The sequence below is a fragment of the Collinsella tanakaei genome (genome assembly GCF_021531055.1).
Classification (GTDB): domain Bacteria; phylum Actinomycetota; class Coriobacteriia; order Coriobacteriales; family Coriobacteriaceae; genus Collinsella; species Collinsella tanakaei_B.
The window spans coordinates 1-56,772 of record NZ_JADYTL010000006.1 but is presented as its reverse complement, the minus strand read 5'-3'; the positions used below and the strand labels follow the sequence as shown (position 1 = coordinate 56,772).

Annotated in this window: 51 protein-coding genes, 4 tRNA genes and 1 pseudogene; 34 read left to right on the top strand and 22 right to left on the bottom strand. The window is 65.4% G+C overall.

The genetic code is table 11. The features are described 5' to 3' along the window. The first annotated feature begins 46 nt into the window (after positions 1–46). From pckA to I6E04_RS06855, 4 genes are all read left to right on the top strand, one after another. Positions 47–1,636 (top strand): phosphoenolpyruvate carboxykinase (ATP), encoded by a 1,590-nt coding sequence (pckA, locus tag I6E04_RS06870; protein ID WP_235422455.1) that lies wholly within the window; start codon positions 47–49, stop codon positions 1,634–1,636. Between the two features lie 153 nt (positions 1,637–1,789). Continuing rightward, positions 1,790–2,518, top strand: a complete 729-nt coding sequence (locus tag I6E04_RS06865; RefSeq protein ID WP_235422454.1) for a B3/B4 domain-containing protein — start codon at positions 1,790–1,792, stop codon at positions 2,516–2,518. 141 nt (positions 2,519–2,659) lie between these two features. Then, positions 2,660–3,109 (top strand): MarR family winged helix-turn-helix transcriptional regulator, encoded by a 450-nt coding sequence (locus I6E04_RS06860; protein WP_235422453.1) that lies wholly within the window; start codon positions 2,660–2,662, stop codon positions 3,107–3,109. Between the two features lie 83 nt (positions 3,110–3,192). Further along, entirely contained in the window at positions 3,193–3,684 is a 492-nt protein-coding gene (locus I6E04_RS06855; protein ID WP_235422452.1) for a hypothetical protein, read from the top strand. A gap of 56 nt (positions 3,685–3,740) precedes the next feature. On the opposite strand, the gene I6E04_RS06850 is transcribed toward I6E04_RS06855, so the two are convergent. The 3 genes from I6E04_RS06850 to I6E04_RS06840 form a co-directional block, all read right to left on the bottom strand. Next, on the bottom strand, positions 3,741–4,139 hold the full coding sequence (locus I6E04_RS06850) for a Fur family transcriptional regulator (RefSeq protein ID WP_235422451.1): 399 nt from the start codon (positions 4,137–4,139) through the stop codon (positions 3,741–3,743). Between the two features lie 135 nt (positions 4,140–4,274). After that, on the bottom strand, positions 4,275–4,763 hold the full coding sequence (gene rnhA / locus I6E04_RS06845) for a ribonuclease HI (RefSeq protein WP_235422450.1): 489 nt from the start codon (positions 4,761–4,763) through the stop codon (positions 4,275–4,277). Positions 4,764–4,804: 41 nt separating this feature from the next. Then, entirely contained in the window at positions 4,805–5,227 is a 423-nt protein-coding gene (locus tag I6E04_RS06840; protein ID WP_235422449.1) for an acylphosphatase, read from the bottom strand. A 116-nt stretch (positions 5,228–5,343) separates the two neighbouring features. On the opposite strand from I6E04_RS06840, the gene I6E04_RS06835 reads away from it, so the two are divergent. From I6E04_RS06835 to I6E04_RS06820, 4 genes are all read left to right on the top strand, one after another. Continuing rightward, positions 5,344–5,511 (top strand): hypothetical protein, encoded by a 168-nt coding sequence (locus I6E04_RS06835; protein ID WP_235422448.1) that lies wholly within the window; start codon positions 5,344–5,346, stop codon positions 5,509–5,511. 190 nt (positions 5,512–5,701) lie between these two features. Further along, the gene (locus tag I6E04_RS06830) at positions 5,702–5,923 is read left to right on the top strand and encodes a hypothetical protein (RefSeq protein ID WP_235422447.1); all 222 of its coding nucleotides are present in this window, start codon (positions 5,702–5,704) and stop codon (positions 5,921–5,923) included. 90 nt (positions 5,924–6,013) lie between these two features. Then, positions 6,014–7,198, top strand: a complete 1,185-nt coding sequence (locus I6E04_RS06825; RefSeq protein WP_235422446.1) for an aldo/keto reductase — start codon at positions 6,014–6,016, stop codon at positions 7,196–7,198. A gap of 153 nt (positions 7,199–7,351) precedes the next feature. Beyond that, complete coding sequence (locus I6E04_RS06820; protein WP_235422445.1) at positions 7,352–9,244, top strand: Tat pathway signal sequence; 1,893 nt, start codon at positions 7,352–7,354, stop codon at positions 9,242–9,244. A gap of 65 nt (positions 9,245–9,309) precedes the next feature. Here the strand turns inward: I6E04_RS06820 and I6E04_RS06815 are convergent, their stop codons facing one another. From I6E04_RS06815 to I6E04_RS06805, 3 genes are all read right to left on the bottom strand, one after another. After that, the gene (locus tag I6E04_RS06815) at positions 9,310–9,636 is read right to left on the bottom strand and encodes a putative heavy metal-binding protein (protein ID WP_235422444.1); all 327 of its coding nucleotides are present in this window, start codon (positions 9,634–9,636) and stop codon (positions 9,310–9,312) included. Between the two features lie 105 nt (positions 9,637–9,741). Then, the gene (locus tag I6E04_RS06810; RefSeq protein ID WP_235422443.1) at positions 9,742–10,665 is read right to left on the bottom strand and encodes a BadF/BadG/BcrA/BcrD ATPase family protein; all 924 of its coding nucleotides are present in this window, start codon (positions 10,663–10,665) and stop codon (positions 9,742–9,744) included. 68 nt (positions 10,666–10,733) lie between these two features. After that, entirely contained in the window at positions 10,734–12,383 is a 1,650-nt protein-coding gene (locus I6E04_RS06805) for a hypothetical protein (protein WP_235422442.1), read from the bottom strand. A 220-nt stretch (positions 12,384–12,603) separates the two neighbouring features. On the opposite strand from I6E04_RS06805, the gene tgt reads away from it, so the two are divergent. Then, positions 12,604–13,743 (top strand): tRNA guanosine(34) transglycosylase Tgt, encoded by a 1,140-nt coding sequence (gene tgt, locus I6E04_RS06800; protein ID WP_235422441.1) that lies wholly within the window; start codon positions 12,604–12,606, stop codon positions 13,741–13,743. A 351-nt stretch (positions 13,744–14,094) separates the two neighbouring features. On the opposite strand, the gene I6E04_RS06795 is transcribed toward tgt, so the two are convergent. After that, the gene (locus I6E04_RS06795; RefSeq protein WP_235422440.1) at positions 14,095–15,546 is read right to left on the bottom strand and encodes a DUF2252 domain-containing protein; all 1,452 of its coding nucleotides are present in this window, start codon (positions 15,544–15,546) and stop codon (positions 14,095–14,097) included. A gap of 171 nt (positions 15,547–15,717) precedes the next feature. Between I6E04_RS06795 and I6E04_RS06790 the strand changes: the two genes are divergently transcribed. Then, positions 15,718–17,151 (top strand): glutamate synthase-related protein, encoded by a 1,434-nt coding sequence (locus I6E04_RS06790; RefSeq protein ID WP_235422439.1) that lies wholly within the window; start codon positions 15,718–15,720, stop codon positions 17,149–17,151. Between the two features lie 129 nt (positions 17,152–17,280). Next, on the top strand, positions 17,281–18,087 hold the full coding sequence (locus I6E04_RS06785) for a TIGR00730 family Rossman fold protein (protein ID WP_235422438.1): 807 nt from the start codon (positions 17,281–17,283) through the stop codon (positions 18,085–18,087). A 665-nt stretch (positions 18,088–18,752) separates the two neighbouring features. On the opposite strand, the gene I6E04_RS06780 is transcribed toward I6E04_RS06785, so the two are convergent. Continuing rightward, a tRNA-Ala gene (locus I6E04_RS06780) sits at positions 18,753–18,828 on the bottom strand. 357 nt (positions 18,829–19,185) lie between these two features. Here I6E04_RS06780 and I6E04_RS06775 point away from each other — a divergent pair. The 5 genes and pseudogenes from I6E04_RS06775 to proB all read left to right on the top strand — a co-directional run. Beyond that, positions 19,186–19,629 (top strand): annotated as a pseudogene (locus tag I6E04_RS06775) (GNAT family N-acetyltransferase); the annotation flags it as partial. 174 nt (positions 19,630–19,803) lie between these two features. Then, positions 19,804–20,754: a radical SAM protein gene (locus I6E04_RS06770; RefSeq protein ID WP_235422549.1), complete on the top strand. Its 951-nt coding sequence runs from the start codon at positions 19,804–19,806 to the stop codon at positions 20,752–20,754. Between the two features lie 157 nt (positions 20,755–20,911). Then, positions 20,912–21,310 (top strand): hypothetical protein, encoded by a 399-nt coding sequence (locus I6E04_RS06765; protein WP_235422437.1) that lies wholly within the window; start codon positions 20,912–20,914, stop codon positions 21,308–21,310. An 87-nt stretch (positions 21,311–21,397) separates the two neighbouring features. Then, a complete protein-coding gene (locus I6E04_RS06760; RefSeq protein ID WP_235422436.1) occupies positions 21,398–22,909 on the top strand; it encodes a nicotinate phosphoribosyltransferase in 1,512 nt (503 codons plus the stop codon). Between the two features lie 81 nt (positions 22,910–22,990). After that, entirely contained in the window at positions 22,991–24,115 is a 1,125-nt protein-coding gene (gene proB, locus I6E04_RS06755) for a glutamate 5-kinase (protein ID WP_235422435.1), read from the top strand. A gap of 148 nt (positions 24,116–24,263) precedes the next feature. Here proB and I6E04_RS06750 read toward each other — a convergent pair whose 3' ends face one another. Continuing rightward, entirely contained in the window at positions 24,264–25,682 is a 1,419-nt protein-coding gene (locus I6E04_RS06750) for an alpha/beta fold hydrolase (RefSeq protein ID WP_235422434.1), read from the bottom strand. Between the two features lie 230 nt (positions 25,683–25,912). Between I6E04_RS06750 and I6E04_RS06745 the strand changes: the two genes are divergently transcribed. Both I6E04_RS06745 and I6E04_RS06740 read left to right on the top strand, forming a co-directional pair. After that, a complete protein-coding gene (locus tag I6E04_RS06745; RefSeq protein ID WP_235422433.1) occupies positions 25,913–27,199 on the top strand; it encodes a glutamate-5-semialdehyde dehydrogenase in 1,287 nt (428 codons plus the stop codon). A 136-nt stretch (positions 27,200–27,335) separates the two neighbouring features. Then, positions 27,336–28,286, top strand: a complete 951-nt coding sequence (locus I6E04_RS06740; RefSeq protein WP_235422432.1) for a carbohydrate kinase family protein — start codon at positions 27,336–27,338, stop codon at positions 28,284–28,286. A 112-nt stretch (positions 28,287–28,398) separates the two neighbouring features. On the opposite strand, the gene I6E04_RS06735 is transcribed toward I6E04_RS06740, so the two are convergent. Together I6E04_RS06735 and I6E04_RS06730 are read right to left on the bottom strand one after the other, a co-directional pair. Continuing rightward, positions 28,399–29,004 (bottom strand): HD domain-containing protein, encoded by a 606-nt coding sequence (locus I6E04_RS06735; protein WP_235422431.1) that lies wholly within the window; start codon positions 29,002–29,004, stop codon positions 28,399–28,401. A gap of 266 nt (positions 29,005–29,270) precedes the next feature. Further along, the gene (locus I6E04_RS06730) at positions 29,271–29,774 is read right to left on the bottom strand and encodes a CarD family transcriptional regulator (protein WP_235422430.1); all 504 of its coding nucleotides are present in this window, start codon (positions 29,772–29,774) and stop codon (positions 29,271–29,273) included. 445 nt (positions 29,775–30,219) lie between these two features. Here I6E04_RS06730 and argS point away from each other — a divergent pair, with 445 nt between their 5' ends. From argS to rho, 3 genes are all read left to right on the top strand, one after another. Next, positions 30,220–32,064 carry an arginine--tRNA ligase gene (gene argS, locus I6E04_RS06725; RefSeq protein WP_235422429.1) on the top strand — a complete coding sequence of 615 codons (1,845 nt, stop codon included), beginning with the start codon at positions 30,220–30,222 and terminating at the stop codon, positions 32,062–32,064. 361 nt (positions 32,065–32,425) lie between these two features. Next, positions 32,426–33,109 (top strand): transaldolase family protein, encoded by a 684-nt coding sequence (locus I6E04_RS06720; protein WP_235422428.1) that lies wholly within the window; start codon positions 32,426–32,428, stop codon positions 33,107–33,109. A 248-nt stretch (positions 33,110–33,357) separates the two neighbouring features. After that, positions 33,358–35,367, top strand: a complete 2,010-nt coding sequence (gene rho, locus I6E04_RS06715) for a transcription termination factor Rho (protein ID WP_268830377.1) — start codon at positions 33,358–33,360, stop codon at positions 35,365–35,367. Positions 35,368–35,523: 156 nt separating this feature from the next. Here rho and I6E04_RS06710 read toward each other — a convergent pair whose 3' ends face one another. Then, positions 35,524–36,300, bottom strand: a complete 777-nt coding sequence (locus I6E04_RS06710; RefSeq protein ID WP_235422426.1) for an SDR family NAD(P)-dependent oxidoreductase — start codon at positions 36,298–36,300, stop codon at positions 35,524–35,526. A gap of 333 nt (positions 36,301–36,633) precedes the next feature. On the opposite strand from I6E04_RS06710, the gene I6E04_RS06705 reads away from it, so the two are divergent. The 10 genes from I6E04_RS06705 (at position 36,634) to I6E04_RS06660 (ending at position 44,370) form a co-directional block, all read left to right on the top strand. Continuing rightward, positions 36,634–37,770 (top strand): hypothetical protein, encoded by a 1,137-nt coding sequence (locus tag I6E04_RS06705; protein WP_235422425.1) that lies wholly within the window; start codon positions 36,634–36,636, stop codon positions 37,768–37,770. Positions 37,771–37,776: 6 nt separating this feature from the next. Further along, the gene (locus tag I6E04_RS06700) at positions 37,777–38,250 is read left to right on the top strand and encodes a VanZ family protein (protein ID WP_235422424.1); all 474 of its coding nucleotides are present in this window, start codon (positions 37,777–37,779) and stop codon (positions 38,248–38,250) included. Between the two features lie 172 nt (positions 38,251–38,422). Beyond that, positions 38,423–38,499, top strand: a tRNA-His gene (locus I6E04_RS06695). Between the two features lie 25 nt (positions 38,500–38,524). Continuing rightward, positions 38,525–38,601: transfer RNA gene (locus I6E04_RS06690), tRNA-Lys, on the top strand. A gap of 33 nt (positions 38,602–38,634) precedes the next feature. Further along, positions 38,635–38,708 (top strand) — tRNA-Lys (locus tag I6E04_RS06685). A 328-nt stretch (positions 38,709–39,036) separates the two neighbouring features. Beyond that, the gene (locus I6E04_RS06680) at positions 39,037–39,771 is read left to right on the top strand and encodes an iron-sulfur cluster assembly scaffold protein (protein WP_066831924.1); all 735 of its coding nucleotides are present in this window, start codon (positions 39,037–39,039) and stop codon (positions 39,769–39,771) included. Positions 39,772–39,789: 18 nt separating this feature from the next. Continuing rightward, positions 39,790–40,794 (top strand): GGGtGRT protein, encoded by a 1,005-nt coding sequence (locus I6E04_RS06675; protein WP_235422423.1) that lies wholly within the window; start codon positions 39,790–39,792, stop codon positions 40,792–40,794. Between the two features lie 116 nt (positions 40,795–40,910). Further along, positions 40,911–41,666, top strand: a complete 756-nt coding sequence (locus I6E04_RS06670) for a transposase (RefSeq protein ID WP_235422422.1) — start codon at positions 40,911–40,913, stop codon at positions 41,664–41,666. A gap of 148 nt (positions 41,667–41,814) precedes the next feature. Beyond that, on the top strand, positions 41,815–43,125 hold the full coding sequence (locus tag I6E04_RS06665; protein WP_235422421.1) for a lactate racemase domain-containing protein: 1,311 nt from the start codon (positions 41,815–41,817) through the stop codon (positions 43,123–43,125). Positions 43,126–43,335: 210 nt separating this feature from the next. Continuing rightward, positions 43,336–44,370, top strand: a complete 1,035-nt coding sequence (locus I6E04_RS06660; RefSeq protein WP_235422420.1) for a helix-turn-helix transcriptional regulator — start codon at positions 43,336–43,338, stop codon at positions 44,368–44,370. A gap of 122 nt (positions 44,371–44,492) precedes the next feature. Here the strand turns inward: I6E04_RS06660 and sufU are convergent, their stop codons facing one another. The 5 genes from sufU to sufC are packed head-to-tail and all read right to left on the bottom strand — an operon-like array spanning position 44,493 to position 49,687. Beyond that, positions 44,493–44,915 carry a Fe-S cluster assembly sulfur transfer protein SufU gene (gene sufU, locus I6E04_RS06655; RefSeq protein ID WP_235422419.1) on the bottom strand — a complete coding sequence of 141 codons (423 nt, stop codon included), beginning with the start codon at positions 44,913–44,915 and terminating at the stop codon, positions 44,493–44,495. 53 nt (positions 44,916–44,968) lie between these two features. Then, entirely contained in the window at positions 44,969–46,219 is a 1,251-nt protein-coding gene (locus I6E04_RS06650) for an aminotransferase class V-fold PLP-dependent enzyme (RefSeq protein WP_235422418.1), read from the bottom strand. Then, positions 46,216–47,490, bottom strand: coding sequence for a SufB/SufD family protein (locus I6E04_RS06645; RefSeq protein WP_235422417.1), 1,275 nt, complete (start codon positions 47,488–47,490; stop codon positions 46,216–46,218). The genes I6E04_RS06650 and I6E04_RS06645 overlap by 4 nt, the downstream gene beginning before the upstream one ends. After that, complete coding sequence (gene sufB / locus I6E04_RS06640; protein ID WP_235422416.1) at positions 47,490–48,902, bottom strand: Fe-S cluster assembly protein SufB; 1,413 nt, start codon at positions 48,900–48,902, stop codon at positions 47,490–47,492. Before sufB ends, I6E04_RS06645 begins: the two co-directional genes overlap by 1 nt. Positions 48,903–48,913: 11 nt before the next feature. Next, entirely contained in the window at positions 48,914–49,687 is a 774-nt protein-coding gene (gene sufC / locus I6E04_RS06635; RefSeq protein WP_235422415.1) for a Fe-S cluster assembly ATPase SufC, read from the bottom strand. 174 nt (positions 49,688–49,861) lie between these two features. Here sufC and I6E04_RS06630 point away from each other — a divergent pair, with 174 nt between their 5' ends. From I6E04_RS06630 to I6E04_RS06620, 3 genes are all read left to right on the top strand, one after another. Then, positions 49,862–50,308, top strand: a complete 447-nt coding sequence (locus tag I6E04_RS06630) for an RrF2 family transcriptional regulator (protein ID WP_235422414.1) — start codon at positions 49,862–49,864, stop codon at positions 50,306–50,308. A gap of 98 nt (positions 50,309–50,406) precedes the next feature. After that, positions 50,407–51,294 carry a DegV family protein gene (locus I6E04_RS06625; RefSeq protein WP_235422413.1) on the top strand — a complete coding sequence of 296 codons (888 nt, stop codon included), beginning with the start codon at positions 50,407–50,409 and terminating at the stop codon, positions 51,292–51,294. A gap of 244 nt (positions 51,295–51,538) precedes the next feature. Next, the gene (locus I6E04_RS06620) at positions 51,539–51,727 is read left to right on the top strand and encodes a hypothetical protein (protein ID WP_235422412.1); all 189 of its coding nucleotides are present in this window, start codon (positions 51,539–51,541) and stop codon (positions 51,725–51,727) included. Between the two features lie 7 nt (positions 51,728–51,734). Here I6E04_RS06620 and I6E04_RS06615 read toward each other — a convergent pair whose 3' ends face one another. From I6E04_RS06615 to I6E04_RS06595, 5 genes are all read right to left on the bottom strand, one after another. Continuing rightward, the gene (locus I6E04_RS06615) at positions 51,735–52,691 is read right to left on the bottom strand and encodes an RsmB/NOP family class I SAM-dependent RNA methyltransferase (RefSeq protein ID WP_235422411.1); all 957 of its coding nucleotides are present in this window, start codon (positions 52,689–52,691) and stop codon (positions 51,735–51,737) included. 194 nt (positions 52,692–52,885) lie between these two features. Continuing rightward, the gene (locus I6E04_RS06610; protein WP_235422410.1) at positions 52,886–53,632 is read right to left on the bottom strand and encodes an energy-coupling factor transporter transmembrane component T family protein; all 747 of its coding nucleotides are present in this window, start codon (positions 53,630–53,632) and stop codon (positions 52,886–52,888) included. After that, entirely contained in the window at positions 53,625–55,382 is a 1,758-nt protein-coding gene (locus I6E04_RS06605) for an ABC transporter ATP-binding protein (protein ID WP_235422409.1), read from the bottom strand. Before I6E04_RS06605 ends, I6E04_RS06610 begins: the two co-directional genes overlap by 8 nt. A gap of 109 nt (positions 55,383–55,491) precedes the next feature. Continuing rightward, entirely contained in the window at positions 55,492–56,049 is a 558-nt protein-coding gene (locus I6E04_RS06600) for a hypothetical protein (protein WP_235422408.1), read from the bottom strand. Between the two features lie 126 nt (positions 56,050–56,175). Then, positions 56,176–56,745, bottom strand: a complete 570-nt coding sequence (locus tag I6E04_RS06595; protein WP_235422407.1) for a hypothetical protein — start codon at positions 56,743–56,745, stop codon at positions 56,176–56,178. Positions 56,746–56,772: the final 27 nt, after the last annotated feature.

Sequence of the window (56,772 nt, the reverse complement as noted above, 5' to 3'; positions counted from 1 at the left end):
GCGTGCCGCCGCGTGCTGCGCGCCAGCGTAGGAAAGGGTGCTGTCTATGATCGAGACTATCCTTCTGGAGTCGGGTATCGACTGCGATATCGACCGCGTGCACGTTGACTGGAGTCCCGCCAAGCTCATCGAGCACGCCATCTCCCACCACGAGGGTTACCTCACCTCGACCGGTTCGCTGTCCGTGAGCACGGGCGCCTTCACCGGCCGCTCTCCCGAGAACCGCTACATCGTCGATACCGGCGACGCCGAGAAGAACATCAACTGGAACAGCTCCACCAACAAGCCCATCGACGAGAAGACCTACAAGCGCGTCCGCAAGAACGTCACGCGCTATATGTCCCAGCGCCGTCACCTGTTCGTCATCCGCGGCTACGCGGGCGCCGACCGTCAGTACGCGCGCAAGGTCATGGTCGTGTGCGAGCGCGCCCATCAGGCCCTGTTCATCCAGAACATGCTCGTGCGCCCCACGGCCGACGAGCTCGAGGTCTTCGGCCGCCCCGACATCCTGGTCTTCGCCGCGCCGTCCTACGTGTGCTCGCGCGACCGTGACGGTGTCGAGCCCGCCGCCGTCATCCTCGACATGAACAAGAAGAAGATCGTCGTCGCCGGCACCGGCTATTGCGGCGAGATCAAGAAGGCCGTCTTCACGATGATGAACTACCTGCTTCCCATCGAGGACGGCGTGCTGCCCATGCACTGCTCCGCCAACGTCGATCCCGCCACCGGCAAGACCTGCATCCTGTTCGGCCTGTCCGGCACCGGCAAGACCACGCTGTCCGCCGACCCCGACCGCCTGCTGATCGGCGACGACGAGCACGGCTGGAGCCCGCGCGGCGTCTTCAACATCGAGGGCGGCTGCTACGCCAAGACCATCGACCTCACGCGTGAGCGCGAGCCGGACATCTTCGACGCCATCCGCTTCGGCAGCGTGTCCGAGAACGTCAAGCTCGACCGCCGCACCCGCGCCGCCATCTACTCCGACAGCTCCATCACCGAGAACGGCCGCGCCGCCTATCCGCTCGAGCACATCGAGCGCGTGGTCGAGTCCGGCACCGGCGAGATCCCGAGCGTCGTGCTGTTCCTGACCGCCGACGCCTACGGTGTGCTGCCCCCGATCTCCAAGCTCTCCCGCGAGCAGGCGATGTTCCACTTCCTCACCGGCTACACCGCCAAGGTCGCCGGCACCGAGCTGGGCGTCAAGGAGCCGCAGCCCACGTTCTCCGCGCTGTTCGGCGAGCCGTTCATGCCGCTCGACCACATGACCTACGCCTACCTGCTGGGAGAGAAGATCGCGCAGAACAACACGCGCGTCTATCTGGTCAACACCGGCTGGACCGGCGGTCCCTACGGCGTGGGTCACCGCATCGCGCTGTTCCACACCCGCGCGCTCGTCAAGGCCGCCCAGACCGGTGAGCTCGACGTGGCCGGCTATCGTCACGACGACGTGTTCGACGTCGACGTGCCGCTGGCGTGCCCCGGCGTCCCGACCGACCTGCTCACCCCGCGCTCCACGTGGGCCGATGGCGAGGAGTACGATCGCTGCGCCGCCGACCTGGCACAGAAGTTCCGCGACAACTTCAACAAGCGCTATCCGGGCGTGCAGTTGGAGGACCTCGCCAAGGCTCGCCGTTAGGTTGAGCGACCGCCCTATCCGATGGTAGGATAGGGTACCGATAGATAGAGTCCGCGTCTCCGGATGCGGACGACGCGCAAGCGCCCACGCGCCGGCACCGTAGGACTTGGAAGGTGGCCGGCAGTGGGCGCTTTCGCATAAGGAGGCACCGACATGAAGAAGTTCGTGACCGAGGATTCGTTTTGGGAGCTGTTCCCCGATGCCGCGATCGGCGTCGTCGTCGCGCGCGGCATGAAGACCGCCGACGAGGTGTCCGACGAGGACAAGGCCGAGATCGAGCGCCTGCTCGTCCGCGCCAACATGATGGCCGAGCGTCATCTGACGAGCGACACGATCTCCGAGAACGCGCCGGTGAAGGCGTGGCGCGAGGCGTATCGCAGGTTCAAGACGAAGAAGGGTGCGCGCTGCTCGATCGAGAACCTGCTCAAGCGCGTGCTCAAGGGCAAGCCGGTGGGCACCATCACGCCCGCGGTGGACATCTACAACACCATCTCGCTCACGTACGCGCTGCCGGTCGGCGGCGAGGACATCGACACCTTCCAGGGCGACCTGCGCCTGACCGTCACGGAGGGCGGCGACGCCTTCCTGCCGCTCGGTTCCGACGAGAGCGAGGATTCGACGCTTCCCGGCGAGCTGTGCTACCTGGACGATGCGGGCGCGGTGTGCCGATGCTGGAACTGGCGCGACGGCGTGCGCACGGCGCTTCGCGATGACTCGCGCAACGCGTTTCTGATCATCGAGTGCGTGGAGCCGGAGCGGATCGAGCAGTGCGTCGAGGCCATCGATGAGCTGGCGGAGCTCGTGGAGCGCTATCTTGGTGCCACGATCGAGGCCAAGCAGCTGTTGTGCGGACCGGTGCGCGAGGTCGTGATCGAACCGTAATATCCCTCCACCTGCGCTCGCAACGTCGTGCGGATGATGGATGTGTTGCATGGATGGCGGCCCCGTCGGTTGACATGCCGCGGGGCTGCGGCATACTGATAATTGTTAACCTATCAACATCGGCACGTGCGGGGAGGCGATATGGAGGCGTCGCGTTTCGAGGATTTCGTCGGGCTCATCACGCTCATCTCGAAGGAGATCCAGCGCATCAAGGCGGTGGAGGCGGCGAAGCTCGGCCTCAAGGGTTCCGATATCATGTGCCTGTACTACTTGGGTCAGCATGACGAGGGTCTGACCGGCTCCGAACTCGCCCGCGAGGCCGATGTGACGCGAGCGGCGGTATCACGTACGATCGCCCACCTCGAGGAGGAGGGGTTCGTCGAGGTCGACGAGGAGCAGGGGACCGGGTCGCGCTATCGGGCTCCGGTGCGCCTTACCGAGCGGGGCCGCAGCGTGACCGCCGAGGCCAACGAGATCATCCGCGCGGTCGTCAATGACATCGGCGAGGAGCTGGGCGATATCCAGCGCGTCCAGATGTACCGCTCGCTCAACCTCATCTACGACAAGCTCAAGGACATCTCGCGCGACTGATGCCGTTCGCGTGGGCGCCCTTCACCCGTATCGTTTTTTGCTAGTCTCGTTGCAAAATCCCATCCGCATATGAGGTGATCGGCATGGCGAAGACGCACGGTTCCAAGCGGACGGTCGGTATGGTTCTTGCCGCGGTCGCGCTCGTGGCAGTCGCTGCGGTTTTCGCGGTCAGGGCATATGGGCGCCACCTTGCCATCGAGTCGGGATTCCCTGATTTCTCCCAGGTTGTGCGCGCGGACGTGTATCTGTACGACGAGGAGTATCAAGAGTATATCCAGCAGCTGACCGGCGACGACTTCGATACCGTGGTCGATGCCGCGATGGGTCTCGAGCCCCAGGGAGCCCGGATGTCGATCGACGAGGTGCCCGATTTTACCGGTGGCTTCCCCAAGATGTTCCGTTTGACGCTGCGCGATGGTAAACGGGTCGATATCAACGTGGTACGGCTCGGCTTGTTCGAGAATTACGTCCTCATCGACGGCACGTATGCTTGGAAGGCGTCGGATCGGGCGCTGCGCGAGCTCGACGAGACGTACAAGCGGCTGATCCAGCCGTTGTTCGACGACGCCGCTTAGGGTGGGAAACAGGCGCGCCGCGGGAAGGAGCGCTTCTGGCGGCGCGCGTTTTTCATCTACTTCGCGTGCGCTTCGGCTTGGCACGCGGGGCAGAGTCCCTCGAAGATCGTGCTATGCGACGCGATGGCGTAACCCGTCGCCTGCGCGACCGATGCGTCCGCCTCGGCGTCGTAGGGCACCGTCGCGTCGATGACGGCGCCGCACTCGGTGCAGACCACGTGGCAGTGCGCGTCGAGACGAAGGTCGAACCGGTCGCCGCCGGGCGCCTTGACGCAGGTGATGGCATGCGTTTGCTCGAGCAGGCGCAGGTTACGGTAGACCGTGGCGCGGCTGATCTTGTCGTCGCGGGAGCGCACGTCGAGGTAGATCTCCTCGGCGGTCGGATGGTCGCAACGGTTGCGGACCGCGTCGAGGACGAGGGTTCGCTGTTTGGTGTTCCTGCGCTGAACCGGCATGACGCGCCTCCCTTATCGTGAACGGTTACTAACAGCATTTCACCAAAAGCGCATCGGGGAATCAAGCGCGCGGAATCCGTCTCCATAAAGGCCACGGGGGGGCGAGCGCGATGTCAGTGTCCGGCGGGTACCGCGTCAGTCCGCGTCACCCTCGCGAAAGCCCTCGTCGGGGTAGAGCGGGCCGTTGTCGGCGGCCGAGGTGGCGAGCTGGTCGCAGCGCTCGTTGAACGTGTTGCCGGCATGGCCCTTGACCCAGACGAAGGTGACGTCGTGGGCCTGTTTTGCTTCGAGCAGGCGTTTCCAGAGGTCCGGGTTCTTGACCGGCTTTTTGCCCGCCGTCTTCCACCCGCGTTTGATCCACCCCTCGATCCAATGCTTGTTGAACGCGTTGACCACGTATTGGGAATCGGAGTGCAGCTCGACGGTGCAGGGCCGGTTGAGGACCTCGAGCGCGGCGATGACCGCCATGAGCTCCATGCGGTTGTTGGTGGTGCGCTCGTAGCCGCGCGAGAGCTCGAGGACGTGCTCCTTCCCCGAGGGCGCGGTGTAGCGCAGCACGGCGCCGTATCCGCCCGGGCCGGGGTTGCCGCGCGCGGAGCCATCGGTGTAGATGGTGACGTTCAAATCGCAGGTCCTTTCGAGCGTGCCGTGTAGTGCGCGCCCTATTATATGATGACGCCGGGTTCGTAGCGCGCGTCGAAGCTCTCCTCGTCGTCGCGGGGTTCGAGTTCGTGCTCCTCGTCGAGCCAGATGCGGTTGCCGTAGCGGCGGTAATACGCGTGCAGCTTATCGAGATGGCCGATGAGCTGTGCCGGCGTGCCCTGGATCTCCATCTCCACCGACCCGTCGGAGCGGTTCATGACCCAGCCGGTGAGATGCTCCTCGCGTGCGAATCCGCGATTGGTCCAGCGAAAGCCCACGCCTTGGACCATGCCGGTAAAGCGCATGTGGAGGCGGATCGGTGCCGCCCCGCGCCCGTCGGACAGCATGGTCTGCAGCCGCTTGATAAGCGATTCCTCAAGCGGGCTGCGCATCGTCGGCTCGCCGTCGTGCGGCGTCGATGCCCTGAATCGGTCGAACAATCCCATACGCCCGTGCTCCTCCCGTGTTCGCCTTGAAGGTTGTATACCCGATTGTGGGGCGCCGGGTTCGAGCTTTCGGGCATAATGCTTGCATACGAGATCGAACGTTGGGGGAATGCGTCGTGGAGTTCTTGGTGTATCTGGCGATCCTGCTGGTCATCGCTGCGGTTATCTCGATTGCGCTGTCGTTTGTGGGCACCGTGCTCGTCGGTGCGCTCAGGCTGCTGCCGGTGGTGTTCGTCGCGTTGGCGATCGCCGTGTTCGTCCGTTGGTATCGCGAGCGCCACTGAGCGGTGCGCGGCGCAGCGGGCGGGGCACTTCGCCCGCCATGTCTCGGATGTCCTCGCGTGGCGGCTCCGTCCGTCTCCGTCCTTGTCCACCCCGCCTTATGGAATGTGCGTGGTGGGTCGGTACACGAGGTCCGATCGGTTAGACATATGTAACAATTTCGGTAGCAATTAGAACCGAGAAGGGGAGACCATGGGCAAGCCGGTCGTCAAGTTCTGCAAGAAGTGCTCGGGTATCAAATCCAAGGATCTCAAGGGCATCCTTCCCAAAGACGCTTGGAAGGAAGGCTGCGTCCACGCCTGCGTCAAGAAGTCGGACAAGGCTGAGCGGGTGTTCGCGCGCATCGACGGCAGGCTCGTGGTCGCCTCGTCCAAAAAGGACCTGATCGCCAAGATCAAGGATGCCGTGGCGTAGTGCCCGGCGTGCCGGTGCGCCCGTGCCCGTGCGCCCGTGCGCGGTAACGCTACAATGGGGTTCGGTGTCCCCGTGTGTCCAGGAGCTTCCATGCAGTACCGTATAGACCCGAAATCAGGCAACCGCATCTCGGCGCTCGGTCTGGGCTGCATGCGCATCCCCGGGTTCGCGATCGGCAAACCCGACCCACGCACCACGCGGGACATCATCGAGCGGGCGATCGAGCGGGGCATCAACTATCTGGACACCGCCTATCTGTATCCGGGCAACGAGGTCGCGGTCGGCACCGCGCTTGCGCGTGACGGCTTGCGCGATCGGGTTTTCGTGGCGACCAAACTGCCCCATGCGTCCTGCAAGCGCACCGAGGACTTCGATCGCTTCTTCTCCGAGCAGCTGCGTCGGCTGCGCACGGACCATATCGACTACTACCTGCTGCACAACATCACGAGCCCGGCGCAATGGGAGCGTGTGCGCGAGCTGGGGATCGAGGACTGGATCGCGCGCAAGAAGGCATGCGGTGCGATCCGGAGCATCGGCTTTTCGTTCCACGGCAGCACGGACGACTTTCCCGTGCTGCTCGACGCCTACGATTGGGATTTCTGCCAGATCCAGTACAACTACGCCAACGAGCGCTACCAGGCGGGTACGGTCGGTCTGCATGCGGCCGCGGCGCGCGGCATGGCGGTGTTCGTCATGGAGCCGTTGCTGGGTGGCCGTCTTGCCGACAAGCTGCCGGCGCCTGCGGCGCGCCTGCTCGCGCAGGCGGGGGAGGGTGGGCTGCAGACGCCCGCCGATTGGGGCTTGAGCTGGGTGTGGAACCATCCCGAGGTGACCATGCTGCTGTCCGGCATGACCTCGCCCGCGATGGTCGACGCGAACGCGGCGGTTGCCGAGCGCGCCCTTCCGGACACGATGACCGAGGCGCAGCTCGCGACGATCGGTCGTGTGGTCGAGCTGTTCGAGCGGGCGAATCGCGTGCCGTGCACGGGTTGCAACTACTGCATGCCCTGTCCGCACGGCATCAACATCCCCGGGTGCTTCGCGGCGTACAACGCGAGTTTCGCCCATGGGTGGTTCGCCGGCATGCAGCAGTACTTCACGGCGAGCGCGGTGCGAACGTCATCGCCGCGCTTGGCGAGCAACTGCGTGTCGTGCGGGGCCTGCGCTCGCCATTGCCCGCAGCATATCGACATCCCGGCGCGCATGGCCGATGTCCGCCGTAGGTTCCAGCCCGGTCCCGTCAACACCGTGCTCAAACTGATCCGTCCTCGCTAGATGGGATGCGGTGCGTGACGGATGGGATCCGCCGTGCGTGGGACATTCCTTTCCATTCCTGTAAGGCGGGATCTCCGTCGGGTATCATGAAGCACATGTCAAATGCTCGATCCGCACCCGAACGGTTCGGATCTCATGTGGATAGGAGCCACCATGTCGGGTGACCGCGACGATCTGTTCAGGATGCTTCGAATGATGGGCGTGCCGGTGCCCGATCCCGACGAGGGGGAGCGTGATGCCATTCCGGTCGACGCCGTGGTCGGAGATGCGGATGGCGATGCCGGTGAAGCGGGGGCATCGCGTGCTTCCGGTCGTGGTGCGTCGGGCAAGCACGCCTCGCGTGCCCCACGGTCCGGCAACGATCTAATCGATCGGATCGTTCGATGGAGCCGTCGTGCGCTCATTATCGCCGCCGTCGTGCTCCTGCTGGCGCTCGCGGCATGCTACTGGTGGTTCCATCCGGCGCTCAATCTGCACAGCCCCCAGGTTTGGAGCTGGCTCATCATGATCGCCGCCATCGTGGCCTGCGCGCTGTGGATCGCTTCGTTGCGCTTCGCCCATCGCGCCCGGCTTTTCAAACGTCTGACCCTGCTTCCCGCCGCCGTCATCGTCGCCTTCATCGTGGGCGTTGTGGCGGGCATGCCGATCATTCCGGGCAACGCCGAGCGCTACGCCACGGTGCTCACCACGACCGACGGCGTGTTCGCGGAGGATATCGAGGAGGTCGATTACTCCGAGGTGCCCGTCATCGATCGCGCTTCGGCGATCCTGCTCGGCGACCGCGCGATGGGGTCCATCCCCGAATACGTGAGCCAGTTCGAGATTTCGGATGCCTACAGCCAGATCAACTACCATGGGCGACCCGTCCGTGTGAGCCCGCTCACCTATGCCGATCTGTTCAAGTGGTTCTCCAATCGCGATGCCGGTATCCCTGCGTACGTGCTGGTCGACATGGTCACGCAGGAAGCCGAGGTCGTTCGACTCGATCAGCCCATCAAGTACAGCGAATCGGAGCCGCTGGCGCGCAATATCGACCGTTATGTGCAGCTGACGTATCCGACGTACATGTTCGATCAGAAGTCCTTCGAGCTCGATGAGGACGGCACGCCCTGGTGGGTATTTCCGGTGCAGCGGCGTACGATCGGCCTGTTCGAGGGCACGACGATCCAGCGCGTCGTGCTCGTGAACGCCTGCACCGGCGAGACGCTCGACTATGCGGTCGAGGATGTGCCCACGTGGGTCGACCGTGCCTATCCGAGCGATCTGATCATCGAGCAGTACAACTGGAGCGGTGCCTATGCGAACGGCTGGCTCAATTCATGGCTGGGGCAACGTGATGTGGTGCGTACGACCAAGGGAACCGATGGCGAGCTCGGATACAACTATCTCGCCCAAGGTGAGGATATCTATCTGTATTCCGGTGTCTCCAGCGTGACGGCCGACAGCTCGAGTATCGGGTTCATCCTCGTGAATCAGCGTACGGGTGAGTCGCACTTCTATCCCGTGGCAGGTGCTACGGAGGATTCGGCGATGGCGAGCGCGGAGGGCGAGCTGCAGAACCTTCGCTATCAGGCGACCTTCCCGTTGCTGCTTAACGTCGCCGGTCAACCGACCTACTTCATGTCCATGAAGGACGATGCCGGCCTCGTCAAGATGTTCGCCATGATCAACGTCGAGCATTATCAGAACGTGGCTACCGGTTCGACGGTCGCGGGGTGCCAGGACAGCTATCTTGCCATGCTGGCGGCCGACGGGACGCTGTCTGACGAGGAGGCGGTCGCATCTGGTGCGCAGCGACAGGTCTCGGGCAAGATCGCGACGATCGCGCAGGCGGTGGTCGAGGGGGATTCCCACTTTTACGTGACGCTCGAGGATTCCGCTGCCATTTACGATTTCGCCTTGCCCGATCTGCTCGGCATCGTACGCTATCGCGTGGGCGATGAGATCGCCTTCAGCTATATGGAGGGGGAGACACCCGATGGCGGGGAGGAGACGCCCGAAACCGGTGCTTCCGAGACGGTCTTCACCGTCATGTCGCTGGAATAGGGCGTGCCATGCGCTTGTCGACCGGGGCTCATCGGCAGGAATCCGCGATGCCCCGGCCGGTTCCGTCAGCGGATCGCCTCGAGCGTGACGGCGGTGCCGCTGGCGGTCACCATGAGCATGCCGCCCTGGCCGAGGACCTCGTAGTCCATGTCGACGCCCACCACGGCGTGCGCGCCCAGCTCGGATGCCCGCTGCTCGAGCTCGGCGAGGGCCTCGCGGCGCGCCTCGATAAGCTCATCCTCATATCCCTTGCTGCGCCCACCGACGAAGTTGCGCAGGCTGGCGCCGATATCCTTGATGAAGTCGATACCGGTGATGACCTCGCCGAAGACGATGCCATAGTACCCGCTGATGCGATAGCCGTCGACGGACGGTGTGGTCGTGATGATCATGTGCGGCTCCGTTCGGTCGTAATGCGTACCTATAAGACGGCATACCTGCCGCCTTGCCCTCATGGTACCCGGCACCGCGCATCCCCTACGCGCTCCACGCAACGTCTACGCCGTACGCTCCATGCGGGCGCGCAGGATGAGGACGGCGCCCAGGTCGGGTTCGTGCGCAGGGGCGACCAGGCGGCACGTTGCGGGAAGCGCCGCACGCAGCGGCTCGAGGATCAGCTCGCCGGCGTTGAACGTCCCGCCGATAAGCGCGACGGGGATGGTGCCGACGGTGCCGCCCGCATCGTCGAAGATTCCCTCGACGATGGCGCGGGCCATATCCGCCTCCTCGCGTGCTGCGGCGGCCATGATCGCGTGTGCACTCGCGTCTCCCGCACCGGCGGCGTCGGTCACCAAGCGGCTGAGTGCGGCGATACGCGTGCGGTCAGCGATGGCGCGCCGTGCGAACGGGATGATATCGAAGTCGTCGTGCAGGTCGAGTTCGCGGCGGACGAGCTCGTAGAGCGGGCCGCGCGCATCGCGGCCGTCGGCTTGGCGCGTAAAGGCGCGCAACAGCTCCTTGCCCATCCAGCCTCCGCTGCCCTCGTCGCCGATCTCGTAGTCCCAACCGCCGCAGCGCATGGTCCGTCCGCGGCAGACGCCGTAGGCGATCGATCCGGTGCCGGCGATCAGCGCGATGCCGTCTGCCATATCGAGCCCCGCCGCCCATGCCGCCTCGACATCGTTGACCAGCGCATAGGGGTTTTGTCCGGCAAGCGCGGCCACGATGTCGCGGATCGCGGCGTCGGCGCGGGCGTCCTCGCCGTAGCCGCACAGTGACAAGCCGATTCCGAACGCATCGTCCAGATGCCCGCTTGTCTGCGCCCACGCGATGCCGTCGCGCAGGACGCGCTCCATGCCGTCCAGCCCGACCTGTGCGTAGTGGCAGGTCGTCAGCACGGTCCGATCGAGTCGATCGAGGTTCTCATCGTAGACGGAGCAGGCGGTCTTGGTGCCGCCCCCGTCGATGCCGAGCCAGCGCATAGGGTTCCTTTCGCAAGGGGTGTGGCCCGTCGGCTGTGCGACGGGGCGGACGATATGGAGGGGCGCTGTTACGAAAGCGCGAGCCACAGGGCCACGATCACGGCGATCACCACGATGACAGCGGCGATGACGGCGATAAGGCGCATGCGCGAGCCGCGCGTCCGCTCGCGGACGTTCGCCTCCGCCTCGGCGAGGGCGTCGACCTGTTCGAGCAGCTCCTCGCGCTCGGCGCGGTCGGCGGCGCAGGCGGCGGCGATGCGCTCGGTGATCTCGGGATGGTCGTGGATGTCGGTCGCGGCGGCGATCTGCTGATCCGCGGCGGTGACCTCCTGCTCGGCTTCGGCTTGCGAGCGCTGCTCTTCCTTCAGGTCCTTTTCCTGCTCGGCGATCTTGCCCTTGATCTGCTTTTGCCGCGTCGCGGCGTCCTTGCGGGCGGCGTCCAGGGCGTCACGCGCGTCCGCGGTGGCATCGCTGATCGCACGGAACGATTCCTTGGCGTCGGCAACGGGCTTTTCGGCCTCGTGGACCGCTGCCTGGGAAGCGGCGAGCGTCGCCTGGGCGTCTGCCGTGACACGGGGGAGCTCGTCCTTCGCGCGGCGCAGTGCCTCGGTGGCGTCGGAGATATCGGCCGCCAGCTCGGTGTCGCGTACGCTGTAGGCGGCGGAGTTCGCCGAGGGGTTGCGCTGGATCTCGGCGTACTCGCTGCGAAGCTTCTCCAACCGTTCCTCGGCGGTATCGACGGCGCGCTTCGCCTCCTCGACGCGCTCGACCGTCGTCTCCCTTGCCTTCTCGAGCGCTCGCTGGGAATCCGCGAGACGGCGCTTCATGCGGTTCGCAGCGTCGCGCGCGCTCTCCTCCTTGCTCTCGGCGGACTCAAGGGCGGCCTTGAGCTGCTTTTCGGTCTCGGCGTCCTGCTCTTTCATCTCGTTGAGCTGCGCCTTCATGGCGTCGATACGCTCCTGGATGGTCTTTTGGAGCGCCTGCGACGCCTTGATGGCGCTCAGTGCGCTGTTCTTGCGCGTGGTCTGCTCGGCGATGATCTCCTCGAAGCGGCCCGTCACATCCTGGCGGTGCAGCAGCTCCTCGGTTTGCTCCTTGATGCGGCGATCGAGCTCGTCGAGCATTTCGCGCGCCTCGCTGTGGGCGCGTTTGGCGGCGCTCATCTCGCGCACGGCGCCCACGCCCTGCGTGATGAAGGTGCCTACGTTGCCCGCCGCCTCGGCGGTGGCATGGGCGATGCGCTTGCCCGCCGCCTTGAGCTCGTCTACGCGTGCGGGCTCCTGGGTCGCATGTTGGCGCTCCGCGAGCGGGGAAAGCGGGGGCTGCACCTCGGTGGACGCGATGGGCTCCGCATTCGCACCGCCGTCGATGACCTCGAAGCCCTCCGGAAGCGGCGCGGGGTCGTCTCCCACCTGCTCGTATTCGTCGCGCGTGAGGAAACCCGGCATGGTTCCGTACGCCTCATCGTCTTCGGTGACGGCGGCGGCCGGTTCGTCCTCGGTCGAGGCGTCGGCGACCGGCTCGTCCTCGACGGCGGTTTCGATGACGTCCTCGACGGCGTCCGCAGGCTCGTCGGGTGCGGGAGCGTTTTCGTCGACGCCGTCGTCACCCTCCTGCGTCGTGGCCATGCCCGTCTCTTCGACCTCGGCCGCGGCGTCCTGCGGGCTTACAACGGCCTCATCCTCATGCTTCTTATCGATATAGGTTTCGTCGCTCATGGCGGCTCCTGTCTCATGTGTCGATCCATCGTCAATGATATACCCTCGCGCGGACGCCGGCGCTTGCCGCGGGCCCGTTTTTCGCCGCGCCGTCCGAGTCGCGCTCGCACCTCGCCCTGTCCTGCTTCTTCGTGCTTTCTGCATTTCTGGCGACCGCTTCTTCGCGCCGCTATACTGGATGCTCGTGAGACCGACGTGAGTGCAAAGGATACGACAGGCAATGGACCAGAAGCTCTTCACCTACGACATCGTCGCCGAGGACCCCAAGACGCATGCCCGTGCGGGCATCCTGCACACGCCGCATGGCGATATCGAGACGCCGATCTTCATGCCGGTGGGTACGAAAGCCAACGTCAAGGGCATTCCCACCGAGACGGTGAAGGAGCTGGGTGCGCAGATCGTGCTCGCCAACACGTATCACTTGGCCATGCGCCCGGGCGCCGATCTCATCGACGAGCTCGGCGGTTTGCACACGTTCATGAACTGGCATGGCCCCATCCTCACCGATTCCGGTGGTTTCCAGGTCTTTTCCCACAACGATGCCGTCAAGCTCACCGACGAGGGCGTCCGCTTCATCGCGACCGACTACGACGGCAGCCATGTGTTCTGGACTCCCGAGGACAACATGGCCATCGCGCAGAAGCTGGGCTCCGACATCTGCATGCAGCTCGATCAGTGCCCGGGCTACCCGGCCACGCGCGCCTACGTGGAGCGCGCCGTCGAGCTCTCGAGTATGTGGGCCGAGCGCTGCTACGCGGCGCACACCCGTCCCGACCAGGCGCTGTTCGGCATCGTGCAGGGCGGCATGCATCTCGACCTGCGCCTGCGCAGCCTGCGTCATCTGGAGGAGTGCGGCGACTTCCCGGGCTACGGCATCGGCGGCTACTCGGTGGGCGAGGACCACGAGACGATGTTCGAGTCGCTGACCCCGCTCGTGTCCGAGCATATGCCGCGCCATAAACCTCGCTACCTCATGGGCGTGGGCAATCCCACGACGCTCGTGCGCGCCGTCGGCATCGGCGTCGATATGTTCGACTGCGTGCTGCCCACGCGCACCGGCCGCATGGGTACGGCGTTTTCCCACGAGGGGCGCCTGAACTTCCGCAACGCGCGTTTCGCCCGCGATGCGGGGCCGATCGACCCGCAGTGCACCTGCCCGGTGTGCACGGGCGGCTACAGTCGTGCGCTCATCCGCCACATGGTCACGCAGAAGGAGATGCTCGGTGGCATCCTGTTGTCCATGCACAACATCTACTTCCTGCTCGACCTTATGCGCCAGGCGCGCACCGCGATCATCGAGGGCCGCTACGCCGAGTTCCAGCGGGCGTGGATGGACAGCCCCGCCGCGAAGGACTACTAAGCACGTTGTCGCGACCGTCGAGCGCCGCCGCTTTTGATGCCACGGGGCTCTTTTCGTGTCCATCGGCATGAGAACGGACAACTTTCGTCCGTATCGAGGACAGGGAGGCGCTAGCGTCAAAAGGCGATCGGATTTTTGCAGATTTTTCCGCGTTGTGTACGGGTGATTTTGGAGCTACCACAAAACGGCACAAACGGACAGATTGTGACCTGCTATTTTCCGATCGCCAAGCTTCAAATGAGTGCCGTTTCGCAGGAGCTCAAAAATCAGCTGTACACAACCGGGAAAAAACTGCAACAAAGGGGCACCGGTCTGCCGCTTGCACGTTTGGGGCAGGTGCCGAGCGCGCGGCTATGCGAATATCGAGCAGGGGAGCTCGTCGTGCTCGATTTTTGTGCGAAACAGCCTGTAATCGGCATCATTCTGATCGGCGTAAGCTTGCGAAAACTCCCAGAGGGCGTCGTCGAAGGTGTCGCCGTCACCCAGATAGGCCGCGATCGCCACGCCGTCGCCGGTGCGTGCATGCGCGTGGGCGAGCGCCCAGGCGCACAGCCTGGCAGTGTTGGCGAGCCCCTCTTCGCCGACGTTCTCCAGATCGATCGAGCCCTTGCCGTTCCACAACTGGCGCACGTAGTAGTCGCGCGTGCCGCCGCCCGGCAGCTCGATACTCGTCCAGCCGAGCAGGATGTCGCTCGTGGTCTGGATGAGCCGCTGGCCCTGCACCACACGTTCGCCGTGGGAAGCGAAGGGCGCCGTGCGGTAGAAGCGCTCGACGACCGAGGTGCCCGCCTCCTTCATCTGCATCACGAGCGGGTCGTTTTCGTTCTTGCCGTGCAGAAGCGCCACCCAGGCGCGTGTCCCCACGCTTCCCACGCCCACGACCTTTCGCGCGGTGTCGTCCAGATGGTAACGATTCACCAGGCAACGCTTATCGTAGGAAAGGTTGTCCACGTACAACGCGTACAGCGCGCCGATGCGTCGTGAAAGCTCGGAAACGGGCGTGCCCTCGAATCCGTCGATCCTGTCGAGCGGCACGAGTGCGGGCGGTTCATACTTGAACCGTATGCTGCCGTCTGTCTCGCGGTACGCGAGTTTGTCCGCCGCGCGCACGCTGTCTTTGGCGCGGGCCTTCTCGAGCGCGCGCCGGAGCGTCTTGCTCTGCTTGCCGCCGAGTTCGCCCTCAAACCCTTCGATCGTCTGCTCGACATCCAAGTGCGCGTGCCAAACGTCCAGCTCGCCCATCTCGGCAAAGCGGGCCATGCTCTTGCGGTACGCTTTGACGCATGCGCGCACCGCGCGCTCCCGTGCGCCCGTTTTGAACCCGCGATCGCGCCCGCAGATCTCCACGCTCACGGAGAGGCGCTTGATATCCCATTCCCACGGTCCCGGTGCGGTCTCGTCGAAATCGTTAATGTCGAACACCAGATGTCGCGTGGGACTCGCGAAGATGCCGAAGTTGGCGATATGCGCATCGCCCACGCATTGGACCTCGATGTCCGTGATCGGCGTTCGCGCGAGGTCGCGCGCCATGATGATGGCGGTGCCGCGGTAGAACGTGAACGGCGAGACCGCCATACGCGCATAGCGCAGACCGATCAGTTCGGGAATGCGCTCGGCCGACTGCTCCTCGAGCAGCGCGATGGCGTCCTCGCGTCCCTCACGTACGGTCCATGCGCCGAGCGCCGACCTCGGGCATGCCGCGCGTGCCGCGCGTCCGCGCTCGCGGCGCGAGAGGTCGTCGCCTCGCGTGCGCCGGTCGGGTGTGACGTCGTGTGACGAATGCTTCGACGTACCGTTGGACATCGTGCTCCTTCCGTAGGTGTCCCTCATTATGGGTAATTCCCCCGCTTCGTGGAAGGTCCTCGTTTTCCATTGCGCGGCTCGCAGCAACCGCCGGCGGCGGTCCTTGCCGATAACGATTCTCGATTTGATACGATGGAGACCAGCGGATTCCCCACGACGAGAGGACGCGTCATGGCAACGTACCGGTGCCCGATGTGCGGTTGGATCTACGATGAGGAGCAGGAGGGCGCTCCGTTCTCCGAGCTCGAGCGCTGTCCGATGTGCGGCGTGCCCGCAGCCGAGTTCTATCCCGTTGCCGAGGACGGCGTGACGCCGGTCGAGCAAGGGGGCGCAGCTTCGAGCGTGGCGGACGGCGCGCCGTCCGAATCGGGGTCGGACGATCTGTCCGTGCCTTCCGAGCTGCGACGCCTCGATCCCTCGATCCGCCATATGGACACCATCCACCGTCTGGCGGAGCACGGCTCGATACCCGATGGCGCCATGGCGACGACGCTGCCGCTGCCCAGTTGGGACGACATCCTCGTGCTCGGCGCCCAGCTCGACCCGATGCCGCTCGCCTCCGACGCCGACGTGGACATTTCCTGCACGATCGGTCCGCGGGCTGCGCGGCCGCTTGTGTTGAAGGGCCCCGCTTTCGTGTCGCATATGTCGCTCGGCGCCCTGTCCCGTGAGGCCAAGGTCGCCCTGGCACGCGGCGCCGCAGCGGCGGGGACCGCGACATGCTCGGGGGAGGGCGGCGTCCTTCCCGAGGAGCTCGCGGAGGCGGGGAGCCGCTACATCTTCGAATTCGCGCCGCTGCGCTATTCGGTGACCGATGCGAACCTGCGCGCCGCGGGGGCGGTCGAGATCAAGATCGGGCAGGGCACCAAGCCCGGCATGGGCGGGCATCTTCCCGGCGAGAAGGTCACCGAGGAGATCGCGCGCATCCGTGGGCGGAAGGCGGGGGAGGACATCATCTCGCCGTCGACCATTCCCGGCATCGAGTGCGTAAGCGATCTTGCCGAGCTCATCGACGAGCTGCGCAAGCGCAGCGCCGGGGCGCCGATCGGTGTCAAACTCGCTGCCGGCCATGTCGAACGCGATGTGGCGGCGGCGCTCACCGCTGGGGCCGACTTCATCACCATCGATGGCCGCGGGGGAGCGACGGGCGCCTCACCGGTCATGCTGCGCGACGCCTCGTCGGTGCCGACGATCTACGCGCTCGCCCGTGCCCGTCGCTGCATGGATGCCATGGGTTCCGATGCCAGCCTGATCGTCACCGGCGGCCTGCGCGTGGCATCCGATATCGTCAAGGCCCTCGCCATGGGCGCCGACGCCGTGGCGCTCGCCAGCGCCTCGCTCATGGCGCTCGGCTGTCAGCAGTATCGTATCTGCGGAAGCGGCTTGTGTCCCATGGGTATCGCCACGCAGGATCCCGAGCTGCGGGCTCGGCTCGATGTCGAGCGCGGCGCGCGGCGCGTGGGGAACTTCTACCGTGCGACCTTCGACGACCTGCGCATGTTCTGCCGCGTGACGGGCCATCGCCGCATCGCCGATCTGAGCTTGGATGACCTTGTCACCTGCGATGCCGACATGGCGGAGCGCTGCGGCATCCCCCGTGCGTAGCCGATTCGCATCGCAGCCTTACAGGCTCCGTACCGCGGGCTTGTCTGAACCATACGGTTGCGGGGGAATAATGGTCACGATGCCGGGCTTCGCCGGCAGGATATCGAAACGCTCAACGAGGAGATTTCCATGACCCAACAGCCCTTCGACGCGGAGGCGCCCGACACCAACCATATCGACGAGGCGGATGAGCACGTCAAGCGCACCTACGAGTCCACCTATCATAAGGGCCCCGTCATCCTGCGCGGATCGCTTATTCCCGAGCAGACGACGACCGAGAACCTGCTGGCCAGTGAGGATTCGACCGACTGGCTCCATATGGATCCATGGCGCGTCATGCGCATCCAGGCGGAGTTCGTCGATGGATTCGGCGCCTTGGCCGAGTTGGGCCCCGCGGTGTCGATCTTCGGTTCGGCGCGCACGGACCGCACGGACCCTATGTACAAGGCCGCGCGGCGCGCCGGCAAGCTGATCGCCAAACAGGGCGTCGCGGTTATCACCGGCGGTGGGCCCGGCATCATGGAAGCCGCGAACCGCGGTGCCGCGGTGGGTGGCGGCACGTCGGTCGGTCTCGGTATCGAGCTGCCGCATGAGCAGGGCATCAATCCGTGGGTCAACCTCGGCATGACGTTTCGGTATTTCTTCGTGCGCAAGACGATGTTCGTCAAGTATTCTTCGGGCGCTATCGTCTTCCCGGGAGGTTTCGGCACGCTCGATGAGCTGTTCGAGCTCCTCACGCTCGTGCAGACGCACAAGGTCAAGCGTATGCCCGTGGCGCTCATGGGTGCCGACTACTGGCAGGGACTGTTCGACTGGGTCGGCGGGACGGTTCTCGAGTCGGGCAACATCTCCAAGCTCGATCCGGAACTCGTGCATATCACCGATGACGTCGAGGAAGCCGTTTCCATCGCGCTGTCGGGCATCGCACGGGGGTGACACGCGTTTTCTCCGCCAGCGTGAGAGGGGGAGTCCCATATCGAACAAGGCCGGCAAGTTCACGCCGGTTCCAGCCGTCATGCGTCGTCGATCCGGGGTTGACGGGTCATCCGCCGCTTACAGAGCGCGTCACTGAGGGCGCGGACGCTTCGTTTGGGACAATTTGTTCAGATATGAAGGTTTCGGCTGGCAACGAGATATCGTTTGATATTGTCTTTCGCACAGACGGCCCTTTCGCCAGGTTGCAAGACGGCCAAATCGGCCGTCTTGTTCCTCATTTTTCGCGCTTTCAACTTGATTGACCGGCTCAGCGCCTCGGGAAACCTTCATATCTGAACAAATTGCCCAGCCCCGTCTCTCGTTGCTAGCAAATGGGGCCCATTGCGTTCGGCGCAGCACGGGGCCCTGCGGGCTCGATTCCCCGGCGCGCAAACGAAAAAGAGCTCCTACCTGCGTAGAAGCTCTTTCGAAGTCATTGGTGGAGACGAAGGGAAGTCGGCCGCCGCTTCGCGGCGACCTCCCGCTGCGGAGGCCTCGCGGCCTCCTTGCGACCCGTGCTGGCGAACGCTCGCGCGTTCGGCGCAGCGCGGGGCCCTGCGGGCTCGATTCCCCGGCGCGCAAACGAAAAAGAGCTCCTACCTGCGTAGAAGCTCTTTCGAAGTCCTTGGTGGAGACGAAGGGAATCGAACCCTCGGCCTCTGCCATGCGACGGCAGCGCTCTCCCAGCTGAGCTACGTCCCCAAGACGAGAGATTATGATAGCAGGCTTGCGCCGACTGTCAACGGGAAAATGGACAAAAAGAGGCCTCCCCACACTTCACGATAATGAACCCACCTCTACAAGGTGGGTGCCCTCATCGCTCCCTCCAGCGTCCTTAACAACGAAGGATACCTGTACTAGAAACGACTGTGTGGGCTCCCAAGAAAAAATCGACGGTTCACCCAGTTGCTCCGTGTGGGGAGGAACATCTTTATCATAGAGCACGCCGTTCGCAATACCAGTCTTGACTTGTATCGGAGTGTGGTGGAAGATGGAAGCACACGCCTGAACTTCGTCAGCATAAGCGCCTCACCGGCGCTTTTTTCATATGAAAGGCTCATGGCCATGGTCGTTTTGCCCGCCGTGCCGACAGATTTCCCCGCTGTCGTCTCCTTCTATCGCAGCGTCGTCGAGGCGATGCACGGCACACCCTATGACGCATATTGGGATATGGAGTTCCATCCGACCGAGGCTGCGCTGCGCGACGCGATCGACGCGGGCAATCTGTTCGCCGCGTTCGATTCGTCGGACCGTGCGCGCGTCTTGGGCGCGTTCGTGCTCGATGATCGGCAAGGTGAGGGATATGACCAGGCTTCCTGGCATGTCGCCATCCCCGACGGCAGGGTCGCCGTCGTGCACCTGCTGGCCGTGTCTTTGCAGACGCGTGGCGCAGGGGTCGGTGACGCGCTGGTCGAGCATGCGAAATCGGTCGCCCGCGCGCGCGGTGCCGCCTCGCTGCGACTCGATGTTTTGGCGAGTAACGAGCCAGCGGTCGCGCTGTACCTTCGTGCGGGCTTGGTGGATCTGGGCGTCTACCCACTCGTGTATGGCGGGGATCTTGCGGTTGCTGCGCACTTGATGGAGTTCGACCTGCTGCATGCCGTCGATCGTCCATCGTCCGCACCCGCGCCGGCGACCGAGGTGGTGTCGGATGCCGAGGCGCCCTGCCAGCGCAACCTGCTGCGGGGAGAATCGCTTGCCGCCTGCGAGCTTTGCCCCCGGCGGTGCGGCGCGGCTCGTCTGCAGGGTGAGCGCGGTGCGTGCGGTGCCGCCGCATCGCTCAAGCTCGCTCGCGCGGCGCTTCACCTGTGGGAAGAGCCGCCCATCTCGGGCAAGGCCGGTTCGGGGACGATCTTTTTCAGCGGATGCCCCCTCAAGTGCGTCTACTGTCAAAATCACGAGATCTCGACCGGGAACTTCGGCATCGAGGTTCCTCCCGCGCGCCTCGTGGAGATCATGCTCGAGCTGCAGGGGCAGGGCGCTTTGAACATCAACCTCGTGACGGCGACGCACTATGCGTACCTGCTGCCGCATGCGGTCGGCGAGGCGCGAGCGCGCGGACTCACCATCCCGATCGTGTACAACACGAGTGGCTACGAGCGCGTGGAGGCTGTGCGCGAACTCGACGGCATCGTGGACATCTGGCTCACGGACTTCAAGTACGCCGATGCGACCCTCGCGAGAACGCTGTCGCACGTGCCGGACTACCCCGAGTTCGCAGCGTCCGCGTTGGCGCAGATGGTAAGGCAGATCGATGCGCGCGGCGGCATCGTGTTCGACGACGAGGGCATCATGCGCCAGGGGCTGATCGTGCGGCACCTGGTGCTGCCGGGACATGCGGGCGATTCCTGTCGGGTGCTCGACGCCATCTGGGAGATCGCCGGCGACGTGCCCATCTCGGTCATGAACCAGTACACCCCCAACGCGGCGATGCGCACGGCCGGCGGACGGCTTGCCGGCCCGGTGAGCGACGAGGAGTACGAGCGGGTGCTCGATCATGCGGACGCTCTCGGGTTCACCACGATGTACTGGCAGGAGGGCGGCGCGGTCGACGAGAGCTTCACGCCGGCATTCGACACCACGGGCGTGCTCGCGGCGGCAGATGGCCCGATCCTCCCGCGCGCTTGAGTCCCCGTCCGGCACCCGGTGCGCTTCGGGCCGTTGCCGGTGCGATTCGGTAAAATATCGCACCCGCGCACCTGCCCATGGTCAAACAGGTATACTGCTGGTCATGCGAAAATCCCATGCGTCGGGCCTGTCCCGGCGCACACGATCGGAGGCATCGATGGCAGACCAGCAGACCGCGCCGCTAACCGACGAGGAGCGCGCTGAGCTCGAGGCCCTGCGTGCCGAGAAAGCCGCCCGCGAACAGGCGGAGCGGGCGCGTCGCGAACGTGCCGAACTCGAGGCCCTGCGCGCCGAGCAGCGCGCCGCCGAGGCGCCCGCTCCCGAGCAGCCTGCCGCGGTTCCCGCTGCGCGCACCCGTCGCACGGATGACCGCCCGCCGGTCGTCGATCCGGACAACCTCACCTTCGGTCAGCGCATGGTCATGACCCCCGATACCACCGACGAGGACGGTATCCCCGCGATGCCGCCCGCCCAGAAGATCATCATCGCCATCGGGTTGCTGTGCGCACTCGGCGGCGGTGTCTGGATCGCGCTCACCAACGCGGGGATTTTGTAGGTTCCATTTCGTAGATCCCACGATCGAAAGGTTGGCGCCAGCGCCCTGAGTCAGCACCGACGCCGCGAGACCAGGTAAGGAGCAACCATGGCTTTGACAGATGTATCGCGCCCGACGGACATCGCCATGCTCACCGATCTGTATGAGCTGACGATGGCCCAGGGGCTGTGGGAAAACGAGAAGCAGGACGAGCAGGCGTGCTTCACGGCGTTCTACCGCGACCATCCCTTCGGCAGCGAGTACGCCGTCATGTGCGGCACCGCCGAGCTCGCCGAGCTCGTCGAGAACATGCGCTTCACCGACGAGGACATCGCGTATCTGGCCGGTTTGTCGGCGCCCGCGGGCGGTAGCCTCTTCAGCCCGGCGTTTTTGGACTACCTACGCAATTTCCGCCCGCACGTGGATATCGACGCGGTGCCGGAGGGCGAGCTCGTGTTCCCACGCGAGCCCATGGTGCGCGTGACCGGATCCATCCTCGCCTGTCAGCTGCTCGAGACCGCGCTGCTCAACATCATCGGGTTCCAGTCGCTCGTGGCGACCAAGACCGCCCGCGTGGTGGCCGCCGCCAAGGGGCGTCCCGTCGCGGAGTTCGGTCTGCGTCGCGCGCAGGGCCCCGACGGCGGCATGGCCGTCGCCCGTGCGAGCTACGTCGCCGGCTGCGCGTCGACCTCCAACGTGCTGGCGGGCCGCAAGTACGGCATTCCCGTCTCGGGCACGCATGCGCACAGCTGGGTCATGTCGTTCGATACCGAGCTCGAGGCGTTCCGTGCGTTCGCGAGCTCGAGCCCCAAGAACTGCACCCTGCTCATCGATACCTACGACGTGCGCGAGGGCGTGGAGAACGCGATCACCGTCGCCAAGGAGATGGAGACGCGCGGCGAGCGCCTCGCGGGCATCCGCATCGATTCGGGCGACCTGGCCAAGCTTTCCACGTACGTGCGCGGCCGCTTCGACGAGGAGGGGCTCGACTACGTCAAGATCGTCGTGTCCAACGACCTCGATGAGTACACGATCCAGTCGCTGCTGAACCAGGGCGCCCCGGTCGACAGCTTCGGCGTGGGCACCAAGCTCGCCACTTGCTACGACCAGCCGGCACTCGGCTGCGTGTACAAGCTCGCGGCGCATCGCGCGTCGGCCGACGAGCCCTGGACGCCGGTCCTCAAGCTCTCCGAGCAGCCCTATAAGCGTACGATCCCCGGCATCCAGCAGGTGCGTCGCTACGTCGACGAGACGGGTTGCCCGGTGTGCGACATGATCTACGACGAGGCGTATCTCGAGGGTGACGGCGACGATCGCGGCACCACGCTCGTCGCTGTGAACGACGCGGCGCTCGTCACGAGCGTGGCGGGCATGTCCTATCGCGAGCTGCTCGTCCCGGTCGTGCGCGACGGCGCCGCCGTGGCGCCGCGCGAGTCGATCGAGGATGCCCGCGCCCGCTGCAAGGCGGCGCTCGATGCGCTCGATCCGGTGTACAAGCGCTTCCTGTACCCGCAGTCCTATATGGTGGGCATGGAGGTCGGCTTGGCGCGCGTGCGCGACGAGCTCGTGCGTGAGCGCATGGCCGAAAGCAGCACCGCGATTCCGTGGCGTCGCATCTAACGCCCCCTCGACATCGCCTGGCCGCGGCTCGCCGCGCCGGCACCCGATACGTTTCCGCACGACGAAAGGCGCACATACCCTATGACCGGCGATCGTAAAACCATGGTCGTGAAGATCGGCTCCTCGACGCTCGTGGGGCCCGACCGCGCGCTGCGTCGCGACTTCATCGCCGATCTCGCCCGGCAGGCGCGTGAGCTTTCCGAGCTCGGCTGGTCGCTCGTGGTGGTGAGCTCGGGTGCCATCGCCGCCGGCGCGCCAGTCCTCGGTTTCGAGGCGCGTCCGACCGACATGCCGAGTCTGCAGGCGTGCGCCTCGGTGGGGCAGTGCGTGCTCTCGGCCGTCTACGACGAGGAGTTCCGCGCCCGCGACCTGCTCACCTCGCTCGTGCTGCTCACGCGCCACGACACGGCGCGCCGCACGTCGTACCTGCACGCGCGCGACACACTCACGCGCCTGGTCGAGCTCGGCGTCGTCCCCATCGTGAACGAGAACGACACGGTGACCGTCGACGAGATCCGCTTCGGCGACAACGACACGCTCGCGGCGCTGGTGAGCTGCCTGGTCTCGGCAGACCTGTGCGTTACGCTCTCCGATATCGACGGGCTCTACACCGCCAACCCCATGGAAGACCCCGCGGCGCGCTTCATCCCGCGCGTCGAGAAGATCGACGCCGCGATCATCGCGTCGGCGGGCGATTCGTCGACCTCGGTGGGTACCGGCGGCATGATCACCAAGATCCGCGCCAGCCGCATTCTCATGACGGCGGGGATCGCGAGCGTGATCTGCTCGGGCGCCGAGGACGACGCGCTCGTCCGCCTCGCGCGTGGCGAGTCGGTGGGCACCCTGTTCGTGCCGCCGACGGGACGGCTGGAGATCGCCCCGCGCAAGTTGTGGATCGCGCTCGGAGATGCGGCGCACGGCACGGTGACGGTCGATGCGGGTGCCGCCGACGCGCTCATCCGCCGCGGGTCGTCGCTTTTGCCCGTGGGCATCACGCGGGTGGAAGGGGAGTTCTCCGCCGGGGATACGCTCGATGTGCACGATCCGGACGGCCTTGCCATCGCGCGCGGCCTCGCGCAGGCGGGATCCGACGAGCTCAAGCTCGCCGCCGGCCGCCATCAGGACGAGATCGCCTCCAACCGTCTGCTGTCCGCGCTGGCCGGAAAACCCGCCATCCATCGCGACGAGCTCATCGTCTTCGCCTGATTCAGGCGGTTATAACGCCGGATCGTCGTTTGGCTCCAAGGTGAGCCCGACAAGTTTGAACCCGGCCCCACCTTGTCGACAAGTTTGAACCCGGCCCCATCTTGTCGCCGTTGGTAAGATGGGGCCGGGTTCGTCGTGTCGATGGATCTTAGGTGAGGTGGCCGGCGGCGAGTGCCTCCGCGTACAGATGCCGGAACACCGCGTCGCCGTGCACGCCGTCGTGCTCGAACTCGTTGGTGACCCAGGGATGCGCGTTGCCGATGCGCGAGAGCGTGTCGAGCTGCAGACCGGCGTCGACGTACATGTCGTCGAAGTACACCGCCGCGTGCAGCGGCACCTCGTTGGCGGCCAGGCGGATCGGATCGTAGACCTGGTCGAACTCGATATCCTCCATGAGCATATGGACCGCCGGCCCGAACGGTGCGAGCTCGGGCATCTGCTCGAACATCCACGGGAAGCACGCCTCACCCGTGAACAGGAGCGGACGGGCGTCGCCGTCGAACGCGGGACGGCGCGCCTTCTCGGCATCTGCGGCCCAGCGGATGGGCGCCGTCGTGCCGTCGGCATAGATGAATTCCTGAAGCGTCCAGTACAGGGGGTTCGCGCGCGTGTTCGTGCGGTCGAGCACGCCCATGAGGAAGGCGTCCGTGAGGTCGGAGGGGTCCGGATGCGAGGGGATGCCGCCGTCCGCCTGCTCGAATGCGGTGTCGAACAACCAGTGCATGCGCTCGAAGCTCGGCTTCATGCCAAAGTCGCTGCCGAGCAGCTGCAGGCGCTCCACCGTGAGCGGGCCGCCGTCGGGAAGGACGATACCTCCCGTGGCGAGCGCATCGGCGACGGCGGCGACGCGTGCGACGTCGTCCGGGTAGCGGTCGTAATAGGCGTTGGTCTTGGCCGCCATGCGCGGGAAGGTGTGCGCGTAGACCTCCGCGGCGTTGGCCGGCACGTGCGGGATGCCGCCGCAGGTGAACGCCGCCGTGATGCCAGACGGATAGCTCGACAGGTAGCTCAACGTGATGAATCCGCCGTAGCTTTGGCCGAGCGTGGTCCACGGACGGCCGCCGAACTGCGTGAGACGCAGGTACTCGAGGTCGCGCACGATCGAGGGGGCGAGCAGGCGCTTGAGGAGGTCGGCCTGGGCGCGCACGGGGTCCGCCCCGGCGGCCCGGGCGCGCTCGGCGAGGACGTCCATGGTGCGTCCGCTCACCCGAGAACTGCGGCCCACACCGCGCTGGTCGGGAAGGATCACGCGATAGTGCCGCACCGCCTCGGCGATCCAGCCGTCATCGGTGGGGGAGACCGGGCGCGGGCAGGCGCCGCCCGGACCGCCTTGGAGAAAGACGAGCAGTGGCAGGTCGTCGTTCACGTGCTCGGGCGCGCATATCACGCGGTAGAACAGCTTGATGGATTCCGGTGCGCCGGGGATGGGGTCGGGGAAGGCGCCCGCCCGCATGGTGAGGCCGCAGGCGAGCAGGGCAGGCTCCAACCCGCGCCAATCGAGCGGCACGTCGATCGAGTGGTCCTCGACGTACAGACCGGGGATGAAATAGCTTGCGAGCTTGGCCATGAGGGACTCCTTGGAATCGGTTCGGGATTCGTCACGTCTTGCACAACAGAGTAGCGACAAGATGGTGCCAGGTACAAACTTGTCGGCAAGATGCCGACAAGTTTGTACCTGGCACCATCTTGTCGCAAACTTGTCGGTAATGTCCCGGCAACGTGGGAACGTCGCGCCGGCACGAGCCGCATATTCGGGTAGCATGGTGACAGGGGAGATTCCACGCGAGGAGGTGCCGAATGGCGCAGGATATCAGGGCATATGTTGAGGAGCTGGCGCGTGCCGCCAAGGAGGCGTCGCGACCGCTCGGGTTCGCCTCCGACGAGGCGCGTCAGACGGCGGTCCGCGCCATGGCGGCGGCGCTGCGCGAGAACGCATCCCGGATCTTGGACGCCAACGCGCAGGATATGGCCGCCGCACGCAAGGCGGGTACGACCGAGGGCCTGCTCGATCGTCTGCTGCTCACCGACGAGCGCATCGAGGGGATGGCTGCAGGCCTGGAGAAGCTCGCCGAGCTGCCCGACCCCGTGGGGCGCGTGCTCGAGCACCGCACCATCGATCAGGGGCTCGACCTGCAAAAAGTGAGCGTACCGCTGGGTCTGGTTGCCATGGTGTACGAGGCGCGTCCCAACGTGACCGCCGACGCGGCGGGCATCTGCATCCGTACCGGTAACGCCTGTATCCTGCGCGGCGGTTCGCTTGCCCAGCGCTCCTGCGTGGCCATCGCGCACGCGCTCGCCGACGCGGTGGAGGCCTCCGGTTTCCCGCGCGATGCCGTGACCATCATCGAGACGACCGACCGCGAGGCCACGGGCGCCCTCATGAGCCTGCGCGGCATTGTGGACGTGCTCATTCCCCGTGGAGGCGCCGGTCTCATCCAGCGATGCGTGCGCGAGTCGCTCGTGCCGGTCATCGAGACGGGTACGGGCAACTGCCATATCTATGTGCATGCGAGCGCCGATTTCGCCAAAGCGCGTCGCATCGTGATGAACGCCAAGACGCAGCGCGTGGGCGTGTGCAACGCCTGCGAGTCGCTGCTCGTGGACGCCACGGTCGCCGAGGTCTTCCTGCCCGATATGCTTCGCGAGCTTTCGGATGCGGGCGTGCTCATCCATGGCGACGAGACGGCCTGTGGGGTGTGCCACGAGCTCGGCCTGGTACAGGGCGAGGCCTTCGTGCCCGCGACTGAGGAGGACTGGGGCCGCGAGTACCTCGCCATGGAGATCTCGGTGAAGTGCGTGAGCGGGCTCGACGAGGCGATCGCGCACATCAACCGCTACGGCACCATGCATTCGGAGGCCATCGTGGCCGAGGATCCGCAGGCGTGCGAGCGCTTCCTGCGCGAGGTCGATGCGAGCTCGGTGTACGCCAACGCGAGCACGCGGTTCACCGACGGCGCCGAGTTCGGCCTGGGCGCCGAGATCGGCATCTCCACGCAGAAGCTGCATGCGCGCGGCCCGTTTGCCGCCGAGGCGCTCACCACCTACAAGTACGAGATCCGCGGCACCGGACAGGTTCGTCCGTAGCGCACATCCATATCGCTTTGCCCATGCGGCCTCCCGGCAGCTCGCCGAGAGGTCGCATCTGCATATATCCGAATATGCGATGGAGGGCTATCATGGGGTGGTATCGATATCACATCTGATTCGGGAGGCGGGCACCATGGTCGACGTGACGACGCTCGGCGAGGTTCTGATCGATTTCACCGAGGCGGGGACCTCGGATGGCGGTATGTCCCTGTTCGAGCGAAACCCCGGCGGGGCACCGGCGAACGTGCTGGTGGCGCTCGAGCACCTGGGGCATTCGACGGCGTTTTTGGGCAAGGTCGGCACCGATATGCACGGCGAGTTCCTGCGCGGTGTGCTCGAGGGCGAGGGTATCGACTGCACCGGCCTGATCGCCGATCCGGACGTCTTCACCACGCTCGCCTTCGTGGCGCTTGCTCCCACGGGCGAGCGCACGTTCTCGTTCGCACGCAAACCCGGTGCCGACACGCAGATCGCCCCCGATGATCTGGCCTACGATGTGATCGCGGATTCCAAGGTGTTCCACGTGGGGTCGCTGTCGCTCACCGACGAGCCCGCACGCTCGGCAACGCATGCCGCCCTCTCGTTTGCCCGCGATCATGGCTGCACGCTGTCGTACGATCCCAACTATCGCGCGAATCTCTGGCCGTCCGCGGAGGCGGCCGCAGAGCAGATGCGCAGCATCGTGCCCCTCATGGACCTCATGAAGGTCTCCGACGAGGAATGCGAGCTCATGACCGGGCATGCCGATCCCGCCGAGGCGGCATCGGCGTTGCTCGCGCAGGGTCCGAAGGTCGTCGCGGTGACGCTCGGTGGCTCCGGCGCCCTGGTTGCCTGCGCCGACGGCATACGCGAGGTCCCCGGCTTTCCCGCCGACGTCGTGGACACCACGGGTGCCGGTGATTCGTTCTGGGGAGGCTTTCTGGCGGCGTTCGTCGAGAGCGGACTTGCGCCGGAGTCGGTAACCGTCGAGGATGCCGCCGGGTTCGCCCGCATGGGGAACGCCGTGGCATCGCTGTGCGTGCGCGGTCGTGGCGGCATCCCGTCGATGCCTTCACGCGAGGCGGTCATGGAGCTGCTCGCGTGAATCGCGTGAGAAAACGTCCGACGTGATTTCATGCGTCTCGCATGAAGGTACGCCCTGGTCGGCATCGTCGTCGACCAGGGCGTACCCATGGGAAATCACGTGTGTCGTTTTTTCACGCGTCCTTGCCGAAGGTGTCGCGGTCGGGCGCGAAGCTCTGCATGGCCTCGATCGTGCGGGCGAACAGCTCGTCGAGCTCCCAACCGAGTTTCTCGGCGCCGGAGCGGATCACGTCGCGCGAGACGCCGGCGGCGAAGCGCTTGTCCTTGAACTTCTTCTTGAGCGATTTCACGTTGAAGTCCATGACGCTCTTGGAAGGGCGCATCACCACGGCGGCGCCGATGAGTCCGGTGAGCTCCTCGGTGGCGAACAGGATCTTCTCCATCTGGTGCTCCGGCGCGGGCAGCGAGGTGTTCCAGTCGCTCGTGTGGCTCTGGATGGCGCGGATGAGCTCGGGCGTGCCCCCGGCGGCCTCGATGTCCTTCGCGGCGTAGACGGTATGGTTGTCGGGGTCGTCCGAGTGCTCCTCCCAATCGAGGTCGTGCAGCAGGCCGACGATGCCCCAGAATTCCTCGTTCTCGGGATCGAACTCGCGGGCGAAGTAGCGCATGGTCTGCTCGACGGTCTCGCCGTGCTCGATGTGGAACGGGTCCTTGTTGTGCTCGCAGAGCAGCTCGAACGCCTGCTCGCGCGTCATGCCTGCCGAAAGGTTCGTTGCCATGGGTCCCTCCTGTCGTCGCGTCGCGCCGCCGCGCGTCCGATAAACAAAAAGGTGCCGCGACCCTGCCTTATAGCGCTATGCGCCGTACCTGCGGTCAGAATCGGGCACCTTGATTCCCCCAACCGGTGTCGGGGGAGGCGAAAACTGATGATGGTATACCACGCAGCGGGTCCGCGGTCAACGCCTGCGAGTACGCGCCGCGTCGGCTTTCGGCGCACGGTTTCCGCATGGCGAACGTCTGCCCGCACCGCCTTATGGAATGGGGGTCAGTTCTCCGGAATCTCACCGGCCTCGACGGCGGCGGCGTGCAGTCGGCCGTCGGCGTCTTCCTCGCTGACGTCGAGGGCGACCGCGAGTTCCTCGATGGAGCGCCGACGCGCCTCCTTGAGGATGCGCGTGTAGTAGCTGCTGGGCTTTTTCGCGTGCGCCTCGGCGTCGCGGATGCGGCGGCGCATGGTCTTGGCGACACGCAGGGTCTCGGGCGCCCCGAGCTTGATCTGCTGTTTGAAGTAGCTCTCCTCAAGCGAGCTGTTGCGCTCGGTATAGGGGTCGCATTCGAGGGAGGCGTAGTCGGCGATCAAGGCCTCTGCCTGCTCTTTACCGATACAGGCATGCAGGCGGTCGAGCTGGGAGACGGGGTAGAGCAGGCGGGTTTTGGCGTGGCCCGATCGTGCTTCCAAGATGATCATCGGGGATGGGGCGTCCTCGTAGCCCATCACGGTGCATACGCCCTGTCCGGGGTGGATAACGTGCGTTCCGATATCGAACATGCTTCCTCCAACGCTCAAGCTGTCACTCTGAATTCTCACGTACTATAAGAATAGCACGTTTACGTGGGCTTTTGTGGATTATCGTCACAAAAGCGGCACATTTGCGCAGCTAGCCGGGGGTGCGTCCGCGCGCTTGGAGACGAGCTGCCCCGCGCGACGGAGACCGGGGCGCCATGTTGGCGTTAGAGGACATATTCCCAGCGTATCAAGCGTATGCGTGCAAACGGGTTCCGCATTTTGCGGAACAGGCCTTTCGATTCCCGCCGGACAAAGCGGACGTCGGATAAAGCCGTATGTCGCATCCGCTGTCGAGACGTGGCGGGTTTATTCACTTTTAACAGCGGCGCATCGGCGGAAACGATGCCATTGTGCTAGAGTTATGCCACGTTTGGGCCTATATCCCGTCGTGTGGACGAACGGCGGGGCTATGCATTGAGGAGGATCTATGCCCGAGAAGATCGAAGAGCTGGTGCGCGCTGCCCTCGCCGCAGCGGTTGAGGCGGGCGAGCTGCCCGCGTTCGAGTTGGAGGACTGCGGCATCGAGCGACCTGCGGACACTTCTCACGGTGAGTGGACCTCCACGATGGCGCTGAAGTCCGCCAAGCTCGCCCACTGCGCCCCGCGCAAGATCGCGGACGCCGTGGCCAAGTACCTGCCCGAAAGCGACATCGTCGACCATGTCGAGATCGCCGGCCCCGGCTTCATCAACTTCTACCTGTCCGTCGCCGCCAAGAACGCCGTGTTCGCCGAGGCGCGCGAGCAGGGGATGGACTTCGCCCGCTCCAACGTGGGCAAGGGCATCAAGACCCAGATCGAGTTCGTGTCCGCCAACCCCGTCGGCCCCATGCACGTGGGTCACGGCCGCTGGGCGGCGCTCGGCGATTCCATGTGCCGCGTGATGGAGCACGCCGGCTACGACATCGAGCGTGAGTTCTGGATCAACGATCACGGCAACCAGATGAACACGTTCGGCAACTCCATCTCCAAGCGCTACATGCAGCTCGCCGACATCATGGCCAAGCAGGGCTGCGATATCGACGCCGCCCGCGATTACCTGGCGCAGGATCGCGACAACTACGTGCAGGACGAGGCCGACGAGCATCCCGATAGCCACCCCTACATGGACGAGTTCACCGCCGACCTCGGCAAGGACTCCTACGGCGGCACCTACATCATCGACGAGGCCGCTGCCTTCTGGAAGTCCGACGGCGACAAGTGGGTCGACGCCGACCCGTCCGAGCGTATGCTCTCCTTCCGTGAGCGCGGCTACCAGAAGATGCTCAAGGACATGAAGGAGACCTGCCACGACGTGCGCTGCGACTTCGACGTGTGGATGAGCGAGCGTACCATGTACCAGAAGGACTGGACGGGCACCAGCCCGGTCGAGCGCGCCTACAAGAAGCTCGACGACATGGGCTACCTCTACCGCACCGACGACGGGGCGCTGTGGTTCAAGTCCACCGAGTTCGGCGACGACAAGGACCGCGTCATCCAGAAGTCCAACGGCGACTACACCTACTTCTCGTCCGACATCGCCTACCACTGGAACAAGTTCCAGCGCGTCGATCTGGTTCTCGATATCTGGGGCGCCGATCACCACGGCTACATCGCCCGCGTGAAGGCCGTCTGCGACGCACTCGGCTACCCCGGCCAGTTCGAGGTGCCGCTGGGCCAGTTCGTGAACCTGCTGCGCTCCGGCAAGCCGGTGCGTATGTCCAAGCGCAAGGGCACGATGATCACGTTCCGCGAGCTCATCGACGAGGTCGGCGCCGACGCCACCCGCTACACGCTCGTTTCCCGCTCCTCCAACCAGACGATCGACTTCGACATCGACGCCGTCAAGGAGAAGAGCCAGTCCAACCCCGTGTACTACGTGCAGTACGCGCACGCGCGCATCTGCTCCATCCTGCGCAAGGCCGCCGGCGTCACGCCCGAGCAGGCCGATCTCATGGGTATGGAGAACGTCGCCATCAAGGCCATCTACGGCGACGTGGACTACTCGCTGCTCACCGATCCCACCGAGCTCGCGCTGTCCCGTAAGCTCTCCGAGCTGCAGGATCTTATCGCCGGCTGCGCCCGCGACCGCGCGCCGTTCCGCATCACGCACTACGTCGAGGAGCTCGCGGCCGCGTTCCACAGCTTCTACGCCGCCTGCCAGGTGCTCCCGAGCGAAGGCCGTCCCGTCGCGCCCGAGCTCGTCCGCGCCCGTCTCGCCGCGTGCGATGCCGTGCGTTCGGTGATCGCGCTGTGCCTGTCGCTTATCGGCGTCTCCGCGCCGACGCAGATGTAAGCGCGCATCCCGCGACGACATATCGACTATCAAGGGACCTCGCATGCGCGGGGTCCCTTCTTTTGCGTTCGCGGTCGCCGGCATGAGATGAGGTCGGCGTGAAATCGGACCAGACGCCTTTTCGCACGTGATCGGATGCGCCCACCGGCGTCGTAGCACCGATTTTCCTGCGCGAAGCCGTGCGCCATCGTCGATGTGGTATAGTGGCACGGAACGTGGTTCGAACATCCATCCACACACTGTATGCATCCGGTCGCCCGGTATCCTGCGGGCGAATTTTCCCCATGACGGTACGCGTGGGTTTTCCTCCCCATTTCGTTGGTACATGCCGCAGTGCGGCAGCATATAAGGAGGTACAGGAATGAAGTTCTTCATCGACACCGCTGATCTTGACGAGATCGCCGAGGCCAAAAGCTGGGGCTGCCTTGCCGGCGTGACGACCAACCCGTCGCTGTACGCCCGTACGGGCGGCAAGCTCGCCGACTTCGAGCCGCATATGCTCAAGATCGCCGAGCTGTGCGAGGGCCTTCCTGTGTCCGCCGAGTCCACGGCGACCACGGCCGAGGGCATGATCGAGGAGGGCCGTCGTCTTGCCGGCCTCGCCCCGAACATCGTCGTCAAGCTTCCCGTGTGCGAAGCCGGCCTCGCCGCGTGCCGCGCGCTCGCCGATGAGGGCGTCCGCATCAACATGACGCTCGTGTTCTCCGCGCCCCAGGCGCTCCTGGCCGCCAACGCCGGCGCCCGCTACATCTCGCCGTTCGTGGGCCGTTTCGACGATATCGCCGAGGACGGCATCTCGCAGCTCGCCGACGTGATCGCCTGCATCAAGAACTACGACTGGACCGGCAAGAACGTCGACGACCAGGTCGAGATCATCACCGCCTCGGTGCGTACCCCCAACCACGTGACCCAGGCCGCGCTGCTCGGCGCCGACATCGCGACCGTCCCGTTCGGCGCGCTCAAGAAGTGCGTCAAGCATCCCCTGACCGATCAGGGCCTCGCTTCCTTCGAGGCCGACTGGAAGAAAGTAGTTGAGCAGGCATAGTGTCAGACGAACGTAACGAGTCCCCCTCTCAAGAACCCCAGACCGCCTCGGCATCCGAGGCGGTCTCCCCGCAGGAGCCCGCCGCGCCCCGTCGTCGCGGTCGCAAGCCGAAGGCGGAGGCGGCTGACGCCGCCCCCGCTTCCGGGGACGCTCCCGCCAAGCCGGCCCGCCGCACCCGTGCCAAGCGCGCGGCGGCCGGGCCGACCGATTCGTCCGACGCCGTTTCGGCGGAGGTCGCGCAGGCGCGCATGCTCGCCCAGATCTCGCAGGCGCAGGTCGCCCGTCAGCAGCGTAAGGAGGCCGATGCCGCAGCCGAGCTCGTAGCCGCTGCGGACGCTCCCGCACCGAAGACCCGTAAACGGAAGACGGCTGCTAAAGCGGCGGCCGCCGAATCCCCGGCGGAGACGCCGAAAGCCGACGACGCGCAGCCGGGAATCGAGATCCCCTTCGTCGATCCGGCCCTTCGCCCTCATCGCCGCGGCCGTAAGCCCAAGGCGTATGTGGAGGCTGAGCGCGCTGCCGCGGCGGCGCTGGAAGCCCAGCGCCAGCTCATGGAAGAGGCGTCGAAAAAGGACGCGGCGGACGATGGCGCCGCACACCCGTCGACCGATGCGCACGGGTCCGAGGACGCCGAGGGCGCATCCAAGGCGCCGCGTGCCGCGCGCGGTCGCCGTTCGCGCAAGGATGCCAAGGACGGTGTCGCGACTCAGGCGGATGCCCAGAGCGCCACGGACGTCAACGTTCGAGATGCGGGGGAGAAGCCCGCATCCGAGGACGCGAAATCCCACAAGCAGGCTGCTGCCGAAGACCAGCCGCGGACGGAGGGCGGCGCCAAGGAGCGTCGCACGCATGCGTCGCGCCATGGCGACCGAGGCGGTAGGAACCAAAACCAGGATCGCGGCGATCGTCGTGGCAACAATCGCGCCGAGCGAGGCGGCCGTGGCGGCAAGCGCAACAACCGCTATGCCAATGCGCCGACCGAGCCGAGCCTCAGCCGCGAGGAACTCGCGTCCTACAAGGTCGCCGAGCTGCGCGAGAAGGCGCATGAGCTGGATTTGGACACGACGGGCAAAAAGAAGGCGGAGCTCGTCGAGGAGGTCTATGCCGCCGCTGCCCGCGCCGAGGGATTCCGCGACATCGAGGGCATTCTCGAGATCACCAACGAGGGTTTCGGCTACATCCGCGCGCACGGCTACATGCCGAGCAAGGATGACGCGTTCGTCCCGGTGAACCTCATCCGCGCCGCTCGTCTCCGCACGGGCGACTACATCGTCGGTACGCTGCGCCCCTCACGCGCCAACGACAAGTTCCCGGGTCTCGCCAAGATCGCGAGCGTCAACGGGGTCGATCCCGAGCAGATCCGCCTGCGTCCGAAGTTCGCCGAGCTGACGCCGATCTACCCGAACGAGCGCCTGCGCATGGAGCATGGTCGCGACTCGATCACGGGCCGTGCGATCGACATCGTCTCGCCGATCGGCAAGGGGCAGCGCGGCCTGATCGTCTCGCCTCCCAAGGCGGGCAAGACGACCGTGCTCAAGCACATCTGCCAGTCGATCGCCGTCAACAACCCCGAGGTGCACCTCATCTGCCTGCTGGTCGACGAGCGCCCCGAGGAAGTCACCGATATGGAGCGCTCCATCCACGGCGAGGTGGTCGCGTCGACCTTCGATATGCCGGCCGACAACCACACGCGCGTGTCGGAGCTGGTCATCGAGCGCGCGAAGCGCATCGTCGAGATGGGCGGCGACGTCGTGGTGGTCCTCGATTCCATCACCCGTCTGGCGCGCGCCTATAACCTCGCGGCTCCCGCGTCCGGTCGCATCCTGTCCGGCGGTGTGGATTCCGCGGCGCTCTATCCGCCCAAGCGCTTCCTCGGCGCCGCCCGCAACATCGAGAACGGCGGATCGCTCACCATCCTGGCATCGGCGCTCATCGACACCGGTTCCAAGATGGACGAGGTGATCTTCGAGGAGTTCAAGGGCACGGGCAACATGGAACTCAAGCTCGACCGCGACCTCGCCGACCGCCGCATCTTCCCCGCGATCGATCCAGTGGCGTCCGGCACGCGCAACGAGGACCTGCTCATCGACGAGAACATGCGCCCCTTCGTGTGGGGTATCCGCCGCATCCTCGCCAACATGAACAACACCGAGCGCGCGGCCGCGTCGTTCATCAAGGGTCTCAAGGGCACGAATTCCAACGAGGAGTTCCTGATCCGCACGGCCAAGAAGGCCGCCGATCATCCCGAGGCGCTCTAACCCGCGTTTCGTCGCCGGTACCGGCGTGCTGCGTGACAGGCGTGCAACGCGAACGGGGCCTCCGAGAGTCCGTAGCTCTCGGAGGCCCCGAACTGTATGCGGATGGGGCGACATGCGGATGTTTCGCATGGCCCCGATCCCGGTCGCAGCGATCGGCTAGATGATGCCCAATATCCGCTCACAGGCGAGGACGGCCCGGTAGGGGAGCAGGCGCGAGGCGCCGTAGAGCGCCTTCATGTCGAGCGAGGGGATGCACAGGTCGCGGCCGGCGCGCGAGGCGCGCAGCGCGGCTCGGGCGACGTCGCCGACCCGCTCGAACCCGATGGCCGTCATACGCGTCGCCGCGCCGGCGTCCCCGGGGTGGTCGAGGAACTCGGTGCTCATGAATTTGGGGCAGACGGCGGTCACATGGATCCCCACGTCGCCGAGTTCGGCGTCAAGCGAGCGCGAGATGTCGAGCACGAAGCGCTTGCAGGCCGAATACACAGCGAGGTGCGGCTGGGGCATGAACGCCGCGACGCTCGCGACGTTGATGATGCGCGAACCTTGGCGCATAAACGGCAACGTCCGATAGATGAGCTCGACGGGTGCTCGCACGAGCAGGGAGAGCATGAGCTTCACGTCGTCGCGCGATCCGCGCGCGAACGAGCCGAACGTGCCGGCGCCGGCGTTGTTGACGAGCAGCGCGACGCGCGCAGTCGGGGTTTCGGACAGGGCGGATTCGAGGATGTCGTACGATACGGGGTCGGTGAGATCCATGCAGAACGGGCGAACGACGTGCGATGTGGTCCTCACGAGGGATTCGAGGCGCTCGGCGCGACGGGCGATCACCCAGATCTCGTCGATGGCGCCCGCCTCGCCCGCATCGATGCGGCGGACGAATTCCCTGCCCAGACCGGAAGATGCGCCGGTGACGATGGCGATGGATGGCATGGGTGCTCCTCAAGGTCGTGGTTGAAGCCATACCCCAGTTGTTCCCAAAACGACCCCCGAATGACAGATCGAATCCTTGAATGTCGGTCGTTCGGGTAATTCGCGTTCTTCAAGGCACATTTGACCCGACCTTGCATTTGCCGAGTTGTTCTCGCATAATAGCGGCTAACGGTCGCGACGGTAAACGCAGATGAATCAAACCACATCCGTTGCTTGGAACCTCGGTTCATAAAGCTTCACAATCAACGTTTCCCGCGAACGCGCAAACGATGCGTCCGGTTGCTCCGGGCGCGTCGGGGGTTTGGTGTGCTCGATACCACGAAGGAGACGGCAATGGAGGCTTCCGTGCATTCGCATCGCGCTTTGACTGCGGGACTTTCCGCGGGAGCGGGTCTGGCGATCACCGCCGCGGCGTTTGCGGCGACCATTCCTTTCGAACAGGTCCATGAGGCGCTGGGCGCATCGGCCGTGCCGTTCGCGGTCGGGTCCGTTGCGGGTGTGGGGCTGTTCGCGATCGGGTTGGGGATCGCCGACACGTATGCCTCCCGTGAGCACGATCGCACGGCACGCAAGGAGGCTTCGGCCACGCAGCGCGCGGTGGGCCAGAGTACGTACCGTCGCCAGGCGACGCCCAAGGGCGTGCCGGTCATCGCCCGCGCATCCGATGCGCTGTCCGAGGAGGAGGCATGGGCCGACATCGATGCTCTGCTTTCCGCCGACTCACCGGTGAGCTGCGATCCGACTCGCTCGAAGGACATCTACGAGATCGCGCTCGAGGAGATGGCACGCGGCTCCGAGCGTTCGACGACCGCCTATGTGCCCCGTCCGGTCGCCCCCGTCGTCCCGACTCCGACGCAGGCCGCCTCCGACGTCATCGATCCGTTCGCCTACATCCCGCAGCCCGACGACACGCTGCTCGCCTGGGATGCGCCTTCCTCGTCGCAGGCGTCCGTCACGGCGCAGATTCCCGTGCAGGAACCGTATGCGGCGCCCCGTCCTGCCGTCCCGTTCGCCGACATGCCGGTGGTCGCGCCGCAGCCGGCGGTGCCCGTGCAGGCCGTGTCCGCCGTCAACGGATACGATGATGCCATGTCCGCCGATATGCTCGATATCGATGAGCCGGAATTCGATGCGGGATACGATGGCGAGTTCACGCAGATCGAGATGGTCGACTACTCCGGACACGAGGACATGTGGGCCGCTGCCCTGGCGATTCTCGCCGAGGACGATGACGTCACGACGGTTGCCGCGCCGGTCGATCTGGGCGATACCGATGCCGTCGACGCCGAGCGGATGAGTGCCGTCGCCGAAGGTGCCGAGCAGACCGGGCGCCATACCCGAGTCAACCAGATGCTGGAAGAGGAGTTCGACCGTGTCCCCTCGCAGGGCATGCGTCGCACGAGCCATGAGTACCTGCGGGTCATCCAGGGCGGTACGCAGACGCTGCCGCGCATGACGGTCGAGGCGTAATACCGGTTGGGCTCGACGTTCGAACGCATACGACGGACGGTGTCGGTGCCGTGGCTTGTCGCCGCGGTGTGCATGATCATGGTCATCTGGGGCAACTCGCTGATTCCAGGCGAGGGAAGCTCCTCGATGAGCTTCGGTGTCGTGTCGGCGGTCCGCTCCGCACTCGATGCGCTGTCGATCCCGTCGTTTTGGGTCACCAATTTCCTCATACGCAAGACGGCGCATTTCAGCGAGTACGCGCTGCTCGGCATCCTCGTCGCGCAGGCGCTTGACCCGGATGGGGGAGCGTGGCGTCGCCGCCTGCTCGTGATAGGTGCGGTGCTCGTGCTCGTGCCTTCCATCGATGAAGGGATCCAGCTGTTCGTGGACGGAAGGTCCGGCCAGGTGACCGATGTGCTGCTCGATTGCTGCGGCGCGGCGACCGGCGTGCTCGTGCGCACGCTCGCGGCGCATCTGCGGCGACTTCGGTGCGCGGGGTAGCCTATCGACGCCTTGCGCGCTTTGGGCGTCTTCGACTATGGAAGGGTCTTTGCGGTGTGCAGGGCTCCGTCGAACGCGCTTTTTTCACAGGCGAAACTTTTTCCAAGAAAATGCTTGCACGGCAGGCATGTCGCGTGCATAATATACAACGCGCTTTGCAAGAGGGCACATGGTGGGTGTAGCTCAGTTGGCTAGAGCGACGGGTTGTGGTCCCGTAGGTCGAGGGTTCGAGTCCCTTTACCCACCCCATCCTCTCTTGCGTGCTTGATAGTTTGGACCGTTAGCTCAGCTGGCTAGAGCAGGGGACTCTTAATCCCAAGGTCCAGGGTTCGAATCCCTGACGGTCCACCATCGCTTCCTCGCCTCCTCCGGAGGCTTTTACATGGACCGTTAGCTCAGCTGGCTAGAGCAGGGGACTCTTAATCCCAAGGTCCAGGGTTCGAATCCCTGACGGTCCACCCATTTCGAACCATCGCCCCGGCAACGGGGCTTTTTTCATATCTGCCTGCGGTGCACGGGATTCGAATGTAAAATAAACCCAGGGGTTTTTCTACATCAGGAATGCATAATGCAAAATAACCCCAGGGGTTTTTCTACATCCAAACCATCGCCTCGGCAACGGGGCTTTTCCCATTTGAAAAAAATCTGACGTGATTTCACATCAATCTCAGCCGTTCGCCGAATCACCGGCGGATGTTTCGCGCTAAAATGGACACGCATGTCAGTGTCCGAAATGTGTGCTTCGCCGGCGCACGTTCGGGATTGATCACGAAAGAGAGGAGAGGCATGCAGTACACAGCAGAAGTGGAGAACATGTGCCCCGTCGCCAAGGGCGCATACCACGGCCCCGCGCCCATCCCCGAGGAGGGTCAGTGGATCCAGGCCAAGGAGATCTCCGACATCTCCGGCCTCACGCACGGTGTCGGTTGGTGCGCTCCGCAGCAGGGCGCTTCCAAGCTGACGCTTAACGTCAAGAACGGCATCATCGAGGAGTGCCTCGTCGAGACCCTCGGTTGCTCCGGTATGACCCACTCCGCGGCCATGGCTTCCGAGATTCTTCCCGGCAAGACCATCCTCGAGGCCCTGAACACCGACCTCGTCTGCGACGCCATCAACGTCGCCATGCGCGAGATCTTCCTGCAGATCGTGTACGGCCGCAGCCAGACCGCGTTCTCCGAGGGCGGCCTGCCCGTCGGCGCCTCCCTTGACGACCTCGGCAAGGGCCTGCGCTCCCAGGTCGGCACCATGTTCGGCACCAAGGCCAAGGGTGCTCGCTATCTCGAGCTCTCCCAGGGTTACGTCACCCGTATGGCTCTGAACGACAAGAACGAGATCATCGCGTTCGAGTTCCTGAACCTCGGCAAGTTCACCGACGCCCTCAAGAAGGGTGCCACCCCTGAGGACGCCATCGCCGGCGCCATGGGTCACTATGGTCAGTGGGAGGCCGCTGCCAAGTACATCGATCCTCGTACCGACGAGGAGACCCACACCGTCGAGTCCGTGTTCCCGGTTCACGAGTAGAAAGGGAGGGAAAGAACAATGGCTGTTAGCTTCGAAGGTTACGAGCGCCGCATCGACAAGATCAACGCGTGCCTCGCCGAGAACGGCATCTCCTCCCTCGAGGAGGCCCTGCAGATCTGCCAGGATAAGGGTATCGACCCGCGCGCGATCACCGAGGACGTCCAGTCCATCGCGTTCGAGAACGCCAAGTGGGCCTACACCCTCGGCTGCGCGCTCGCCATCAAGAAGGGTGCCAAGAGCGCCTCTGAGGCCGCCGCTATCATCGGCGAGGGCCTGCAGGCCTTCTGCGTCCCCGGCTCCGTCGCCGAGGACCGCAAGGTCGGTCTGGGCCACGGCAACCTGGGCGCCATGCTGCTCGGCGACGACACCGAGTGCTTCGCGTTCCTGGCCGGTCACGAGTCCTTCGCGGCCGCCGAAGGCGCCATCGGCATCGCGATGAACGCCAACAAGGCCCGCAAGAAGCCGCTGCGCGTCATCCTCAACGGTCTCGGCAAGGACGCCGCCCAGATCATCGCCCGTATCAACGGCTTCACCTACGTGAAGACCCAGTTCGATTACTTCACCAGCGAGCTCAAGATCGTCGAGAAGATCCCGTACTCCGACGGCCCGCGCGCCGAGGTCAACTGCTACGGCGCCGACGACGTCCGCGAGGGTGTCGCCATCATGTGGCACGAGAACGTCGACATCTCGATCACCGGTAACTCCACCAACCCCACGCGCTTCCAGCACCCCGTCGCGGGCACCTACTTCAAGGAGCGCGTCCTGGCCGGCAAGAAGTACTTCTCCGTCGCCTCCGGTGGCGGCACCGGCCGTACCCTACATCCGGATAACATGGCTGCCGGCCCCGCCTCCTATGGCATGACCGACACCATGGGCCGCATGCACTCCAGCGCCCAGTTCGCCGGCTCCTCCTCGGTGCCTGCGCACGTCGACATGATGGGCCTCATCGGCATGGGCAACAACCCCATGGTCGGCTGCACCGTCGCGTGCGCCGTCGCCGTCAACGCCGCGCTCAACGAGTAGCCGCGTAAAATAACCCCAGGGGTTATTTTACATAGTGCAGGTAGCTGCCGCTCAGAGTCGATCTGGGCGGCAGCTTTGTATAATAACCCCAGGGGTTTTGTTACATAGGAGGGTTCATGCCGACTGCGCCTCGCCGTATATCGGAATCCGGGCTGTACCACGTGGTCGCGCGGGGAAATGGCAAACAGCTCATCTTCACCGACGATGCCGATAGGGAGATATTCCGCTCGTACCTCGCGCGCTTTGCGAGCGAGGACGGATTGTCCGTCATCGCGTGGTGCCTCATGGACAACCATGTCCATCTGGTGGTTCAAGATGACTCGCGGCAGCTTGCCCATGCGGTCGGCGGTTTGTTGGGCGCGTACGCGAAATACTTCAACCGGATAACCGGCCATGTGGGTAGCGTGTTCCAGCCGAGGTTTTTCAGCGAGCCGATCGAGGACGATGGCTATCTGCTCGCATCGGTGCGCTATGTGCACATCAACCCGGAGAAGGCGGGCATGTGCGCCGCTTCCGCCTATCGTTGGAGCAGCTACCGCGAATACGCCGAAGGCGATGGTGACGGTTTGTGCGCGACGGAGCTCGTGCTTGGCATGCTCGATGGGCCGACGGGCTTCGTCGAGCTGTGCGCCGGCGCGTCGCCGAGGGATGTGGGGTTCGAGGGCGTCGTGAGGCTTGGAAGCGACGAGGCCCTGAGAATCGCCGACGACATCGCACGGGCATTCGACTGCGCGGACGCTGCCGCCGTGAAAGTGCTGCCGATCTCACGACGCAACGTCATCTTGGCGGCGATGCGCGGAAACGGCCTTACCATCAAGCAGGTCGAGCGCGCAACGGGGGTGGGCAGCGGCATCATCGCCCGTGTCATGTAAAATAACCCCTGGGGTTTTTCTACATGGTCTGCAGGAAGGTTTTGCGGGACGGCAAGCGCGATAACCTTGGCATCCGTACCATGGGGGCCGCCCTCTCTCCACGGTTAGTATGAAACTGGTTCATTATCCTTGGAGAAAGGGGTTTTCCATGAAGGTCACCAAGGGCGGTACCGTATCCAAGCTGCTCGCCGGCGTCGAGATTCCCGAGATGTTCCATGCGCGCCAGACGTTCCCGCGTAAGAGCATCTCCGCCGAGCAGATCCCCGCGATCGTCGAGGAGCAGATCGCCCAGCCCCAGTTCTCCGAGAAGATCAAGCCCGGTATGAACATCGCCATCACGGCGGGTAGCCGCGGCATCCGCAACGTCGATATCATCACGAAGGCCGTCGTCGACGCCGTCAAGCGCCGCGGTGCCAACCCGTTCATCGTGCCTGCCATGGGCAGCCACGGTGGCGCCACCGCCGAGGGCCAAAAGGAGATGCTCGCCGGCTTCGGCATCACCGAGGAGGCCATGGGCTGTCCCATCAAGAGCTCCATGGAGGTCGTCGAGCTCGGGTACTCGAGCCTCGGCAAGCGCGTCGTGCTCGACCGCAACGCCTACGAATCCGACGGCATCATCGTCTCCTGCCGCCTCAAGCCGCATAACGCCTTCCGCGGCACGCACGAGTCCGGTCCCTGCAAGATGATGACCGTGGGTCTGGGCAAGCAGGTGGGCGCGCAGACCGTCCACTCCGACGGTATGGGCAAGATCGGTCAGAACATCCCGACCATGGCCGCCGTCGTGCTCGAGAAGGCGCCGATCCTGTTCGCGATTCCCTGCATCGAGAACGCCTACGACGAGACGGCCATGATCGAGGCGATCCTCCCCGAGAACATCCTCGAGCGCGAGGCGGAACTGCTCGAAGTCGCCAAGGCCAACATGCCGTCGCTCATCGTGGGCGAGGGCGACGTGCTCGTGGTCGACGAGATCGGCAAGAACTACTCCGGCACGGGTGTGGACCCCAACATCACCGGAACGTTCTCGACCGAGTACGCGCATGGCGGCATCCAGGTGCAGCGCACCGCGTTTTTGAACCTGTCCGAGATCTCCCATGGCAACGCGCTGGGCGTCGGCCTGGCGAGTGCCATCACCTCCAAGATCTTCGACGTCATGGACATCGAGGCCATGTACCCCAACTGCCTGACCTCCACGGTGCTCAAGAGCGCCTGCATCCCGTGCGTCGTGGCCACCGACAAGGAGGCCATCCAGCTGTGCATCCGCACCTGCAACGGCATCGAGGGCAAACCGGTGCGCATGGTGCGCATCGCCAACAGCCTGCATATCGGGCAGATCATGCTGTCCGCCGCGTACTACGAGGATGTCAAGGCGGGCAAGTACCCCGGAATCGAGGCACTCGACGAGCCGGCGCCCCTCGAGTTCGACGCCGACGATAACGTGATCACGCCGGTCGCGCTGTAACGGCTCGTCGCGTGACGGCACGCCACGCGGCAGGACGTCAGACTTCTTTCACCCATGGGACGGAACAGCCTGCCTGGTCCGTCCCATTTTTTCATGGCCGTGGCAAAAAACACGCATCGCAACCGAAGCGCAACCGTAAGGTGGTGGCGCTACCGAGGCGCAACCCGCAGGATGGGGGCATAAGGAAAGCGTCAGGCGAAAGGAGCGATCATGGGCTTTTCCGAGAACCTCTACCACCTGCGGTCGAGTCGCAACATGACACAGGAGCAGCTCGCGATGCTCATGGGGGTGAGCAGGCAGGCGATCTCGAAGTGGGAATCGGGGAGAGCGTATCCCGAGATGACCAAACTGGTGCGCCTGTGCGGCATCTTCGAATGCGATCTGAATGATCTGGTGCGCGGGGATATGACGGAGATCGAGGTAAGGCCGGCTCTTGTGATTCCCGGCGGTGCCTTGCCGACGGACGTGTGCGGATACGACCGCCATATGCGCACACGTGCGCTTCTGGTCGCGAGTGCGATCGGGGTGCCGCTGCTGTCGATCGCCGTGTTCTTCGGCACCTCGCCGACATCGCTTGTCGTCATCGATGCCGGGGAGCCCGTGCCCTCGTTCCTGTCGCGGTGCACCTATGGATTGCCCGTGCTTGTGGTCGGATTGCTTACGGCTCTGCTGCTCACCACCGTTGCGGTCTATCGGCATCTGGGTTTTCGCGGGCGCTATCCGTATGTGGAGGACTTCTATACCGATGAGCAGCGTAAGGCGACCTCGGCGCTCGTGCATCGCGCCCGGGTCGTGGCGGGGGTGTCGGGTGCCATCGCACTTGTCGCCTGCGGCATCAAGGCGGGACCGCTCTTCCATGTGAGCGGTGGGCTGTGCTCGCTGTTCGCATGGGGTGCTGTGGCGGCGTGGTCATCGGTCTGGGCGGCGCTTATGCAGGCCCGCTTGAACGTGGCGCGCTATAACGAGCGGAATGCCGCATCGATCGATGAGCGTGAAGCGGCGGAGGCGTATGCTTCCCTTCCCGATACCCACGAGCTCGTGGCGGCGAATCCCGAGATGCCGCGATTGGCGCAGGCATGGGTGAAGCGGCGTACCGCAGCGGTCTGCATCGCGATTCTTGCGGCCTTCGGCTTGCTGGGGGCGGTACTCCTCGCGCTCGATCTGGGCATCTTCTTCATCCCGCTCATGGTGGGCACCGTTTTGGCGATGCTGGCGGGACTGTTCCTGCCATACGTGAACTCGTGATCGCGACATGAGGACAGACGCAAAGGAGCGCCGATAACCCAACGGAGCCGTCTCGACAAGGCCGAGACGGCTCCGTTGCGGGATGCGATATGAGGAAATGCCTCTGATCTTATGGAGCTGCTCTATGGGGCGAGTATGCCGTCCAGCGTGCGCCAGGCGAGCTCGGCGCACTTCACGCGAGCGGGCATGTGGGAGATGTCCTTCAGCTGCGCGGCCTCGTCCAGATCCTCGTAGTCCTCGTCGGAGAGCTCCTCGCCGCGGATCATGGCGAGGAACAGACCGGCCAGACGGCGCGCCTCCTCGACGGTCTCGCCGGTGATGAGCTCGGCCATGATGTCGGCCGACGCCTGCGAGATGGCGCAGCCGTGACCGGTGAAGCTCGCCTCCTCGATCACGCCGTCCTCCACGCGTAGCTGCAGGGTCAGCTCGTCACCGCAGCTCGGGTTGATGCCATCATGCTCATGGGTGGGGGAGTCCATCTCGTACTTGTAGTCGGGGTGCGAGTTGTGCTCCATGAAGGTGGTCGAGGTGTAAAGATTGCCCATAGGAGTTGCTCCTTCGTGAATGCGGGAAAAAAGTGCCTGTCCCTATTTTCCCATCAGGCGTGGAAGGTGGACCAGACGGCGGCGAGTCCGTCGACGAAGCGGTCGACGTCGCCCTTGTCGTTGTAGAACGCCAGGCTCGCGCGGCAGCAGGCGAGGTTCTCGACACCGAGCCAGGTGAGCAGCGGCTGGGCGCAGTGGTGCCCGGCGCGGATGCACACGCCGCTCATGTCGAGGATGCTCGCCACGTCGTGCGGATGGATACCTTGGACGTTGAAGCTGATGACGCCGTGATGGCGCGCCGCCTCGGCGGGTCCGATGATATCGATGTAGGGCGGCTCGGCCAGGCGCTCCATCGTATAGGCGACAAGCGCCGCCTCGCGCTCGGCCACGGCTTCATAGCCGACGGTCTCGGTCAGGTAGGTGAGTGCCGCGCCGGTGGCGTAGATACCGGCGGCGTCCTGTGTGCCCGCCTCGAACTTCTCGGGCACGGGCGCCCAGACGGCATCCTGCTCGGTCACCGAGTCGATCATCTCGCCGCCGGTGAGCATGGGCGGCATCTGCTCGAGCAGCTCGTGGCGTCCCCACAGCACGCCGATGCCCATAGGGCCGAGCGCCTTGTGCGCGGAGAAGACGTAGAAGTCCGCACCGAGGGCACGCACGTCGACCGTCATGTGCGGTACCGCCTGCGCGCCGTCGACCACGAGGTAGCCGCCCTGGGCGTGCACTGCCTCACCGAGCTTGGCGATGGGGTTCTCCACGCCCATGACGTTGGACACGTGGCCCGCGGCGACGATCTTGGTGCGCGGCCCCACCTTGGCGGCGATCTCGTCGTCGGTGATCGTGCCGTCCTGCTCGGGGTAGAGGTACACGAGCGTGGCGCCCGCAGCGCGGCAGGCCTGCTGCCAGGGGATGAGGTTGGAGTGGTGTTCCATGATGGTGATGGCCACCTCGTCGCCCGGCTCGAGCACGCACGGTGCGAAGGACTTGGCCACCAGGTTCAGCGATTCGCTCGCGTTGCGGGTGAACACGATATCGCGCGCCTCAGCGCGGCCGCGCTCGTCCACCGCGCCGAGCAGACGCGCGATCTGGGCGCGCACCTGCGCGATGGCCTCGGTCGCCTCGACGGACAGCGAGTACAGCCCGCGCAGCGGGTTGGCGTTCATGGTCTCGTAGAAGCGGCGCTGCGCGTCGAGCGCGCAGGCGGGGCGCTGCGCGGTGGCGCCGCTGTCCAGAAACGCGATCTCGGGCTTGCCTGCGAGCAGCGGGAAGTCCGCCTTATAGGGATTCGCCTCGATGTCGATCATGCGATCTCCTCCTCGAAATCGGCGAAGTCGTCGACGAGCGCGGAGCCCAGGCGCACCACGTTGGCGCGGATCTGCTCGTCGGGGGCGCCGAGCGCGGCGTCCTCGAGCTTGGCGGTCACGAACAGCGCCTCGGCGGCCTCTTGCGAAAGACCGCGGCAGCCGAGATAGAACAGCTGCTCGGGGCGCACATGGCCGATGGTCGCGCCGTGGTTGCCGGCGACGTCGTCCTCGTCGCACAGGATGGTCGGGACGGTCTTGTTGTCCACGCCGCGGTTCGCCAACAGCACCGTCTCGCGCTCGGACCCCTCGGAGCCCTTGCAGCCGTGGATGAGGTCGATCGTGCCGCGCAGGACCTTCTTGGAGGTGCCGGTGAGCACGCCGTTGGCGTCCATGTTCGAGATGGTCTTCTTGCCGCGGTGACGGATGACGTAGTTGAAGTCGCGCTGCTCGGCACCCGAGGCGAGGTAGCGCGTGTCGATATCCATACGCGCCGTGTCGCCGCGCAGGTCGCTGGCGAGCCCCGTGTAGGTGCGGCCGCCGCCGAGCACGATATGGCGCACGTTCACGCGGGCGCCCTCGTCGAGCACGTAGCCGGCGTCATCGATAACGGTGAAGGACGCGTCGGCGGTGATGTAGACGGTGACGTTCACGCGGGCGTCGGCGCCGGCGAACACGCGCAGCTCCGAGCCGATGAGGCCCGCGGCGTCGCGTCCGTCCGCATCGCCGTCGAGCGAGATGACGAGGTCGACCGTGGAGCGCGGGGCGGCGACGACGTCGACGCTCGCGCCGGCGGCACTGCCCGCGCACCCGGCGACGCGCACGGTCGCCGCGGCGTCCTCACCCTCCTCGGTGGCGAGGACGGCGGTGCTGCCCGCGAGGAAGTTCAGATAGGAACGCACGTCGACGTGCACGCCGGTCTCGAAGGCGGCCGCGACGTCGCAGGCGACCTCCTCGAGCGTGGCGCGGCGCTGATAGGCCGACAGCGCCGGGGTATCGAGGTCGTCGAGATGCTCCTCGGTGCGCTGGGCGGCGCGCACGCAGGCTCGCTCGTCTGCGGCGTCGCCGCGGACGGCGTCCAGACGCTCCTGCAGCTCGACCAGGGCGCGCTCGAAGCTCGCATGGGTCTCGGTGAGGGCCTCGTCGGCCTCGACGGTCACGGAACCGTCGCGCGCGAGGTCGCACGGGATCTCGATCGTCGTATCGTTCATGCGCAGCCAGCTCCACGTCGGAGCGGGCATGGCGCTCGCATGCTTGACGTTCAGGGTCTCCATTACCCGATCGCCCCTTCCATCTCGAGCTTGATCAGGTTGTTCATCTCGACGGCGTATTCGAGCGGCAGCTCCTTGGACACCGGGTTGGCGAAGCCGTTCACGATCATGGTGCGCGCCTCCTCCTCGGAGATGCCGCGGCTCATGAGGTAGAAGATCTTGTCGTCGCCGATGCGGCCGATCGTGGCCTCGTGTCCGATGTCCACGTTCTTGGCGCGGATGTCCATCGAGGGGATGGTGTCTGATCGGCTCTCGTCGTCGAGCATGAGCGACTGGCAGGACACGGTCGCGGCCGAGCCCTCGGCGGCCGGCGTCGCCACGATGGAGCTGCGGAACGTCTGGATGCCGCCGCCCTTGGAGATGCCCTTCGTCTCGACGGTCGCCGTCGTCTCCGGTGCGCCGAGGACCACCTTGCAGCCGGTGTCGAGATTCTGGCCCGCGCCGGCGAACGTGATGCCGGTGAAGCTCGACTTGGACTTGCGGCCGGCCAGCACGCTCATGGGGTAGAGGTAGCCCACGTGGCTGCCGAAGGAACCCGAGATCCACTCGATCTCGCCTTCCTCGTCGCAGCGGGCGCGCTTGGTGTTCAGGTTGTACATGTTCTTGGACCAGTTCTCGATCGTCGAGTAGCGCAGATGCGCGCGCTTGCCCACGAACAGCTCGACTGCGCCGGCGTGGAGATTGGCCACGTTGTACTTGGGCGCCGAGCAGCCCTCGATGAAGTGCAGGTCGGCATCGTCCTCGACGATGATGAGCGTGTGCTCGAACTGGCCCGCGCCGGCGGCGTTCAGGCGGAAGTAGCTCTGCAGGGGGAAGTCGAGCTTGACGCCTTTCGGCACGTAGACGAACGAACCGCCCGACCACACCGCGCCGTGGAGCGCGGCGAACTTATGGTCGGTGGGCGGGATGAGCGTCATGAACTTCTCGCGGATGAGCGCCTCCCAGCGGGGCTCGTGGAGCGCCTCCTCGATACCCGAGTAGACGATGCCCATCTTGGAGGCGGTGTCCTGCATGTTGTGGTACACGAGCTCGGAGTCGTACTGGGCGCCCACGCCGGCCAGATAACTGCGCTCGGCCTCGGGGATGCCCAGGCGCTCGAAGGTGTTCTTGATGTCGTCGGGCACGGAGTCCCAGTCGGCCTTCTGGTCGGTGTTGGGCTTCACGTAGGTGACGATGTGGTCCATGTCCAGCCCGGCGATCGACGGGCCCCAGGTGGGGTTGGGCATGCGGTGGTAGATCTCGAGCGATTTCAGGCGGAACTCGAGCATCCAGTCGGGCTCGTCCTTGCGCTGGGAGATCTCGGTCACGATCTCGGGCGTGAGGCCCGCGTCGAGCCGCTCGAAGCCCTCCTCGGAGTCCTTGAAGTCGTAGAGGCTGCGGTCGATATCCGCGACCTCGGTGCGCTGCTTTGCCACGTCAGGCCTCCTTAGCGCGCCGCGGCGGCGTCGGCCGCCTCGCGCTCGAACGACTCGAAGCCGTGCTCGTCGATCCAGGGGATGAGGCTCGCGTCGTCCTCGCGCACGATGCGGCCGTCGACCATCACGTGGACGCGGTCGACGGTGAGGTGCTCCAGGATGCGCGTGTTGTGCGTGATGATGACGAGCGACCCGTCGCAGCTGGCGCGGTAGGCGTCCATGCCGCGCGACACCACGGACAGCGCGTCGACGTCCAGGCCGGAGTCGGTCTCGTCGAGGATGGCGAGCTTGGGCTGGAGCAGCAGCAGCTGCAGCATCTCGACCTTCTTCTTCTCGCCGCCGGAGAAGCCCACGCCGAGCTCGCGGTTGAGGTAGGCGGTGTCCATATCGAGCTGGGCGGCGAGCTCCTTCACGCGGCGACGGAACTCCTTGCCGCGCATCTCGAGGCCGGGACGGCCGGCGATGCTCGCGCGCAAAAAGCTCGACAGCGGCACGCCGGGGATCTCGACCGGCGCCTGGAACGACAGGAACAGGCCCGCGCGGCTGCGCTTGTCGCAGGACAGGTCGGTGATGTCGGCGCCATCGAAGGAGATGGTGCCCTCGTTGACGGTGTAGACGGGGTCGCCCATGATGACGTGGCCCATGGTCGACTTGCCCGCGCCGTTGGGGCCCATGAGCACGTGGGTCTCGCCGGCGGACACCGATAGGTCCACGTGGTGGAGGATGGTCTTCTCATCGACCGAGGCGGTGAGGTTATTAACGCTGAGCAGCGCTTCTGTTGACATCGGGTGTCCTTCCTCGAACTGTTCGGGTAAACCCTAGGAATTCTCTCGGGATAAGGATAAGATGTAGCGGAAAAGAGTCAAGGCGATTCCGAGCAATTCACTAAGATTAGGCTTGCCGCGTGCGGCTTCGCGAACCCCGTTCGGCCGCATGCTTCGATACCGGGAGGCACCTCGATGCTCATCTCCTCAAAAGGGCGCTACGCGCTGCGCCTCATGATCTACATCGCCGCCTTCGGTGACGAGGAGGGCAAGATCGCCCTGCGCGAGGTGGCGGAGCGCGAGAGCATCTCGCTCAAGTACCTGGAGCAGCTGGTCCGTCCGCTCATGCAGGCCGGCCTGCTCAAGAGTGTGCGCGGCAAGGGCGGCGGCTACATGCTCGCCAAGCCCGCCGACGAGGTCCGTGCCGGCGACATCCTGCGCGCCGCGGAGGGCGCGACGGCTCCGGTCGCCTGCGACGGCCTCGAGGGGTCGTGCGTCCGTTCCGACCTGTGCTCCACCGTGCGCTTCTGGCAGGGGCTCGAGGACGTCATCGACGAGTACGTCGACGGCGTCACGCTTGCCGAGCTCGCCCGCGTCCCCGAGCTCAAGCTCGACGTCGACCTATCTAGTATCGAAGTCTAGCTAGGATAATCGTCCGGTCGGTGCGATAATCCAGTGACGGCAGGGAAGGTTCCGCCCGGCAGGGGCGGGATTTGATGCACCATCACGAAGGAGAGCACATGAGCGATTACCTGATTTCCTGCGAATCGACAGCCGATATGCCGCTGTCGTTCTACCGCGAGCGCAACGTCGGTTACGTCTGCTTCCACTACGAGATGAATGGCGAGACCTATACCGACGACATCTACCAGACCACGACGCCGCAGGAGTTCTTCGGTAAGCTCAAGGCGGGCGCGCAGGCCAAGACCTCGCAGGTCGGCACCGGCGAGTACGTCGACTTCTGGGAGCCCTACCTCAAGGAGGGCACGGACATCATCCACGTGTCGCTGTCCACGGGCATCTCGGGCACGTACAACTCCGCGTGCCTTGCCGCCGAGACGCTGGCGCCGAAGTACCCCGACCGCAAGATCCGCGTGATCGACTCGCTGTCCGCATCGGCCGGGTTCGGCCTGCTCGTCGAGCTCATGGCCGACAAGCGCGACGAGGGGATGGGATTCGACGAGTTGGTGGCGTGGACCGAGGTCAACAAGATGAACGTCAACCAGTGGTTCTTCGTGTCCGACCTCGATTGCCTGAAGCGCGGCGGTCGCGTGTCGGCGACGAGCGCGCTGATCGCCACGGCGCTCAAGATCTGCCCGATCATGAACGTGAACTTCGAGGGCAAGCTCATCCCGCGCGAGAAGATCCGCACTAAGAAAAAGGCGATCGTCCGTCTGGTCGACGCCATGATGGCCCATGTCGAGAACGGTTCGGCCTACACGGGCCGCTGCACCATCTCGCATTCCGATTGCCTGGACGATGCGCTCGAGGTCGCGCACCTGATCGAGGACAAGATCCCGGCGCTCAAGGACAAGATCGAGATCAGCGATATCGGCGGCGTGATCGGTGCGCATACCGGCCCCGGCACGGTCGCGCTGTTCTTCATGGGCGACACGCGCGTCGACTGATCCCACCAAAAGCGCCGACGCCGACATCACGGCTCATCGACGCCGCCCGCGACCATCCATGTGCGATGGTCGCGGGCGGCGTCTTGCGTATGGGTGCACGGGCCGTCCATGCGCGGTGGATTCCGTTCCCGTGGTGTGCTCCTGTTCTTTTGCGCGGGAGCGGCCGAGCCCGTTTCGCCTTTGGTAAGCTGGTATCAGATATCACCACCCGCGTTGCGGGTTTATCCGATAAGGCTGTGAGAACATGGGAAGCATCCTGGACATCGCCGTTCCCGTGGGGCTCTGCATCCTCGCCATCATCGCCGCCGCGATCGTCTACAGCATCGTCGTGGCCGTGAAGAGTCGCAGGGCGTCCAAGCGCGAGGAAGCGGCATGGCGCGAGTACCGTTCCGAGACGGACGGTCGCCCGCGCGACGGCTCCGCCCGACGATAGCCGCGAACTAGCGCTGCTTGCGCGTGCGGCGCTTGATCCGTGCCATATAGAAGCCCTCGAATTCACGCGTGGGGCATACGGTGAGCGTGCCTTCCAGCTGGTTCGGCAGGTAGGGGATGGCAAGCTCGCCCGTGTTGCCGTTCGCGATCGCGATGGGCTCGATGACGCAGTCGCGATGGCGCTTGAGCGCCGCGGCGACGATGTCCTCGTTTTCGGCGGGTAGGATCGAGCAGGTGGAGTACACGAGCGTACCGCCCGGCTTGAGGACGGTGAGCGCGCGGTCGATGAGTGCCCGCTGGGAGCGCGTCACCTTGTCGAGGAGCTGAGGGGTGATGCGGCGCGCCGCCTTCCCGTCGTCGCCGCGCACGGTGCCCGATCCGGTGCAGGGGGCGTCGAGCAGGATCTGGTCGAAGGAGAAGAACGTGTCGAGCTTGCGCGCATCGCAGCGCATGACCTGGATGTTCTTCGCACCGAGTTTGGCCAGGTTGTATTCGAGCTTCTCCGCGCGCGGGCCGTTGAGCTCGCACGCCGTGATGCGGGCCGCGCCGTCCGCGAGCGCCGCCATCTGGCTGGTCTTGCCGCCGGGTGCGGCGCACATGTCGAGGATATCGACGCCTGTGTGCGGGGTGAGCGCGAGCGGGGGCAGCATGGAGGAGAGACTCTGCAGGTAGACCTCGCCGTCTCGGTAGATGTCGAGGCTCCAGACGTCGCGCTCGCATGCGTTTTCCAATACGAAGGCGTCCGGATACCATGGGACGCGCGTATGCGCGATGCCGGCGTCATCGAGGGCTTGCCCGATGCGCTCGGCGTCGGTTTTGAGCGTGTTGGTGCGCAGGGTGACGGGTCGATCGGCCGCTGCGCGAAGGCCGTCAAGGATGCGTGCGGCATCGGCACCGTCGTAGGATTCCTCGACGCGCTCGACGACGAACGCCGGCAAGGTGCGCTGCTCTGTCTGGTCGGCCATGGTGTGCTCCCGATCGCGAAAGGGTGGTCCGGCCTCCCATTGTCCACGATTTCCATCGTCGGCGCAAAGCCTTGACGGGGTGCAGCTGCCTGCCGGCAAATGTCCCACAAGGGGCCGGGAGAATATAGGGACATTGGAGCGCCGACGTGTCCTAGGGGGCTGCAGGCGGTTGCCGCGTTCCTTTCGCGGCGGCGCTACAGCGCGAAGCCGAGTGCGATGAGCGCGACGCAGACGATGAGCACGGCGATATCGCGTCCGACGATGGGGTAGCGCTTGTAGGAGCTCTCGCGGGTGCGCAGGTAGAAGCCGCGCTGCTCGGCGGCGAGCGCCGTGGCGTCGGTCTTGCTCACGCTCGAGATGAGCAGCGGCACGCACAACGGCAGCATGAGCTGCATCTTCTTGAACGGGTTGTTGGTGTCGTAGGCGACCCCGCGTGCGGTCTGCGCCTCGATGATCGCGTTCATCTCCTGCGAGAACACCGGTACGAAGCGCAGGGCCGTCGTGAAGGTGAAGGCGTACTTGTAGGGGATGTGCAGCTGCTCCACGCATGCGTTGGCAAGGTCGTTGAGCTTGGTGACCATGAGCATGAGCACGAGCGGCAACGCCACGCCGAGCAGGCGCAGGCATGCCTTGCCGCCGGTGATGAGGCCCGTATCGGTCACGAAGGCGAACAGCGTCTCGCCGCCGCGCACGAAGACGAGCTGGAGCGCCAGCATGATGAGGGCGACCGGCACGAGGAGCTTGAGCAGGCGGGCGAGACGTCCGAACACGCCGGCGTAGACGGCGAGCAGCAGCGTGAACGCGAGCAGACCGAGAAGCGCGGCGAAGGTGTCGGACAAGAACGTGGCGATGATGATCGCCGCGGCGAGTGCGAGCTTGGTGACGGGATTCAGGCGATGCAGCAGGGTGTCGCCGGGTACGTAGTCGATCACGTTAAGCACGGCCCATCAGCTCCTTCACGGTGCGGACGATATCGCTGACCTCGGTGATATGCGAAAACGCGGGGGAGACGTCGCGCGTCAGGCGCTGCGCGAGAGCGATGACCTGCGGAGGCGTGACGCTCGAGCGCGCCATGAGGTCGAGGTCGGCGAACAGCTCGCCGGCGGGCCCGCGGCCCAGGATGCGCCCGTCGGCCATGACGACGATACGCTCGGCGAAGTCGCTCACGACCTCCATGTCGTGGCAGACCATCACGACGGCGCTGCCGTGTTCGGCCATGTCGCGCACGGTCTCCATGACCGTCATGCACTCGCGGTAGTCCAAGCCGCTCGTGGGCTCATCGAGCACGACGATGTCGGGTTCCATGACGACGACGCCGGCAAGCGCGACCATCTGGCGCTGCCCGCGCGACAGCGAGAAGGGCGCCTCGGTGGCGGGCAGCCCGAACCGCTTGATCACGCGGCGGGCGCGCTCGCGCGCCGCGGACGGGTCGACGCCCGTGAGCTCGAGGCCGAAGGCGACCTCGTCGAGCACGGTGTTCTTGCAGATCTGCCGGTCGGGGTTCTGGAACAGCGTCGCCACGTGCGCGGCGATGGTCGACACGGGCGTGTCGCGCGTGTCGAGCCCGGCGATACGCACCGCGCCCTGCGAGGGACGCAGCAGGCCGTTCAGCAGCTTGGTGAGGGTGGTCTTGCCGGCGCCGTTCTGACCCACGATGCCCACGAGCTCGCCGGGGTAGACCGTCATGGACAGGTTGCGCACGCTCGCGCCGCCGTTGGGGTAGGTGAAGCCCACGTCGCGCAAGGTGAGCACGGGGTCGGCGTCTTCGGCGTGCGGGCGCGCGGGCACATGCGGGGACGGCTCGGGTTCTTCGGCGGCTCGCTCGCCGATGCCGGGCACCGTCGAGAGCACGTCGCCGATGAGCCGGTAGGCTTCCTCGACGTTCAGACAGGGTTCCGTGCGCGCGGTGAGCCCGTCGCGCGCGAGGCTGTTGGAGATGCGGACCGTGCGCGGGCTGTCGACGCCGATGGCGCGCAGGCGGTCGCCTTGGGCGAAGACCTCGTGCGGCGTCCCTTCGAGCTCGAGCTTGCCGGCGTTCATCACCAGGATGCGGCTGCAGTACTCGGACAGCAGCGCAACCTTCTGCTCGATCACGACGACGGTGATCTTCTTGGTGCGGTTGAGCTCGCGCAGGATGTCGAAGACCATGCGCGAGCTTACCGGGTCGAGCGCGGCGGTGGGCTCGTCGAGCACCAGCACGCGGGGGGCGAGCGCCAGGATGGCGGCGATCGCGACCTTCTGCTTCTGGCCGCCGGACAGCGTGGCGATCTCGCGATGGCGCAGATCGGCGATGCCGACGGTGTCGAGCGCCTCGCTGAGCACCCGCTCGATGTCGCTGTGGTCGACACCGAAGTTCTCCAGGCCGAACAGCAACTCGTCCTCGACGATCGAGGCGACCATCTGCGCGTCGATGTCCTGGTTGACGCTGCCCACGATGCGAGCGATGTCGGTGAGCGTCACCTCGCAGGTGTCGATGCCGTCGATGAGCGTCGCGCCGAACAGCTCGCCGGTGAAGTGGTGGGGGATCGCGCCGGACAGGCACGCCGCGAGCGTGGATTTACCCGCTCCCGACGGGCCGATGACGCCCACGAAGTCGCCCGCCTCCACGCGAAGGGAGATGTCGTCGAGCGCGTGCTCGGCCTCCGATCCGTATGAGAACGAGACGTTCTCCATCTCGATAATCGCTGCCATGGGAACCTTTCCGATGTCGATCGCCAGGCGCGTCGCCTGCGTACAGGCGATGCGCGCGTAAGGGTCGTGGATGCCGCCGGATGCGGCAGCATCCCATGATACCCGAGTTCTAACGCTTGAGCGCGGCGCGAAGCGGCAGATAGAGCGCCTGCACCACGAACGCGTTGAACACCGCCGTGCCGAGCACGAGCGGGACCTTGACGAGGGCTGCCTCGATGGCGAAGCCCGAGATGACCGTGCCGGCGACGGCGAACAGCGCGCCGGAGACGAGGGTGGCTGCGAAGGCCGCGACAAGCGGCGTCACGCTGCGGCCGGCGATGCGCACGTCGAGCCGGATGAGGGCGGCCATGGTGAGGGCGCCGGCGACCTCGGTGGCGAAGTTGAGGCCCGGGATGGACGTGCTGATCTGGATGACGGCGGCGGACACGAGGCCGAAGACGGCCGCCTGCGCGAAGGTGCTGCGCGTAAGCAGGATCGCCAGCGCGTAGGCGGCGATGATGAACTGCGGCTTGATGCCGGTCATGGCCAGCGCGTTGCCGAGCGTCATGTTGAGGATGAGGCCGGCGGCGACCAGCACGGCGAGCAGGATGAGCGAGGAGATGCCGGTCGTGCCGACGTGGGTGGTCGGGGCGTTCACGGTGCGGGCGAAGGTATCGTTCGTGCGCATGGGAGGCGTCCTTTCGGTATGAGGGATGGACCCGTCGGAAAGACGGCTGGTCGATGTCGGGATTCGAGATTGTGGTACGGGGCGCGCGGGCGCCGGCCGCCGGCGATCCCGCCGGCGGCTCATGGGCTAGTCGTTGAGCTTCAGAGCCTTCTTGATGGGCACGTACAGCGCGCCGACGAGCACGGCGTTGAAGACGGCGGTGAGGGCGACCACGGGCAGCATGGCGGCGGCGATGGACATGTCGAACTGCATGAGCGCCATGCGGATGAGCATGAAGATGAAGCCGGAGACGAACGTCGTCACGAAGGTGCCGAGCGCGGGGATGACGGCGCGGGCACCGGTCTTCATGCCGGCGTTGACGATCGCGGCCATGAGCATGGCGGCGATACCCTCGGCGACGAAGTCGGCACCGGGCAGGCTCGTGGTGAGCTGGATGACGGCGGCCGAGACGAGGCCGATGATGAGCGCCTGGACGATGCTCGGGCGCACGACGAGGATGGTGATGCAGAACGCCGAGATGATGAACTCGGGGGCGATGGTGCCGCCGGAGATGCTCGAGATGGGCTTGCCGACGGTCATGTTCAAGATGAAGCCCGCGGCGAGCAGGATGGCGAGCAGGACGAGCGCCTTGATGTCGAGCGTGCCGCGGTCGGGGGAGGAGACGGTGCGGGCGGTGTCGTTGGTGGTGCGGGGCATGGTGGTTCCTTTCGGGTGGGGATGGAT

Coding starts and splice junctions, on each gene's coding strand:
- I6E04_RS06795 (WP_235422440.1), bottom strand. CDS start 15,546: ATGTCCAACGGTACGTCGAAGCATTCGTCACACGACGTCACACCCGAC.
- I6E04_RS06620 (WP_235422412.1), top strand. CDS start 51,539: ATGGGAAGCATCCTGGACATCGCCGTTCCCGTGGGGCTCTGCATCCTC.
- I6E04_RS06595 (WP_235422407.1), bottom strand. CDS start 56,745: ATGCCCCGCACCACCAACGACACCGCCCGCACCGTCTCCTCCCCCGAC.
- I6E04_RS06710 (WP_235422426.1), bottom strand. CDS start 36,300: ATGCCATCCATCGCCATCGTCACCGGCGCATCTTCCGGTCTGGGCAGG.
- I6E04_RS06785 (WP_235422438.1), top strand. CDS start 17,281: ATGACCCAACAGCCCTTCGACGCGGAGGCGCCCGACACCAACCATATC.
- I6E04_RS06630 (WP_235422414.1), top strand. CDS start 49,862: ATGCTCATCTCCTCAAAAGGGCGCTACGCGCTGCGCCTCATGATCTAC.
- argS (WP_235422429.1), top strand. CDS start 30,220: ATGCCCGAGAAGATCGAAGAGCTGGTGCGCGCTGCCCTCGCCGCAGCG.
- I6E04_RS06660 (WP_235422420.1), top strand. CDS start 43,336: ATGGGCTTTTCCGAGAACCTCTACCACCTGCGGTCGAGTCGCAACATG.
- I6E04_RS06810 (WP_235422443.1), bottom strand. CDS start 10,665: ATGCGCTGGCTCGGCATCGACGGGGGCGGCACCAAGACCGCCTGCTCC.
- I6E04_RS06645 (WP_235422417.1), bottom strand. CDS start 47,490: ATGGAGACCCTGAACGTCAAGCATGCGAGCGCCATGCCCGCTCCGACG.
- I6E04_RS06625 (WP_235422413.1), top strand. CDS start 50,407: ATGAGCGATTACCTGATTTCCTGCGAATCGACAGCCGATATGCCGCTG.
- I6E04_RS06665 (WP_235422421.1), top strand. CDS start 41,815: ATGAAGGTCACCAAGGGCGGTACCGTATCCAAGCTGCTCGCCGGCGTC.
- I6E04_RS06705 (WP_235422425.1), top strand. CDS start 36,634: ATGGAGGCTTCCGTGCATTCGCATCGCGCTTTGACTGCGGGACTTTCC.
- rho (WP_268830377.1), top strand. CDS start 33,358: ATGCTCGCCCAGATCTCGCAGGCGCAGGTCGCCCGTCAGCAGCGTAAG.
- I6E04_RS06615 (WP_235422411.1), bottom strand. CDS start 52,691: ATGGCCGACCAGACAGAGCAGCGCACCTTGCCGGCGTTCGTCGTCGAG.
- I6E04_RS06740 (WP_235422432.1), top strand. CDS start 27,336: ATGGTCGACGTGACGACGCTCGGCGAGGTTCTGATCGATTTCACCGAG.
- I6E04_RS06805 (WP_235422442.1), bottom strand. CDS start 12,383: ATGAGCGACGAAACCTATATCGATAAGAAGCATGAGGATGAGGCCGTT.
- I6E04_RS06855 (WP_235422452.1), top strand. CDS start 3,193: ATGGCGAAGACGCACGGTTCCAAGCGGACGGTCGGTATGGTTCTTGCC.
- I6E04_RS06605 (WP_235422409.1), bottom strand. CDS start 55,382: ATGGCAGCGATTATCGAGATGGAGAACGTCTCGTTCTCATACGGATCG.
- I6E04_RS06750 (WP_235422434.1), bottom strand. CDS start 25,682: ATGGCCAAGCTCGCAAGCTATTTCATCCCCGGTCTGTACGTCGAGGAC.
- I6E04_RS06670 (WP_235422422.1), top strand. CDS start 40,911: ATGCCGACTGCGCCTCGCCGTATATCGGAATCCGGGCTGTACCACGTG.
- proB (WP_235422435.1), top strand. CDS start 22,991: ATGACCGGCGATCGTAAAACCATGGTCGTGAAGATCGGCTCCTCGACG.
- sufU (WP_235422419.1), bottom strand. CDS start 44,915: ATGGGCAATCTTTACACCTCGACCACCTTCATGGAGCACAACTCGCAC.
- I6E04_RS06830 (WP_235422447.1), top strand. CDS start 5,702: ATGGGCAAGCCGGTCGTCAAGTTCTGCAAGAAGTGCTCGGGTATCAAA.
- tgt (WP_235422441.1), top strand. CDS start 12,604: ATGGACCAGAAGCTCTTCACCTACGACATCGTCGCCGAGGACCCCAAG.
- I6E04_RS06745 (WP_235422433.1), top strand. CDS start 25,913: ATGGCGCAGGATATCAGGGCATATGTTGAGGAGCTGGCGCGTGCCGCC.
- I6E04_RS06840 (WP_235422449.1), bottom strand. CDS start 5,227: ATGGGATTGTTCGACCGATTCAGGGCATCGACGCCGCACGACGGCGAG.
- I6E04_RS06815 (WP_235422444.1), bottom strand. CDS start 9,636: ATGATCATCACGACCACACCGTCCGTCGACGGCTATCGCATCAGCGGG.
- I6E04_RS06600 (WP_235422408.1), bottom strand. CDS start 56,049: ATGCGCACGAACGATACCTTCGCCCGCACCGTGAACGCCCCGACCACC.
- I6E04_RS06730 (WP_235422430.1), bottom strand. CDS start 29,774: ATGTTCGATATCGGAACGCACGTTATCCACCCCGGACAGGGCGTATGC.
- I6E04_RS06650 (WP_235422418.1), bottom strand. CDS start 46,219: ATGATCGACATCGAGGCGAATCCCTATAAGGCGGACTTCCCGCTGCTC.
- I6E04_RS06765 (WP_235422437.1), top strand. CDS start 20,912: ATGGCAGACCAGCAGACCGCGCCGCTAACCGACGAGGAGCGCGCTGAG.
- I6E04_RS06720 (WP_235422428.1), top strand. CDS start 32,426: ATGAAGTTCTTCATCGACACCGCTGATCTTGACGAGATCGCCGAGGCC.
- I6E04_RS06675 (WP_235422423.1), top strand. CDS start 39,790: ATGGCTGTTAGCTTCGAAGGTTACGAGCGCCGCATCGACAAGATCAAC.
- I6E04_RS06820 (WP_235422445.1), top strand. CDS start 7,352: ATGTCGGGTGACCGCGACGATCTGTTCAGGATGCTTCGAATGATGGGC.
- I6E04_RS06860 (WP_235422453.1), top strand. CDS start 2,660: ATGGAGGCGTCGCGTTTCGAGGATTTCGTCGGGCTCATCACGCTCATC.
- I6E04_RS06680 (WP_066831924.1), top strand. CDS start 39,037: ATGCAGTACACAGCAGAAGTGGAGAACATGTGCCCCGTCGCCAAGGGC.
- I6E04_RS06850 (WP_235422451.1), bottom strand. CDS start 4,139: ATGCCGGTTCAGCGCAGGAACACCAAACAGCGAACCCTCGTCCTCGAC.
- sufC (WP_235422415.1), bottom strand. CDS start 49,687: ATGTCAACAGAAGCGCTGCTCAGCGTTAATAACCTCACCGCCTCGGTC.
- I6E04_RS06760 (WP_235422436.1), top strand. CDS start 21,398: ATGGCTTTGACAGATGTATCGCGCCCGACGGACATCGCCATGCTCACC.
- I6E04_RS06865 (WP_235422454.1), top strand. CDS start 1,790: ATGAAGAAGTTCGTGACCGAGGATTCGTTTTGGGAGCTGTTCCCCGAT.
- I6E04_RS06825 (WP_235422446.1), top strand. CDS start 6,014: ATGCAGTACCGTATAGACCCGAAATCAGGCAACCGCATCTCGGCGCTC.
- I6E04_RS06735 (WP_235422431.1), bottom strand. CDS start 29,004: ATGGCAACGAACCTTTCGGCAGGCATGACGCGCGAGCAGGCGTTCGAG.
- I6E04_RS06790 (WP_235422439.1), top strand. CDS start 15,718: ATGGCAACGTACCGGTGCCCGATGTGCGGTTGGATCTACGATGAGGAG.
- pckA (WP_235422455.1), top strand. CDS start 47: ATGATCGAGACTATCCTTCTGGAGTCGGGTATCGACTGCGATATCGAC.